We start from the raw sequence: 55,186 nt of genomic DNA on the forward strand, positions 1-55,186 counted from the left end.
CCAAAAAATGCTTCTTTTTCCAATCCATAAAGGAAAATAAACCGGTTTACTACTGCAAGCCAAATATGTAACTCTTTCTTTGGATAATTCAACAGCTATCTGAGCCCCGCTATTCCCGCCGCCGACTACCAGTACATTCCCAGGCGCCAGTTGTTTTGAATGTTTATATTGTGAAGAATGTAATTGATGAATATGACCGGCTACATCCTTTGATATTGATGGGATGTTAGGGGTATGAAAAGGACCTGCGGCCATCACAAGATTCTTCGTTTGATATTCTTCCCGGTTTGTTTTTATTAAGAAATAGTTGTTTAATTTTTGGACACTTATTACTTCTGTCCGTAATTGGATCGGGATTTCAAATCTTTCAACATATTTTTTCAGATAAGCAGCAATTTCATTTTTTGAAGGGAGTCCATGCTTGTCTCCTTCAAGATGCATTCCCGGCAAAGAGCTGTACATTCGAGAAGTAAATAAAACCAATGAGTCATACCGGTTTTTCCAGCTTTCCCCCACTTCATGACTTTTATCCAAAATGATAAACTTTTGTTCCGACTTCTTTAGATAATATCCTACTGAGATTCCTGCCTGACCGGCTCCGATTACTATCGTGTCGTACATATGAATCCCCCCTCCGGTTTTATCTTAATTGTCAGCAGACAAAGTGAGTCCCTATCTCCTCCTTTAATGATGATGGTCACGCGGATTCTCAGTTTGGGCCTGACAAAGAATCGTATTGTCGTGATTATGCGCTGCTGTTTCCATTTGAATGGTTACATGTGTAATGCCTTTATCACCAAGTTCATGTTCAATTTTGCGTAAAATACTTTCACTTTCAGAAATGGTCAGCTGATCGTTAACAACAGCGTGGCAGGAAAGAGCATTCAATCCGCTTGTAATAGACCATATGTGCAAATCATGAATGCTTTGAATTCCTTCTGTCTCTTCAATTGTATGAATGATGTCAGTGACATTGATATTTTCCGGAGTTCCTTCCATTAATACGTGAATGGAGTCTTTCGTCACATGGTAACCGCTTTTCAGAACAAGAATAGCCACAATGACACTGGCCACTGGATCTGCCCAGCTCCACCCGAAGAAGATGATAAGGATCGCAGCCAGTATGGCACCTACAGATCCGAGCATGTCACTTATCACATGTAAGTAAGCTCCTCTAATGTTCAGGTTATTCTTTGTATCTCCGCCGTTCAGCATAATCCAAGCGACCAATATATTCACAGCTAACCCGATGATACTAATCGTCAGCATGCCGGTTGTTTCTACCTCCGGCGGATGAGAGAAACGTTTGATTGCTTCATAAATGATATAAAGGGAAATCAATATTAATGCAACACCGTTGATCACAGCTGCAAGAATCTCAAATCGTTTGTATCCGAATGTCTTATGATGACTTGCCTTTTTTTCGGCCAATTTAAAAGCAATCAGAGCCACCATTAATGAGATTGAATCACTCAGCATATGGCCTGCATCTGACAAAAGCGCTAAACTATTGGTTAAAAATCCGCCTATCGCTTCTATTATCATATAACCTGTAATCATGATAAAAGAGATCAATAAAACCTTCTTATTGGATCCGCCAGCGTGATTGTGATTGTGACCCATAAAAATCTCCTCCTTATCTAATACACTGTATTTATTATTTCTTTTCTGCTATGAAGCATTCTAACACGGACACAAAAATAACTTTATATGATTATGTGCTCATATATGAATATATAGGTTCTTTACTGAAATGTCAAAATATTTTCAATGAAAATGTTTCTTATCATTAGCTTAGCTTGGGAGGTTGCATTGCTATGAAGCCGCGGATTACAGTAATTACTTTAGGCGCAGACAATTTAGAAAAATTGCTGCACTTCTATCGGGATGGCTTGGCTCTGCCTACAAAAGGAATAGCCGGTACAGATTTGAACATGGCGCAGTTGCTTTTTTTGACTTGCAAACGGGACTGAAACTTGCCCTTTGGGACCGCAAAAACATCGCACATGAACCAAACGTTACGATAACTGATCCCGCTCATGATACTTTTTGTGGCGGATACGCCGTTCACTTCCAAGACCCCGATGGGCACTTGTGGGAAATCGTTTGGAATCCGCACTGGGATGCAAGTGAATAACCAAATTTTATAGCAACAATAAAAACACACCTGAATGTTCTGGTGTGTTTTTATTTTGTTTCCCACAACGATCAACCTATTTATACGATGGCGGGATGCTTTGCGGAAAACGGAAAACATTTTCGGGATCATATTTCGCCTTTATTCTTTGAAGCCTTGCAAAGTTTGAGCCATAATATGCTTTTCCGAAGTTCTCGATATTTTGATCCGGAACATTCACATATGAACCTGTTACATATGGTTTCATCAGCTGACGCACTCTTTCAACTGATGCAAGATTCGAAGCTTCTTGTGATTTATTTTCCCAACTGGCCGTCCATTCCGTATAAAATAATGGACGGCGCCAATAGAAGGCTGTTTCACTGCTTGGAACTCTGCTTATCGCGCCTCCCCAATTGATAAAAAAGAAGTTGGTTTCTGTCCCAGTTGCTTTTTCTAAAAATTGTCTCATTACTGCAATAGGTTCTTCCGGCCAAAGATTGAGCGCCCACGCCGAGGAGAATTTAACACTCTGATCAGATCTGCCGGGAATCGGTTCGTCAGGATCTAAGAAATCTATACAATCCGGGTAGTATAGTGTTTTGATTACTGTTTGTGCCGGCGTTCCGGCATTTAATAAAGGTTTTAATAATTGAATCAGCTCCGGTTTTGAACCGAGGAACAATCCTTCCGCATGGCACAAACCATTTACTTTGCTGTAAATCTCAAGGTAGCATCCTAATCGTTCGTCTGTAAACGGCGCCCATTTTTGCCACGCTTTAAATACCGTTTCTAACTGTTCCCACGGCCAAATAATATTAAAGACGGTTGCGGTTTTAGGGGCACGGTGAACTTTGAACGTATATTGGGTGTTATATCCGAAATTGCCTCCTCCGCCGCCTCTGGAAGCCCACAGTAAATCTTCATTGCGGGAATGATTTGCTTGAATGATCCTGCCTTTGGCATCTACCATTTTCAGTGCGAGAAGGTTATCACTTATCAGGCCGATCGATCGTGAAAGCACTCCAAATCCGCCTCCCATCGTGATTCCTCCGATTCCGACGGTTGGACTGTCTCCGAACGGGGCCATAAAACCTTCCCGAGCTAAACCTTTTACAAGCGGGCCGACGTGAATGCCGGTTTGAACGGTTGCCACCGCGTTTTTTTCATCTAAGAAAACGTTATTCATGTCACTCACATCAATAACAATCCCATCACTTACCGTGGAAAGATTTTTATCCAGAGCATGGCGGCCGCTTCTGACACGCAAAGGCACATTCTTCTCACGAGCCCATTTAATAGCATTACTTACATCGTATGAATTTTGCGCAAAAACAAAGACAAGCGGACAGACATCAACATAAGGGTTCCAATTCTTAACCGCCTCTGTATAGCCGGGGTCCCCTTTGAAGATGACACGTCCCGTTAACTGTGCTGATCCCATCTATTTCACTCCCAATAAGCATTTGATTCCCATACCAGTATATGCAGGAATTGGACAAATTCTTAGACAGATGTTCTGCAAACTTAAAAATAGATACATATACGCGAAGTGAGAAAAAACAAAAAAAGACAAGTGCGGCAAGCTGCCGAAACTCTTGTCTCTCCTGCCATGATAGGCACTTACATTTATTGGCGTGATATCCCGACCAAACTATGGAAGTCCATAGAACATTATGTTTGCCCTGCCATGCGTGGTTCTGCTGAGCAATCTTTCTGTTTGATCCCCCGACAAGAATCTTTTTCTTTATCTTTTTTGCACCCCTGTACGGATAAAATCAATACACATTGAATCTTATCTTTTACATGATGAAAAGCCCTTATTTTTCTTCTTGTGCTTACGTTTGCAATCATGTTTTTCTCTTTCTTATGACGTTTTTACATTTCGCTTTGGCTGCTAATTTTGCCGCTTCTACCTTTGCTTCTGCTGCTGCTTTTGCTGCTTCTGCCGCTCTGGCTCTTGCTTCTTCCGCCCTTGCTATGGCTTCTTCCGCTCTGGCTCTCGCTTCTGCTTCTCTTGCCGCTTCCGCTCTTGCTGCGTCGTCCGCCATATCAAAATCATGACCAAGGTCACAGGCTTCATTGTATGGCTTTTTCTTCGGAACGTACTGTTGATCTTCACCTTCGTTATAATACATTACGCCACTCCTTCTCTCATTTTTTAATCTCTACATACTATGTAAAGAAAGAACTGCAGCTTGGACTGGTATTTTGATGAACCGGCACATTTTTAGGGCAATTTTCATTTATCATTGCAACAGATTCTGGATGCTTGATGAAACTTGAATGATTTTGACGATTATCATAAACAGCTTAAAAAGGGAGACTACGAAAAACCAAGGGGTTAAACCCTTGGTTTTTTGTGAAAATGATAAAAAGGATGCTGCACGCTGCAGCACCCTTTTTATTGAACGATTGGAAAGTATTTTTTGGCTTTTAGTTTGCTTGCTGTGTTTGTTTTACTGGTTCTTTGCTAAAAAGTCCGACAATGTTCCACAAGATAATTGCAGCAGCTATGATTACACGAGCCGTACTGACTTCTTGGTTAGTAAACAATTTATAGCCATATATTGATCCCAATGCTGCTATGCAAAAAATATTGAACCATTTACTCCAACGCAATTAGAAAACTCCTTATAAAATGATTGCATTTCCAAACAATGTATTATAATATTAACAAATTTTTTCAATATTTAACCTTAAATTATTCTTAATTGGTTTTCCTGATCATTTTCTCTAATCGTCATTCGGTCTTTTGGAATTTTGATCGTTTTTTTGTTACAGGCTAGACCCAGACATCATTTTCAGCTGTTTGATCAGTTATTTCCTGCAAACATATTCTTTCCCGACTCGCTGGATTGATAATCAAACCATTTTTAAGATAAGGAGATATTCATTCATCCATACAATAGACTCTGGCTGAACATATACTGAATGATAGTTTTCATCAGAAAGGAGAAATCAGCTTTGGCAAAATATCGGATCATGACCTTTGACGGGGGCGGTACCTTAGGTGCTTTAAGTTTACAACTATTGAACAGACTGGCTGAAGAAAATCCGGCATTAATAAGCCGAACCCATGTATTTGCGGGAAATTCAATCGGTTCATTTACTGCCTTGGCACTAGCAAGCGGAAGATCTCCGAAGGAAACACTTCAGTATTTTGAGGATGAAATCCTGCCCGCATTCAGCACTTCCCGGCCGGGCGGACCTGTTTTCAATCAGCAATTACCATATTCCGGTTTTATTAAAGCGGTACGAAACTTTTTCCCGCCAGGCCTTCGTCTTAAAGATGTAAGAAAACGAATTGTTGTCCCTTCATTCAAATTATACTCCCCGGCACTGGATCGTTGGACGCCCGTATTATTTCACAACTTTCCCGGCTCTCCCTATTTAAATGAGAAAGTGAGTGATGTCATACTGCGGAGCAGCGGTGCTCCCACGACACAGCGCGCCTATCAAAACTACGTGGACGGATATGTAGTGGCAACGAACCCCAGTACGGCGAGTATCGCGTTTGCGGTTGGTAAAGCCAACGTGCCATTGGATCAAATTGCGGCGCTATCCATCGGGACAGGTGAAGCCCCGACTCGGTTAAGAAGAGATACGAGGGGATGGGGAATGGTAAGTGCGGATAACATACGTCCCGAAAATCTGAAGAACCTTCCTCCAAATTGGGGAGTCCTTTTGGACAGGTCGCCTAATGAACCTTTACTGCCATTTCTTCAGATGATCTCCGGCGGAAATGGCTACTATGAATCCATGGTCAGCGCGAATCTGCTGGGAGATCGCTTTTTCCGGTTAGATCCGCGGATTCCTAACTTCTCCAAAACAGACCCTTCCGTGGTTCCCGCTGTCATTGAAATTGCGAACAAAACCAACTTACAGCCTGCGAATACATTTATAGAGAAAAACTGGAACGACAGCGCTAAATAAGCAAGCAGTTTACATCATCATACAATGAACAAAAAATACCAAGGGACTCAAACCCTTGGTATTTTTTATTCGGCCGAGAGGATTTGGACCTTCACGGGTTATTCACACGCTGGGATACTGTTTCATTTGAAGCTGAATCGGTCGGTTTTTGCTCTTTTTTATTTTCACCGTTTCAGGCAGTAAGAAAGTAAATATTGCCGCTCCCAACAAAATAATAATTGAGAAATAAAAAGAAAGATCATAGTTACCCATTTCACTATAGAGAAAACCCGGTACATAAGCTCCCAGCGCTGATCCTATCTGATGGCTCAGGAATAACCAGCCTAAAATAAAACCAACTGAATATTGTTTAAAATATTGCGTGGCTAACATTTGAGTAGGAGCTACAGTTGCAAAATCAACTAGTCCAAACAGGGTGGCAAAAATAAGTAATATGACCGGATGATGACTATATAACAGGATACAAATTGATAATGCGCGTATGGCATATAAAAGAATAAGCATCTTTTTACTGCTCCAACGGTCTGCCGCAATGCCTGAAATAATTATCCCCAATATATTAAATCCCGCCAATACACTAACTGCGGCACTGGTTACACTTGTTGAAAATCCATGGTCATGAGAAAAAGGGATAAGGTGAGTATCCATCAGCCCTGTAGTTGTAAAACCGCATATAGCAAAAGGTAATATTAAAAACCAGAATTGTTTCTTGCAAAACACTGCCCAAACAGAAAAGCGGGCCGTATGCTGTTCACTTTCAGCTTCTGCTTTCATAAAACCGCCCATAGGAGATAACCCCATCTCGCCGGGATGATTCCGTAAAAATAACAGTATGACAGGAAACACAATAACCATTAAAAGCAGACCCAAAATCACTACAGTTAACTTCCAGTTAAACCATTGAATCAAAATAAGAGAGCCGGGAACAAGAAGCATCTGACCCGCGCCAAACCCTGCCTCCATAATTCCAAAAGCAAGTCCGCGTTTTTCATTAAACCAATTTGTAACAACAACTGTTGCGGCTACATTGGATGCCCCTCCGACACCGACGGAGATAGCAATTCCGTAAAGGATAAATAATTGCCATGGATGATTCACAAAAGAAGTCAATATAAAGCTGATCCCGACCAAGAAAGTGCTGACTGACAAAATCATTCGGGGACCTAATTTATCAACCAGCCTCCCTATTATGGGCTGAGATATGCCATATATGATAAAACTCAGAGTGGAAATAAGTGAGATTGTTCCTCTATTCATAGAAAAATCTTTTTCCCATGGTTCAACAAAAGCTCCAAATGAAAGACGCGCGCCTTGAACCGCTAAAAAAGGTGAAAAAAAGTGACAAACACAATGATCCATGCATAGTGATATTTTATTCGCATCCTATCCCCCCTCACTTTATAATTCCAAATCCCAGCGCTCTTCTATTAAATTTGATCCCCATAAAGGTTTTTCTTCATGAATTTCTGTAATTTCGAATCCATTCTTTTTATACAATGGCCGGGCTGTTGACATGTCTCTTACCGTCCAAAGAAATATACGCTCATATCCATTTTCTTTACAATATTGAACAAGTGCCTTAATCAGACGGCTGCCGACACCTTTTCTTTGAAATGACGGATCGACTAAGAACCACCTTAACTGACCTGTTTTTTCATCGTCATTCACTAAGCCGATACAACCCGCAAATTGATTCCCGCTTTCTGCCACCCATATTTTTTCAATATCCGCTTTAAACGTATCGTGAAGATAGGATAAAAATGTTTCATCCCAGCCATGGGATTCGGCATAAAATAATCGCTGTTTCTCAATTATGTTTTTGACATCCTCTGAAGTATAATAGTCTCTTATTGAAATCGGAGATTCTTTATCATAAAAAGAATGCTGCAAAATATTTTGAATGGTTTCCATTGAATGTACAAGTTTTTCTTGTTCCTCTTTGTCTATGCGTTCAAGGATATATTCAACCTGCTGATTGGCTTTTTTCTCCAGGCTTTTATAAATACTTTTCCCTGACTCGGTGACATAAAGGAAATAGTTGCGTCCGTCTTCTCTGCATTTTTGCTTGTATATGAAGCCTTCTCCTTCAAATTTTCTGATAATTCTGCTTACATATCCTCTGTCCAGGTCTAACCTTTCTTGAATGATTTTTGCTGTACAATCGGGCGTATTATAAATTTCGTATAAAATCCTGGTTTCCGTTAAAGAGAATGGACTGTCATAAATATGTTCATTTAGAAAACCCAAAACATCTGTATAAAATCTATTAAATTGTCTGAATGCCAAAACACGTTTTGTTTCCAAATTGATGAACCTCCTCCAAAAGATTGACTTAAGCAACTTTTTCCATCGTAATCGAAACAGTTGCTTGAGTCAACTATTAATTTTCATCCCCTTTCAATTTGATGATTTTCTTACCGTAAAAAATCACATTGAAAATAAACGACACTGTTACATCGGAAAACAGTTACGTACCGGGATACATTCTTTTGACGTTAATATGGACATACAAAAAAGTCGCTTCCCATTACGTAAAGAAAGCGACTTTTTAGATTTGATTTTCAAGTTCCTTTTACAAATTTTGAAAAGACCATTGACTATTCAGTTGAACTGTATTAAGTTTAACTATATAGTCGAACTGAATAGAGGATGAGGATATGAAACATAAATTATTACCGCTGTCTGAAACCATGCATTATATTTTATTAGCTCTGCGTGAGCCGCTTCATGGCTATGCCGCCATGCAGAAGATCGAAAAGATGAGTAACGGAACTGTTATTTTAGCAGCCGGCACATTATACGGCGCGATTGAAAACTTGAATAAGCATGGCTGGATTGAGCCTGTTGGAGAATCAGGCCGGAGAAAAGTCTATAAGATAACTGCGGAAGGAAGCGCCATTTTGAAGATGGAACAAAACAGGTTACTGCATATTTTATCCCTGCACGAAGGAAGTGAATCGAATGAAGAAATTTAAGATGTTTTTTGATATTGAAAAAGAGGAGCAATGGCTGAACGAGCAATTACAAAAAGGCTATCGCTGTACAAATATCAGCGGATTAGGAATATACACTTTCGAAAAAACCGACAAAAAATATGTGATGAGACTGGATTATCAAGATTATTTATCAAAGAAAAATTTAAAGATTACAAAGAGATCTATGAAGACTTCGGCTGGAGTTATATAAATGGCCCTTGGGGGCTTGGAACTCGATATTGGCAAAAAGAAGATGATGATCAAAATGAAATCTTCTCGGATCGCCAGTCAAAGAGTAATTATTATAAAAGACTAATGAGTTTTTCATCTTGTTTTGGGTTACTGTGCTTGTTTTATTCTTATTTGATTTACAAGGATTCAGGTTTGTATTTAGCTGAAGGTCTGTGGAGTATGGAAGGCGCAATGTTTTGGAAGGCATTTTTATTTGAAACTCCATTTGCCCTTTTGAGGTCGCTTCCCGCCCTTATGGCTGTTCTATTTGGCTGCAGTTTCTATAAAGCGTATCGAAAGTATTCAAGGTTAAAAGAACAATAACGCGGGGAAGTTACATTCAAAGAAGTAATTGAGGATCATGTATCTGCCGAAGCCGGGCGCTTTAAAGGAAAAAAGCGCCCTGAATTTGCTGATAAATCAGATGACTTATTTTGTTAATGATACATACTTATTTACAATGGCTTGAGCGAGACAGGCTGATGAATCAACAAAGGTAAGCCCGCTTCTTTTTTGATCCGTAACCATATTTAAATCCGTACATGCAATGATAACCGTATCAACCTTTTCTGCTAATTCACGGTGTAATTCATCATATAGTGTACTAGCCTCATCGATTTGACCTTGTTTAATCTTTTCTATTATTTGATTGACATAGATTTGCCAACTATCTTGATGTAAAAAATCATAACCTTCTCTGTTTAACGCTTCTTGAAATATTCCGGATTGAACCGTAGGAACGGTGGCTAAAAGAGCTGCTTTTTTTGAGCCTTTAGGTATTTTTTTATGGTTTCATCAATCATGTTTAGTAAAGGGACTGAAATCGATTTTTTATTTGATTAAAATAGAGATGTGCGGTATTACATGGAATGGCAATAAAATCAACACCCGTTTTTTCAAGCTTTACAGCACCCTCAATAATTGCATTTTCCATGTCCGTATGATTGAGAGGTTTATTCATGTAGAAAGGTGTCGGACAGGAATAAATCATCATATGAGGAAAATCCATGTCATGTATTGCTCCATATATTTTTTGGCACTCGTCTACGACTTTATCTACAAATGGCCCAGTAGATTTTGGCCCCATGCCTGCCAGTATTCCAATCATAATTGTCCTCCTCTGTAAAAATGTGTACGAATACGATCATGATGAGTTATTCTTGTGTTTCTCATCTGAATCTGCACTCATTTCTTTTCTGGCTTTCTTCTCCTATTTTATCATTTCATTAATCGAATTATCATATCTAATTCCGCCGCACGCAGAAGAATGACAGATACACTGAGGTTATGAAAGCTTGTTTTCATTACTATGTTTTCATGAATGATGGTTAGAAATCGGTGATTAAATTGTGCCCATATAGATTAGTAAACGTGTCATTGATGTCAAGGCATGAACTCCTAAAGGATATTTAATAACTCATTTTCAACGAAAAACTGATCTCTGTTAATTAGTCGAGATTCCAATATATACCCCGACCAATTGACCTTCCCTTTTTTTAGGAATCCCGCAGGTTCCCTCTTGTTTTGATGTTGTTTTTTAAAAAAAGTTATTGACACAAATAAACGATCATGTTATTATTAAAAATTTGATATCTCACTTCATATATGGTAACCTTAAGTTAAGTTCCCATATATGGAGGTGGATTATATGTTTCAAATTGGCGATAACATTGTTTATCCAATGCACGGAGCAGGTACGATTGAAGCCATAGAAGAAAAACAATTCTTAGAGGAAAAACAACAGTATTATGTCATAAGAATGTCAATCAGTAATATGACAGTTATGATTCCAACGCGTAAAATATCGAGTTCAAATATACGGCCAGTTACTGATATACGTGCATTAAAACACATTATACACATTTTTCAGCATGGAGAATCAGATAGGTTACTGCCGTGGAAGCAAAGGTATATAGTAAACACGAACAAAATAAAAACGGGTGAAATACAAGAAGGTGCTGAAGTTGTACGTGATTTAATGCGAATGAAGAAAGAAAAAGCACTTAATTCAAGCGAAAAAAAAATGTTGGATAATGCATATGAATTTTTGATTAGTGAACTGGAAGTCATTAAAGGAATCACTGAAAACCAAATAAAAAGTTTCTGTTAAGGTTAATGACAGATAATTTTTCGGAATATTACGATTAGACGTTCAACTTCTTCAACTTACTTTTTAAACATTAACCGCTTTTATTACTCCTCAATCTAATCTGTTTTATTTTTCTTCAACGAACACTTGAATTCTCGATGAAATAGTCACTTGATTTTTGTAATCCTGATTCACACTGGCACGGACAAGGAGCCGTAAGGATGGAAGAGAGGCAGGGCTTTCATTGTTTTAGGTCTAAGTGATTATTTCCGGAAGAAAAAACAACCACTCCCCTCTTTATCTTTAAGAATTCCTTACATCTCTTGCGACAGTGAATAGCAGTTGTTTATCTTCTTTTCATAAAAGAGATATACGAATTGTAACAAAGAATAGAATAACATACAGTTATCTTGAGAACATAAAAACAAATCATTTATATATTCCACATATCGTCAATCCGGTATGTTATACTGTAAACAATCCTTTGAGGTTTTAAACCTTTTTCTTACCTTGTAGCATCTGTCCCTACTCGAACGTTGAGTAGGGTTTTTTATTCAGTATGATACAGAGAACATAAAAAAACAGGCCCTATATAAAGAGCCTGTTTGTATAAACGATTGAAGATTAAGCAGTTTTTTGAACGTTAGCAGCTTGAGCTCCACGAGCACCTTGCTCAACGTCAAACGTTACTTTTTGACCTTCGTCTAAAGATTTGAATCCGTCACTTTGGATTGCAGAAAAGTGTACGAATACATCGTCTCCATTTTCACGTTCGATAAATCCAAAACCTTTTTCTGCATTAAACCATTTAACTGTACCTTGTTCCATTTTTGTTGCCTCCTAGTGTATTACACATTGTATTACTATCCTTGCCCAAAGTATCATCAAGACGAAAAGTCGATATTCATACTATCCTTTACACGAACAAAAATAATTCTCCTTTATCATAGCACGAAACGGAAATAACTGCAAATTAATAATATGTTCATTCATGTTTTATTTGTTAAACGTGCGGCAGGTTTTTTAGTGAGAACCTTCATTTGTAATTTAGAAGTTTTGACGGACCCCTTACCGTACTTAATAATAAATATCATGTTGAGAGGTGTATTTTTAAAAAGCCCACTCATGAAAACGAGTGGGTTTACAAAAGCTCTAACTAACCCGCAAAGGTTTTAGTCAGAGCTATTTATACGTATTTTTTGATCCAACTCACTAAGCACCTGCTCTGTCATCAGCTCGATAATATTCATTGGAACATGATAAATCCCCTTTTTCATAAAAATAATCAGCTACTCTGATTGCAAAGTTTTCAATGTCTGCGTACATTCTTAAAAGGAAAATGCCATTAGCGATGACGCTAATGGCACCCTTTGTTTCTACTCAGTAACTTATTCAGCTTCTCCCACAACTGTAAAGCGTTCATTTATATGTTTTGGATTTTCTATTTCATCCAATACTGCAATTGCATAGTCTGCATAGCTGATATAACTTTCGCCTTTCGAATTCACCAGAAGATGATCTTTTCCTGACTGATAAAATCCAGTTCTTTTCCCGTCTGGGTCAAATACCGCTGAAGGACTGATAAATGTCCAGTTAATATCAGAAGTTTCCTTTAGTTCTTGCAAGTTACGACCTTGCCCTTTAGCTGTTGGAATAAAAATCTCCGGGAAATCTGGTGTATCCATTACACTGACAGTTTTATTTTCGTCTACATAAAGACTCCCTGCTCCGCCTACAATTACGGCTCTTGTCCCCATTCCTTTTAATGCCCTAATTAATGCCCGGCCAGCATCTACATGTGCCTGTTCTTCTCCTAATGGAGCTCCGAAGGCATTAACTACTACATCTAACTTTTTTAGATCATCCGATGTCAGATCAATTATATTTTTTCAATGATTGAAATCTTTTCCTCTTTAAGTTTTGCAGCATCTCTTACAATTGCAGTTACTTCATGTCCCCTGCTTACCGCTTCTTTCAAGATAAGACTTCCAGCTTTTCCGGTTGCACCAATGATTCCAATTTTCAATTTAAAGTCCTCCTAATCATTCAAAATTTTAAATGTAACCAAATTGATTACATGTAATAATTTTAGTTACACCTTATTTATTTGTCAATACTTTTATCATTTTGTTAATTGAGCATATTAGAGTAAAATAAACTTGTAATACATTCAGTTACAAGTGTACTATAAAGAGTGTTAAGTAATTAGGATGGTGAAGAAATCATGTCTATTAGCAGCCGTTTTGCTGTAGGAATTCATATATTGGCTCTTATTGAAATAAATGAAGACGGAATTAGCACTTCTGAATTTTTAGCTGGAAGTGTAAATACAAATCCCGCCTTAATAAGAAAAATTATGGGGATGCTGAAAAAAGCAGGTTTAGTAAATGTACGGCCAGGTATTGCAGGAGCTGAATTAGCGAAGGATTTAACTGAAATCACCTTACTTGATGTTTATAGAGCAGTTAATGTTGTTCAAAATAAAGAATTGTTTAGTATACATGAAAATCCCAATCCTCAATGTCCTGTAGGCCGGAACATTCAAAGTACAATTGGTCCAATATTTGAACTCGCCCAATCTGCCTTGGAAAAAGCTCTTGGACATATAACAATTGAGGATGTGGTAAAGGATATTATCGAAAAAGAAAAATCGGCCAATAATTGTTAAATGATTCACAGAAAATCTTTTATCAGACTGGGGATAAGAAAAATCAATAAAACAAAAAGGGACTGGATCATATTGAATCCAGCCCCGAATTGATATTGATTTTTCGATTAAAAAAAATGGATTTTTAAGCAGTAAGCTTGCGAGAACTTTCTTCCGGCTGCTAAAACGCAAGCTGAATATACTGCCCGTCATCATATACACGAATTATGGCGTTATCTCTCTTGTACTCATCAGAATCTGCTCGCATTTCTTTTCTGACTTTCTTCTCCTGCTTAATCACTTCATTAATTGCATTATCCTATTTACTACCGCCGCACGCAGTCAGCAGAAGGATGAAGGTGACTGACAAATCATACGACCTACTACAGTAAGTCTATAAACAAAAAATACAAAAGGTGTCAAAACCCTTGGTATCATAGGGATCGGCCGAGAGGACTTGAACCTCCGCAGGTTATTCACCCGCTTGGCCCACGATCTATATTCATAAAACTATTGCTCAGTTGTCAGCATGTGAAGTAAATTACGAATTTCCTTATTATAACTTTTAATTTCTGCTTCATTACAACCGGTTTTATCAAATACTGCATTAGGGATCATTGTGACTTTTTCTTTAAACTCATTCCCTTCAGTTGTTAACGTAATAATTACACTTCGTTCATCCTCTTTTGAACGCTCTCTTATAATAAGACCTCGCTCCTCAAGTCGTTTTAAAACTGGAGTTAATGTTCCGGAGTCCAGATATAATTCTTCGCCTAAACCTTTAACAGATATTTTTTCCTTCTCCCATAAAACAAGAAGAACCAAATACTGTGGATACGTAATTCCTAATTCTTTTAAGAGAGGATGGTATAACTTTATCATTTCACGGGAAGCTGCATAAATCGCAAAACATAGATGATTACTTAACAGTAATTTATCATTCTTCATGTTAAATCCCTCACAATATTTATATTCATTACTACCCATAATAGCATAAGAATTAAATTAAGTAAAATTGAATGACTAACAATTTAATTAATCATAACTTATGCAAAATCAGAAAGAATCCATCACCAATAATATGATCTCCTATTTTCTCAATATGGTTATTATGTACACTAACTTTAAACTGCCGAAAACTGTTCTTTATTTTAGTCTAATCAATCATTTAGAGGATTTTAATTGCAAATTTCAATTGAGAACAATTTAATTTTCAAAAATTTAATTGACAACGCTGATTAGATTGATTAAAATTCAATTGTGTTAAATTTAATTTATAGGAGTGTTTGATGATGACAGTATATTTTACAGCAGAAGCTACAACAAAAGGCGGAAGAGAAGGTCATGTAACATCTAATGATCTTATTATTGATTTGGATTTAGCTATGCCAAAACCAAATCAAGTATCCACTGCTACAAATCCAGAACAATTATTTGCGGCAGGCTATTCAGCTTGTTATGACAGTGCTCTTCATTTAGCAGCCCAGAGACAACGATTAAAAATCGAATCAGCTGTTACCGGTAAAGTAAGTTTATTAAAAGATGAAAGTGATAATGGTTATAAAATCGGAGTTGTTCTGGAGGTGGAAATTCAAGGGGTATCTCAAGAGCAAGCGGAAGAATTAACACATGCAGCTCATCAAGTATGTCCATATTCTAAAGCTACTCGCGGAAATATTGATGTACAAATCATTACAACAGCAATATAAGACGAAAGTTGCCAAGATCAATAGGTAATGGAATAAAAAATTTTGATTAAAACATATAGGTGACCAACCTTCAAATAAGGAGTGAGATTGATGTTAAAGAAAGTACAATTAGAAAAAGCAGCTCAAGAATTTGCAGAAGCAACCGCGAACCCACCCTATCTATTCGACCTTGGACCTGAGAAAGGACGAGAAGCTGTAGATGAGGTTCAATCTGACCCAATTGATAAACTGCCAGTTGATATTGAAGATATTATGATTTCAGGAGGACCGAGCGGACAGGTATCAGTAAGAATAATGCGCCCGCAGAATGCACCTGCGCACCTTCCTGTCATCGTGTACATTCATGGGGCCGGCTGGGTATTTGGTAATGAGCATACACATGATCGGCTCATCCGTGAGCTAGCAGTCGGAGCACAAGCTGCTATTGTCTTTCCAAATTACACCTTATCTCCAGAAGCAAAATATCCGACAGCCATTGAAGAAATCTATGCAGTAGTGAAGTGGGCAGCTGAAAATGGCCGTGAGAACGGCATGATTCCCGAGAGTCTAACAATTGCAGGTGATAGTGTTGGAGGCAATATGACTGCTGCTGTCACGCTAATGGCCAAAGCACGAGGTGACTTGAATATCCGGCAACAATTACTTTTCTATCCGGTAACAGACGCTTCTTTCGATACAGAATCCTATCAGCAGTTTGCTACGGGATACTTTTTGCGCAAGGATGCGATGATGTGGTTTTGGGATCAGTACACAAACAATTCGGACGAGCGTGCTGAAATTACAGCATCACCTCTGCGTGCAACTGCTGAGCAGCTTCAAGGGCTTCCACCTGCATTGATTATCACAGCTGAAGCTGATGTACTTCGTGACGAGGGAGAAGCATATGCCAATAAACTTCGTGAAGCTGGTGTTCCGGTCACTGCCGTACGTTTCCAAGGTATCATTCACGATTTCGTGATGCTCAACGCCTTAGCTAAAACTGAAGCTGCGCGCGGAGCAATTGATCTTGCCGCAACCTGGCTGCGTAAAGGGTTTTAATCCATCTATTGTTTCGTCACATAGAGACTGCTGCAAATAAATAAAAAACAAACAGATCCACTCAAATAATTGAGTGGATCGTATATTGGAATAATGGAACTTTTGATGAGCTTTTTAATCGGGCTGGTTATTATTTTGTTGTTGAGATGTCCCCCTAATTGAAAAGCTAACTCCACAACAAACTCCATTTTTTCACCACTTCACCCTCTTCATATCCAAAAAACCTTTGTTGATTAGTTAGCGTACAAGTTCTCGTTTTCTGCTTTGGACCCCATATAGAAAATAAAAAGCCAGCTCTCCTTCGGGAGAAGAACTGGCATAACAAAGCTTCTTATTTTGCTGTATTGCCCGGACCTTTTAATTTCTCTTCGTTCTTGCGTCAATGTTTTATTATTAGGACACAACCAATAAAATAATGACGATCGAGAATAGCAACGCTGCTTTTGCAAAGCAGTGAGCCCTCCAGAATATAAAAGAGCTGCAGTCATTGCTGCTCGGATAATCCCAGCTTATTCTGAGTCTGTATTTCGAGTAGTCGTTCAATTAAATGGGTGTTTTTTTCATTCCTTTTCTGTTTGTTCCATTTTCCACCACAGTGAATCTTTTGGATTTTCAACAGCTTCTTGAAATTCAGCTTTAGAAGCAACTGTTGGGTAAGAACCTTTTAAAGATTTACCTGAAGTATCTTTAAATAAGGTTAACACAACTATTAAGCCAATTAAACTGACTGCCAATAAATAGAAACCCGGCGCCAAATTGTTTCTTGTCACATGGGTTAACCAAGAAGCAACTAAAGGTGTTGTTCCGCCAAAAATAGAAACTGATAAGTTGAATGTCCAGGATAATGTACGATATCTAATGTCAGTATGGAACAACGTAGGTAAAGATCCTGGCATAGTACCTTCGTATACAGATAATACAATACCTAACATTAAAAGTCCTATAAATAAGAAAGTTATATTCCCCATATTAAGAAATTGGAAAGAGATAATCGAAAATACAATTCCTAATACTAATCCAATTGTTATAACTTTTTTATTTCCTAATTTATCTCCCAGTTTACCAAAAGTTAAAGCGAACGGTACCATAATAATCAATACAATTGCTGTAACCGGTGTACTTATATTATCACTTATACCAAGGTTCTCATCTAAATAAGACGGCATATAACCTAACAATAGGTAATTGGTTATATTGAAAAATGCCACAAATACGATACATAAAAAGATATCTTTTTTATATGTTTTAATGACTTCTAATAAACCTGGTTGTTGTTCTTGGTTTTCAGAGAGGTCACTTTCAAAGATTGGTGATTCATCTAAATGACTTCTCAAATATAAACCAAATAATCCTATTGGAATACTTAAGAAGAAAGGAATTCTCCATCCCCAACTATTCATTTGAACATCAGATAAAGTCCAGAAAAGTACTGTAACTAAAACAGAAGCTACTATATAACCAGATAATGTGCCGATTTCTAAACCGCTGCCTAACCTTATACGTTTATTATCTGGAGAAGATTCTGCGATATATACCATTGCCCCAGCGTACTCTCCACCCACAGAAAAGCCTTGCAGAATACGGGCAAAGAGTAATAATATAGGGGCCCATACACCAATCTGATCATAGGTAGGAAGCACACCAATTATTAAAGTAGATAAAGCCATCATTAAAATAGTAATTGTTAATACTATTTTCCGACCAAATTTATCACCCATTTTACCAAAAATAATTCCGCCTACCGGTCTAAGTAAGAAGGCAATTGCAAATGTAGCAAAAGTAAATATTAACTTTAATTCATCGTTTTGAACTGGACTGAAAAAGTTTTTACTAATAATAACTGCCAAATAAGAATATAAAGCAAAATCAAACCATTCCATCGCGTTTCCTATCCCTGTAGCAAACACGCTTTTCTTCGCTTTTTGAATGTCTACAACGTTAATTTTTTTCTTGTTAAACTTCATTTAATAATATCGACTCCTTAATTATCAAATCCACATTATACAAGCGCATAAACGGTCCAAGCATGCAGTCCCAGAATGTGTAGCGTAATGCTTCTCTAAAAGTCTGGGGGTTTCTGTTTCACCTGATGGAGAGCTAACGGCATAGTGGCTGATTGGCTCAACTGTACCTTAAAAGACTAGACTAATATCCATATCAGCGCCAAATAACATTGTAAACCAGGAAAGAAGGCTGAAATTCAGTGTTTTCGCTGGTTTTCTTAACTTATTTTTGCCGATTGGACTAAAAATAATACAAGAAGCAACAAAAAGAGAAACAGCCAACAGATAACACCAGCCAAAGCAGTTAGTGACATATCCTTGGGCTGTGGTTGGTATTTTCTGCAGACTATTTGGAGAAATGATTCCCCTTCATACAGCTCTATTGTGAATATGATCACAATCGATAAAAAACTTTTATTTCTTCAAAGTATCCTAAACCTTTATTTTAGTTCTTCCATTACGTCTTCCAATATGTTTATTATAAGATTGAGGTCGTTCCTAAGAATTATTTACTGATTCTATCTTTATTACCCCACAATCAGGTGAAACAAAACACTATAAACGTAGCATACCTTTTTAAAATCTGACAAGCCCAACAGGGTGAAAGAAACCCGGCTAAAGCCAAGCTAGTCAATGGATAGAAGAAATTTTTTTGTTTTTCCCAAGGAATAACCGTCTGCGTTTAATCTAGCCCAATTAGAAAGAAAAAGAGCAGGAGTTTAATCCTGCACTTTCATTCAAAACTTTAATTTGTATGAAGAATTTCGTATACCTTTTCGACTTTCTTTACCTTAGACTACAACAGAAATAAGTAGCACCGGGTATGAAATAATGGTTTTATTTTTAATCGATTAAATTACCCTCAATGACAGTAAATACTAATAATTACTAAACATTATAGGAAATCCCAATATTCCTTATCTTAATTATTGTTTAATTAATTGGGATTGTAACAGTAAACTCACACTTATGGAAAGTTACACCAATCAAAAATTTTCCGACTCAAGTCTGTTTAACCAGTTGTGAACCAATGAATTAAATACATCGGTTTGTTCGATTTGCAGGTTGTGACCAGCCATATCAAGTACTGCAAAAGTTGCCCTTGGGTAATCTTCGAGTAGCCGCCATGCATCGTGGTATCCGACTACATTGTCCTGACGCCCTGTGATAATTAGCGTGGGATACTCAAGTTTAGATGAAATATCGAAGGTAAACCCATATCCATTTTGACGAATGTTGTTTACGAATTCATAATTTGTTTGTTTAGATGGAAGTAAAATTTCATCCCGAAACCTCTCCCATTCAGTTTTACCTTGCACAATCCCCATAGAGCAAAATTCATCCGCCTCCTCCGAAGACAAATGTGATATCAAGTCGCTGTCTCTTTTTAGAACAGTCTTCTGCGGTACTACCCTTTCATCGAATTCGGGTATAGTTAATGGTGCCATCAGCAGTAATCCACGAACTGTTTCCTGACGTGAACGAACGATACCTCTGGCAATGTACCCTCCATATGAATTACCACAAACAATAAACTGTTGATCAGGAATAATCTCGTCCAAAAGACGCAATATCGCTTCTAAAACATCATCAGAGTTCTGAATAGACGGTTGTGGCTTAGAATGTCCCATACCTGGTAAGTCTATGTATATTCTCTTCCAACCGCTTCGTTTCTCGAATAACGGTTCCATTGCATTTAACATCACCTGATGGTCAAGTGTCCAACCATGCAACATAACGATCGGATATCCATCTCCAATTACTTTATGGTAAATCGACATGTATTTGTTCCCCTTCCCTGTAATCCTAATGTTTCGGCATGAACATTTAATCCTTTCATACATTTATCACAATTTTAACAAACTTTTAACTGAACTTGGTAAGTTGAACAAGGGTTATACATTGAATTTCGACAATCGCAAACTGTCATATGTGTCCGTCATATTAAAAGAATCTCTTTAATATGTTGTTTAGTGCTTTCTTTACTGCGACTATCGACAAATAAGAACCAAGCAAAGAATTGCCAGATACGTTGAGTATTTTGATCACTTTGCAAATAAGTGATTGAAAATACACTACCTAAAATCACTGCAGCCAATAGAACCCGGCTGATTCTCATTAATCATCTCCCCTTTTTAATTTTTCGTAGAAAGCATTAAGCTTCCTCGTTCATGAAAATAATAGCAACTTCAATCGAAAAATCTTCAACATCAGCAAACATTCTCCTCGAAGTCTTGGTTTTCTTCCATGCTTAGCAGCACTTTCTCTACTTTTGCAAATTGGAGTTTGAGGCATTAGTAAGCTAACTATAAATGATGAAAATATTTGTGCGATGTCTACTGCAGATGACTTACTTTAGGTAAGTGGGCAGTAGATCATTTAAAAATAAGCACAAAAAAATACCAAGGATCTCTCTATTACCCTTGGTATTATTGAGATGCGGCCGAGAGGACTTGAACCTTCACGGGTTATTCACCCGCTGGGCCTTCAACCTAATGAAAACGTATCAAGTATTACATAAACCTTATAAATAAAGCATTCTTTATCTTCATTTCCACCTGTTTTCAAAAATCACTGAAAATATTACCTTTAAATTTGTAATTTCAGCTAAAACCTAAGAAACCACTAACAAGAGAAGTAATGCAGTCTCGCCCACTAGGTGCGATAGTTTTTGCGTTTTGCGGGTATCGGAAAATCTTTGCTAGTAGCAGTGCCTCAATAAGAAGATCGCAATTTCCACTTACCTAGCTATATCAAGGTTTACTTGTCTGATTTGGGATGTTTGGGGTACAAAAGTTGAGTTACAAACATTATTATCCAAAAGAACGTTTACTGTAATTATTTTACATGGTATTATTTGTATTGTGTATGCGGAATATGTATGTGTAATAAATGAAATTAAAAGGAGTGCTTGATCGTGAATCTTAAATCCATTTTCAAAGGAGTAACATCGACTCTGATAGCTGGTGTAATTGTTGGAACTTGTACTATACCTGCTTTTGCGAAGTCGACTACAAGTGTATCGCCGAAAAATTATGCAGTTACAAGTGGGGTATTCAAAGCTCTAGACAAGGAGGTTTCAGAGGGCTCTGTTGATCAATCAAGCTGGAGTCGGGAGTTCGAATTAGATGAGAATGACGGAGCACAAGTAAACTTCTGGATTTCAAATAACGGAAGTAATGACATAAAAATATCAATTGATGGAAAAGTCTCAAGAACCATCGCACCAGGCAAGCAAGGCAACATTTCTGCCGAGGTTAAAAATGGTTGGTTTGGTTGGACATACAATTACACATTTACAGCTTCACCAACGGCTCAAGGTGGCAGTGTTAAGATGAAATATAAAATTGCCCAAAGAAATAATTAACGAATTACGGAAAGGTAATCACTCATTACCTTTCCGTAATTTCATCATTTTTTAGTTTTTTAAAAGATTCCTTACTTTCTATACTTTGGAGATAAATTCACTCCAGGTTTTTCATCTTCTCTTTTTCTAGAAATAAAAGGTTTTTGTATTAAATCCAATATGATGCAAATCAAACCGATTAGTAATTACTTTTCTCCAATTTTCCGCTCCTGCTTTTCTTGCTCTTTTCCCCTCAGCCTTATGAAATATTATCATGTCCTATATTTAAGGGTTATACAGCGCTCATTATCATTATTTACACCTTTTTTGATGTTTTTTCATATTTCTGGACAGTAATTGGGAGTAATGAAGCCCTTCGTTTTTTATTTTACTTATCTTGGTGAGTTGTCAAGGTAACAAAAAAATACCAAGAGTTGTCTAAACCCTTGGTATCATTGAGATGCGGCCGAGAGGACTTGAACCTCCACGGGTTATTCACCCACTAGGCCCTCAACCTAGCGCGTCTGCCATTCCGCCACGACCGCGTGCTATGAAGCTGTCTTTCCACTAAGCATATAAGCTAGTGATGATGATCAGCACTTTGAAAAGAAAGTGCGGGTGAAGGGACTCGAACCCCCACGTCGTAAGACACTAGATCCTAAGTCTAGCGCGTCTGCCAATTCCGCCACACCCGCGTGACAAGTGGTGAGCCATGAAGGACTCGAACCTTCGACCCTCTGATTAAAAGTCAGATGCTCTACCAACTGAGCTAATGGCTCGCTCTAAAAGTGATTCAAAATTTTTAAATAAAATGGCTGGGCTAGCTGGATTCGAACCAACGCATGACGGAGTCAAAGTCCGTTGCCTTACCGCTTGGCTATAGCCCAACGAAGGTAAATGGTGACCCGTACGGGATTCGAACCCGTGTTACCGCCGTGAAAGGGCGGTGTCTTAACCGCTTGACCAACGGGCCGTCTGGTTGAGAACTTATCTGGCGGAGAAGGAGGGATTTGAACCCTCGCGCCGCTTACGCGACCTACACCCTTAGCAGGGGCGCCTCTTCAGCCACTTGAGTACTTCTCCATAATGGCTCCACAGGCAGGATTCGAACCTGCGACCGATCGGTTAACAGCCGATAGCTCTACCACTGAGCTACTGTGGAATAATCAGACTTTCTTCATTATAAATGATGCGACATATTGTGTCAATAAGCAACATTTATTTTTTTGAGAAAGTATCGTTGTCTCTCAACGACTTTTATAATTTAACACAGATCATTGAAATGAGTCAAGCCTTTTTAAAAAATTCTTTTGATTTTTCCTCTGCACTTTCCGCAGGCATATCTTTCCGGATTCATTGCCCGCTTCTTTATATACTGTTGGCCGCAAGCCTCGCATCTATACATATATGTTTTCTTTTGTGTCTTTTTGGTTTGCAGCGGCGTGCAGAATCTCGGCGCTCCGACTTTCTGAAGCAGGTCTCTGAAATCTTTGTCTCTGTGCTTGTACCCTTTTCCCTCAAGATGAAGATGATAATGGCACAGCTCGTGTTTGATGATGCCTATCAGCTCGCTCCGCCCGTGTTCGAGAAGATATTTGCGGTTTAATTCGATGTTATGGGACGACAGCATGTAGCGGCCGCCTGTCGTTTTCAGCCGGTCATTGAAAAAGGCCCGGTGACGGAACGGCTTTCCGAAATCCTGTGCAGAGATGTCTTCCGTCAGCTTTTGAAGTTGTTCGTTATCCATATGTGCACCCCGCTTTAAAAACATTGAACGGGACAATTCACCGTTCGCATACAATGTGTTAAAACCGACCTCTAACTAAAAGCTGAGGAGGAATGAGCCATGCCGAATTGGCTGATGAAACAAATGCAAAAAGCGTTTTTAGAAAAGGACAATTACCAAATCAAACTGCTGAACCAGTGCTGGTATTTCTACAGAAAAAAACACTGCTCGTAAGCAGTGCTTTTATTTTACCATAGACAGCGACACTCTGCCTTTTTGCACGTCCACCCCTTCGACCCATACGGTGACGATGTCTCCGACCGATACGACGTCGAGAGGATGTTTGACGAATTGATTGCTCAGTTTTGAGATGTGCACAAGCCCGTCCTGCTTGACGCCGATATCGACGAAAGCGCCGAAGTCCACAACGTTGCGGACGGTGCCCTGCAATTCCATTCCTTCCTTTAAATCCTCAAGCTGCAGAACGTCTTTTTTCAGCAAAGGCTTCGGCACTTCGTCACGAGGGTCTCGCTCCGGCCTTGTCAGCTGCCCGCAAATATCCGCAAGCGTAATCTCCCCTATACCGAGCTCTTCAGCCGTTTCAGACAGCGGCAATGCGCTTATTTTCTCTTTTGCGTCCGCGCTTCCGATCTGATCCGCAGTGAGCTGCAGTTTTTTGAGCAGCGCCTTTGTCTCTTTATAGCTTTCCGGGTGTATCCCGGTGCGGTCGAGCGGCTCCCGTCCTCCGGGCACTCTCAAAAAGCCGATGCACTGTTCATATGTTTTTGCGCCGAGACGCGGGATTTCTTTCAGCTCTTTGCGGTTTGTAAATTTTCCGAGCTCTTCCCTTTTTTTAACGATATTGCCGGCAACGGTTTTGGATAACCCGGCTACATATTGAAGGAGCGCGGCTGATGCTGTATTGACATTCACCCCGACTTGGTTGACGACGGTCTCTACGACAAAACGGAGAGATTCGTTTAAATGCTTTTGGCTGACATCATGCTGGTATTGCCCGACACCGACGGATTTAGGATCAATTTTCACAAGCTCGGCCAGCGGGTCCTGCAATCTCCGCGCGATGGAGACGGCGCTGCGCTCTTCGACCTGAAAATCCGGAAATTCCTCACGGGCGATTTCTGATGCGGAATACACGCTTGCTCCGGCCTCATTGACGATGACATAATAAATGTCCCGCTCTGTTTCTTTCAGCACATCAACGACGAATTGCTCTGTCTCCCGTGATGCCGTGCCGTTTCCGATCGCCACAACCTCGACTTCGTACCGGTCCAGCAATTCTTTGATTTTTTTCCGGGCTTTCGCTGTCTTTTTGACGGGAGCGTGCGGGTAAATAACGTCGATTTTCAGCACTTTTCCCGTCTCATCAACGACTGCCAGTTTGCACCCCGTACGGAAGGCCGGATCGACGCCGAGCACGACTTTTCCCTTCATCGGCGGCTGCAGCAGGAGCTTACGCAGGTTTTCAGCGAAAATATGGATCGCCTGGGCGTCTGCTTTTTCTGACAGCTCTTTGCGGATGTCACGCTCAATAGCCGGCTGGATCAGGCGCTTGTAACTGTCCTCAATGGCTTCTTTCAGCGTTTCTTTCACAGGTGTTTCACGGTGTTTGATGATTTGCTTTTCTAAATAAGCTTTTATCTGATCGGCGGGCGGTTCGATCGCAATCTTTAAAATGCCTTCTTTTTCACCGCGGTTCATCGCAAGCACTCTGTGAGGAACGACCTTTTGGATCGGCTCTTCGTACTCGTAGTACATTTCATAGACGTTTTTCTCGTCATCTGCGGCTGACTTGCCTGCCGCGGAAGTGAGAATTCCTTTTTTATACGTTTCCTGGCGGATCCACTTTCTGAAATGAGGATCATCCGAGATTTGTTCGGCTATGATGTGCTTCGCGCCTTCAATGGCTTCCTCTCTTGAAGCGACTTCTTTTTCTGCACTGATATATTGATCAGCGACGTCGTGAAGGCGGTTTTCTTTCGGGAGAGAAAGAATATAGTCCGCAAGCGGTTCAAGGCCTTTGCTTTTGGCGACGGTGGCTTTTGTTTTCCGTTTTTGTTTGAAGGGACGGTATAAATCCTCGACTTCCTGAAGCTTCACCGCTTGTTCGATTTTTTGCTTCAGCCCGTCCGTCAGCTTGTCCTGCTCGGAGATCAATCTGATGACTTCTTCTTTCCGCTGCGTCAGGTTTTGTATGTATTGCCACCGCTCGGAGATTGCCTGAATCTGCACCTCGTCCATTGAGCCGGTCTGCTCTTTTCGGTACCGCGCAATAAACGGGACGGTATTGCCGTCTTCCAGCAGGCGGATGACACTTTCGACATGTTTTTGGGATAACGCTGTTTCTTCAGCAATTTGTTTTTTCAAAAGGGCTAACGTTTCCATATCACAAAAGCCTCCATCTCTTCTTTCTTTCTCTAGTGTATCAAAAAACGGCGGAACATAAAAAAAGCAGCCTTACGATAAAAGCTGCCCGAGAATATAGGTCAAATCATCACGTCTGGATGTTGTGTACGGATGAAGTGATTTTGATATTTCTTCTATTGAGTGTCCCTGCTTTAAGCAGGTGCGGATATGCGGAACCTCAAGCCCATCCGTGTAGATGATGAATGTCGCCCCTTTTTCGTATGATGACGTATACGTTTTGTATCTTTGCGGTTTGCCTGAGAGGTAACCCGAAATCGGCAGCGGATGAAAGACTTCGCCTGATGGGGAGTGCAGGAAGAAACGGACGTTGCCGATCGAGCAGTATGTCAATTCCCTTTTGATGAAATTGATTTTTAAGATGGAGGCAGTCGCCCCTCTTTTGTTTTTCATCGCTTGATTGCAGCGCTCAATGATGCTTTCCACATCCTCATCCGCATACGTTTCCACGATGTCTTTAATGGCTGACGAGGATTCGTTGGCAAGAGATCCGCTGCCGAGACCGTCCGCTACCGCGCAAACTAATTCTTCTTCATTCGCCTTCATAAAAAAGCTGTCGCCGCATATGGACTTGCCTTCTTTATTTAATTGGTATACAAGAGTTTGAACATGTTCATTTTCTTCAACCTGAATCATTACATTAGCTCCATGGAGGGATCTCCAATCAAGGCCTCTCTCAGTTTTTTCACCGCTTTCCGCTGCAGGCGCGAGACGTGCATTTGAGATATTCCGAGAATGTCCCCTGTTTCTTTTTGGCTTTTATTTTGCACAAATGTTAGATCGATAATCTGTTTTTCGCGGTCGGACAGCACATGAAGCACGCTTTTGATCATCATCTGCTGGTTGACGCGTTCGTATCCTTCCTCCTGCGACCCGACGATATCTAAAATTGTGACGGTGCTTCCGTCCGCATCCGCTTCGATGCTGTGATCGACAGAAAGCGCCTGATAGCTTTTTCCCATCTCCATCGTTTCAAGCACTTCCTCTTCTGACACATCGAGAAAGGCTGCGATTTCTTCGACTTTCGGCGACCGCTGCGTCTCTGTCGTCAGCTGATCCACCGCCATTTTAATGCGCGGCCCGAGTTCTTTAATCCGTCTCGGGACGTGTACGCTCCATGTTTTATCCCTGAGGAAGCGTTTGATCTCGCCGATGATGGTCGGAATCGCAAATGCTTCAAAGGATTTGCCGACCTCGGGATCATACCGTTTAATGGCTCCGAGAAGCCCGATCATCCCGACCTGGCGGAGGTCTTCGTGAAAGCTTTTTCCTTTTGAATATTTCTTTGCCAGCATTTCGACGAGATTGGTATACACCTCGACGAGTGTTTCCTGGGCTTCTTTATTATCATGTGTTTGAAAGTCGCGTATGAGCCGATCAACTTCATCTTTAGTTAGTTTCGTAGTTTTTGATGGTTGTGCCATGATCAACTCGCTCCCCATTTAAATACTTTGTCATCGCCACGGTTACGCCAGAGTTGCTTTGAACTTTGACTTCATCCATGAGCGTTTCCATTAAATACAGACCGAGCCCTCCTTCTGACAATTGATCGACTGTGTGCGAAGGTGTGTACGGCCCGAGATCCTGCTGCTTCTGATCAAAATCAAAGCTGTCTCCCTGATCGGCGACAATGACCTCCAGCCGATCCTCAAACACACCGAACCGCACGGATACTTCTCCCTTATTTTCATCTTTGTATGCATGCTGGACAGCGTTTGTACAAGCTTCGCTGACAGCGATTTTCAAATCTTCAATGTCATCATAGGTATAGCCCATTCTGCTGGCGACTCCTGATAACGTAAGCCTGACGATTCCTACATATTCCGGTTCGGCCGGAATTTTCATCTCTATATAATCAACTGATGTACTCATTGCACGCCACCTTCTGACTTTGCCGAAATGTCGATGATGTCCTTAAGCCCCGTAATTTCAAACAGACGGACGAGCCGGTCGGAAAGATTCTCAAGCTTCAGAGAGCCGCCTTCCTTGCTCACCGTTTTAAACACGCCTACAAAAACGCCTAAACCCGTACTGTCCATATAATTTACATCTTTTAAGCAGATTCTCATGTCCTTCCCCTCGTTTGCCAGGGGCATCAGCTTTTCACGAACCACCGGAGCTGAGTATACATCGATTTCTCCAGCGATATTGATTTGTATATCTGAAAGATTCTCCTTCATATCTACCGTTAAATTCATCGTATCACCTCTGAAAGTTATCCTTACTCGTGCTAATGGCTTTTTACCCGTGCTGCCGTTTTTTTAAACCTTTCTTTTCAAAACAATTAACGTAAAATCGTCATGAAGCTGAAAGTCCTGGAGTCTCAGCAGGCTGTCGTAAATATTTTTGACCATATCCTGCGCGGAGCAGTCCATATGTTCTTCCAGCATGCGCTGAATGTCGCTGCGTTCTAAGAAACCGTTTTCGGTACGGCATTCGGTGACGCCGTCAGAAAAAAGAACGATCATGTCTCCTTCGTCCATGTGCTGTTCATATTGGCTGTAATCAAAATCCTGGGAAATTCCCAGCACCAATCCTTTTGCCTCCAGATCATAAAACTTTTTTCTTTTTCAGAGTAGTAGAAGCCCGGTTCATGCCCCGCAGAAGCATATGTAAATTGGTGATTTTTCGTATTGTAGTTTGCGTAAAACATGGTGATAAACATGCTTGAGTCCACGTTCTGTTCTACAACGCGGTTAAGATTTTTCAGCACTTGGGAGGGGTGAATGCCGATCTCCGGAAGAGAGTCCATGGCATACTTGATCATCGACATGCACAATGCGGCGGGTATTCCTTTTCCGATGACATCGGCTATCGCGATGTTAATCGATTCCTTGTCTTTGACAAAGTGATAATAGTCCCCGCTCATTTGCTTGGCGGGGACGCTGATCGCCCCGATATCCAGCTCTTCTTCTTCAGGAATTTTTGTGCCCAGCAGCGTCTGCTGAACATTTGCGGCAATTTCAATTTCTGAACGAAGCTCCTGCTGGATATCTCTCAGACTTTGGTGTTCCTGATAAGCCATCCCGTAGCCAATCATGACTTCTATTAAAAAATCCAGCGAATGAAAAACATCTTCCGGCAGATCCGGATACAGTTCCTTTACCACTTTTCGGTGGATGCTGATGATCTCCTCCGGAGGAACCTGATGTTCAATCGTTTTTCGGCTGAATTTTTGGGCTTGATATAAAGATGTTTCTGTTAATTCGGCTATATATCGGCTAAGCAGCTGATGATACCGCTGCTCTATAACCTCCCTGAAATCCACGTTCTAACCTCCTACCGAAGCCATTTTACGGCTTGAATCTCTGTTCCTTCCTCTGCAACAGATTGCAGGCTGAATTCGTCCATCAGCCTTTTGACGCCCGGAAGTCCCGCTCCCAGTCCGCCTGACGTTGAAAAGCCGTCTTCCATCACTTTACGGATGTCGGGGATTCCGGGTCCTTTGTCTTCTGCTATAATTTTAAGGCCTTTTTTCCCTCTGTCGTTTACTTGTTCTATGCTGACCTGGCCCTTGCCTGCATATAAGTAAATGTTTCTGGCCAATTCTGAGATAGCCGTCGTGATTCTGGCCTGGTCCACCGTGCCGAAGCCTAATTCCTTCGCAACGTTGCGGCCAAGCTGTCTGGCGGCTACGATATCCCATTCTGTCATGATTTTCACACAGGATTGGTCGTTCATCGCTATTCCCCCAATTCCCGCTTCAATGTCTCAAGCCCTTGCTCTAAATCGAGCGCCGTTTCGATTTCCTCAAGTGAGATTCCGAGTTCAATCAATGTGACCGCCACAGCCGGCTGAATTCCCGTCAATACGACCTTTGCACCCATCAATTTAGACATGGTGATGACATCGCCGAGCACTTTCGCGATAAATGAATCGATCATGTCAACGGATGTCAGGTCAATGACAACCCCGTTTGCGCCGGTTTCATAGATTTTGTTCAGCAGATCTTCTTGAAAATGCAAAGCTGTCTGGTCGTCAAGCTCCCATTGGATGGATACCAATAAGCAGTTATACAGTTTCAGGATCGGGATTTTTGGATGTCTCACAATGTTATTCCCCCAATGAAACGATTTTTCGATTTGTCATTTCAAGCGCTGTTTGAATTCCTTTTTGAAGGGTATTCTTCGTAATAACCTGCGACAAATCAATTCCCAGATTAACGATCGTCTGCGCGATTTCCGGACGGATTCCGACGAGCAGACATTTCGCGCCGACAAGCCGCACCGCTTCTGATGCCTGAATAATATGGTGCGCCACCATCGTATCAACGACCGGCACGCCCGTGATATCAATTAATACAACCTGTGAACGGTGCTTTACGACGCCGTTTAACAGATTTTCCATAATATGCTTTGCACGCTCCGTATCAATCGTCCCGACAAGCGGCATGACCGTTACATGCTCAAATACCGGGATCAGCGGAGCCGACAATTCCTGAAGCGCGATTTTTTGCAAAGTAACCGTTTTTTCCCAGGAAATAGAATACTGATTTAAAATTTCCGTGTTGATCGGATTAAAAAAGCTGTCTATTTCCAAAATCAAATCTGCTCTGTCCTGATCGGCCATATTAAGGTCGACCATCGTTTCGTAAAGCAGTTTCCAAAACTCTGACAGGGTGGCTGAAAGAAGTTTCAGTGACAGGCCGAGCTGAACGGCGCGCAGTGCGAGTTCACTGATCTGCTCTTCCGTAGCCTCGTCATTTTTTGTCGATAATAAAAGAATGTCTATATAGTCTTTACAAATATTTTCACATATGTGATTCGTAAGCTGATAGTCTTCCTGATTGCCTACTTCTTTTAATTTGGCTGTCCAAGTATCAAGCAGTTCATCATGCTGATCAATAATGAACTGATACACTTTCTGATTCGACATGGGTTTCACTGACCTCCCGACACAAAACAACAAATTTTGTTTGATTATCTCTTTATTATAGCGCTTATGTTTTTCGAAAACAAAAAAGTTGCTCTATATGAGCAACCAAAATATGACTAAAAATCAATGAGTGCCAAACTGATTTGCAGGGCTTCATCAACCTTATCCATCATTTCATCATCCAGATGAGTTATTTTATCCGTTAATCTTTGCTTGTCAATCGTCCGAATTTGCTCCAGCAAAATAACGGAATCTCTTTCAAAACCGTAGCGTTTTGCATCAATTTCGACGTGGGTTGGTAATTTCGCTTTCTGTATTTGGGCTGTTATGGCTGCAACAATAGCAGTCGGGCTAAAGCGATTTCCGATATCGTTCTGGATCACTAAAACCGGGCGTACGCCGCCTTGCTCTGAGCCAACAACAGGAGATAAATCAGCAAAATAAACATCGCCGCGCTTTACAATCAAAATGATTATCCTCCGCTGACTAAGCGCTCAACGGTCGTTTCTGCTTCGCACTCAGCATAGTGAGCCTCAGAAGAGATATTCAAGTTGATTTTCGCCATTTCCATATACCCGCGTCTCATCAAATCACGGTTATGGCGAGTTGTCCGTTCGCTGACATACGCTCTCACTGCTTGTGATATCAGTTCGTTTCTGCTTCGTTTCTCCCGCATCGCTACACCATCCAATTCAGCTACTAAGTTTTCGGGCAAGCTGATTTTCATTTCGGTTCTTGCGCTGGATTCAGACAAAAAACATACACCTCCACCAAACTTACGGATACGACCAATTCATCCATCCAGACATAATGATACCATTATTCAAACGTCAAGCAAAGCTGTTTTATAAATTCTCTTTTTCCGGATGACGGCTACTTGTTTGTATTATCTTGCAGTAAAGGATTTCTTACTTCCATTATACTCTCATTTTCCAAAAACATACGGGGAACGCGGGAACTAATGGTACAAGGGACCTCGTAATTAATCGTCTCAAGCCGCCCGGCGATTTCATCCATCGTGATCGTTTCTTCATTCTGGCTGCCGATCAGGGTGACTTTGGTACCCGGCGGATAAGATTGATCTAATTCGACCATCAATTGATCCATGCAGATTCTTCCCGCGATGTTCATCCTTTTGCCGCCGATCAGCACAGACGTGCCGCTCAGCTTGCGGAGCCACCCGTCTGCATAGCCGATGGGAACCGTTCCGATCCATTGATCCTTCTCTGCCGTATATGTTGCGCCGTAGCTGACGCTTTCCCCTTTGCGGATCTTTTTCACATGGGATAACACAGAGTGCAGCGCAAAAGCCGGCTTTAATTGAAACGGAATTTCGCTTTGGATGTCAGCAGAAGGACGAAGACCGTACATACTGATGCCGAAACGAACCGCGTTAAAGAAGCCTTTTTTAAGGCGAAGTCCGGCGGCGCTGTTCGCGCAGTGCACCATCAATTCTTTTAAAGGGAGCGGAGCGATCAATGTTTTAAAGCGGTCAAACTGGAAGAGGAAATAATCTCTGTTTTTCTCATCCGCGGTAGCAAAATGGGTGAATACGCCTTTACAGACTAAACCGGGATTTTGGCTGAGGATTTTTAACACGCTTTGGATTTCTTCCTCCGTTTTGACTCCGAGTCTGTTCATGCCGGTGTCGACTTTCAGATGAAACGGCAATGTCGCACTTCCGAGGTGGCGCGCAGCTTCCTGAAGCCATTCAACAGAATACCCCGTGAGTGTTACGTCATACTCGGCAGCTGCTTGTACATATTCGGGCGGCACGGCGCCAAGCACGAGAATCGGCGCTGTAATGCCCCGTTTTCTCAATGAAATCGCTTCATCCAGTATGGCTACGGCAAGACAAGAGGCACCCGCTTCAAGCGCGGCTTTCCCAACTTCCAAATCTCCGTGGCCGTAAGCGTTCGCCTTTACAACCGCCATGAGATGGACGTTTTGCCCGATGTGTTTTTTCATATGCGTGACATTTTCTTTAATCGCGGACAGGTTGATTTCCGCCCACGTTTCTCTGTAAAAGGATGCTGTGTTCATTCGATACACTTCCTAGCATTAATTTCAATTCATATTGTTATTATCATACTAAAATTATTCTGCAAAGTGAAATGGAATCAAAAAAGAGACCGACAGCGGCGGCCTCTTTTTTGACATTATTTTGACGACTGTCCCTGCATGCTTTTGGCGGCGGCCACCATTTCATCTTTTGTCAGATCCTGTGATGACAGAAGATAATCGACTCCGTCATATGTCCACGTTAAAGACGTATCAGATAATGCGGCCACCGTGAAGCCGAGATTAACCGGTTCGCCTTTCAGCGTGACGGCAGAGGCGGCTTTTGCAATATGGGCTTTTTCTTGAATAAGGGTGAAGGATTTTTCTCCGCCGTAAGTCATGACGATCCGTTTGCCGTCCGCCGTTGAAATATCTTTCTCTTCAAGCTTTTTGACGCCGGCCGGCACTTGAAGCGGTGTTTTGACCGCAAATGAATCAGACGGCTTGGCGCTTGTGGCGACGTCCATCTGGGAAAGCGTCATATTTTTCTTCTCGTCAAAAGAGTCTTTATCAAACGGTTTGTTGAATTCAAAGCTTTTGAATTCGACTTTCACCATCACTTTCCGGTCTGTATCCATCACTTTGACGAGCGACGGGCTCATGTCCTTTTTGTTGAAAGTGATTTCCTGAGTCGGCAGCATTTTGTTGTGCTGATAGTTTGTTTTTGTTTCAAACGTGTACTTTTTATCTTTGGCGGAATAGACGGCGTCTTTGTCATGCTGCACGTCCTTTACAAGTGACTCAAACAAATATACTTGGCTGCTGTTATTCGGCCAATCGCTTTGGAACCTGAAGCTCTTATTTAAAGACGGCGTAAGGACAAAGACTCCGTTGGCGTTCCGTAAAATGACTTGGTTTTGGTCTTTTTTCGGATTTTCCAGATAGACCCGGTACAGGGAAGGTTTTTTATGCCAGATTTCCACATTGTATACTTGCGGATCACTCCCCGTCTGAATGGTCATTTTGGCTTTCGCTTTGTACGAGGTGTATTCTTTCGCCTTCTTATCTAAACCGTTCACGATATCTTCCTGTGATTTTTGGCCGCAGGCCGAAAGAATAAGGACGGCAAGCAGTCCCGTTAAAAGCAAAACAAAGCTTTTTCTCACCTTTTTTCAACCCCTTCTTCTCAATTGATGTAAAGGGAAGAAATCGCTTGTTTGACTTTAACGGTACGCCCTGAACGGACGGACGCGTACCATAAAAGCCTCAAACAACTTGTCTCCCTTAATGCACTATCAAATATATGAAGGGGTTTCGGCTAATATGCAGACTAGCGTGACAACCTTTCAATCACGACCTGTGCCGCGGCGTATTCTTTTGTATGGGTAATGGAGACGTGAACCGCCGCGCCGTCCAGCTTGGCGCAGGTCAGCACCGGCTTGCCCGCCGTGTCGTTTCCGGTTTCAATATCCTGAAAGCTGAGCTCTTTGCCGATACCTGTGCCGTATGCTTTCGAAAAGGCTTCTTTTGCCGCAAATCTTCCCGCGAGAAATTCAATTTTCCTTTTATCCGACAGCAATGTAAAACGGGCGTATTCAGCCTCCGTCAATATTCTTTGCGGAAACCTCGCCTGCCGGCTCATCATGTTTTCAATTCTGTGCAGTTCAACGATGTCGATTCCGATTCCGAAAATCATGTGAATTCCTCCTAAAAGTCCGTACTAAAAAACGGTTTATGTCATAAACGTGTTACTATATATGTAACAAATCAGATGCAAAGGGGCTTGCGATGTTTATACGTACGGAAAATTTCCAGACTTTTATCAGACGTTATCCGGCCGTCAGCTGTATCTTGGCGCTGCAGGCGTTCTTGTGGCTGTTTTTCAGTATGCCGCTTCATTCCGTCATGATGTGGTCAGATGCAGTGACCGGCTATAATTACGGCGTTTCCTCGGGAGAATGGTGGCGGCTGGTGACACCGATGTTTTTACATGCGAATTTCACTCACCTTTTGTTTAACTCCATGTCTCTCTTTTTATTCGCGCCCCCGCTGGAGCAGATGCTCGGAAAAGTCCGTTTTTTGATTGTGTACATCGCATCGGGCATTATCGGCAATATCGGCACGTATCTTGCCGAACCGCTTGATTATGTGCATGTCGGCGCATCCGGCGCGATCTTCGGACTTTTCGGCGTGTATGTGTTTTTGACTGTTTTCCGCAAGGAGCTGATCGGCCGGGATCAGTCGAAAATGATTATGACCCTGCTTATCATCGCGGTGCTGTCGACGTTTATCAACTCTAATATTAACATTATGGCGCATTTGTTCGGACTGGCAGGCGGATTTTTGCTTTCCTTTTTATGCGTGCAGCAAAAAAAGCGGCGGTATTAACCGTCCGCTTTTTCATATGAATACCAGCGCCCGATGCGTTCGGCATCTTCCTCGCTGACATCCTTCAGCATGACATGCTCCATGTGGTGAGCTGATTTCACTGCGGTAGCCACAGATGCGAGCCGCCTTCTTTTTTGCAGAAAGGAGCGGCTGACTTCAAACATCTGCATTCTTCTTCTCAGCATAATCGTGGTCGTCTTCCCGACCAGCCTCGTGGTAATCTGAAGCCTGCCGCCGTTTATGCACCATGACGCTGTCCTAAACGAGGCATATCCAAGCACCAGTTCGACGGGAAGCACAAGGAGCGATGCATATCCCCACGGCTTAAACAGAATACAAAGCGGGATGATCACGAAAACCGAGAAGATTATGGATCGGAATAAATACCGGCGCAGCGCCCTTTTCGGCAAATGATTCCGGTTTTCTTCCAGCACGTAATCCGGTGTGAAACCGTTCAGCATCACTCCGAGCTTTGATTTGCGGATGATCGGAAACAGAATCGTCTGTGCTCCTTCTTTCTCATTCCCCGCACTGCCTGCGCTGACAATCGCCACCGTCGCGTATCCGAATAATTGCCTGATCACATTTTCTTTCATTTTAATGGCTTGGATTTTACGGAGCGGGATTGTCACTTGATGTTTTTCAATAATTCCTCTCGTAATGACCAATTCGTGTTCCTTTTTTCTATTTTAAAGTTGGCATGCTTGATCATCATACCGGCGATGCTTAACAGCCAGGCGATGAACAATCCTATGAAAATGATCACGGCGTATATACCGATGCTCGCATGCTTGAGAAAAGAAAACCTGTCATAGAGCCAGTCCATCGGAAGTACTTCATCAATCTGAGAAAAGAGGGCGAATACCGCTGAGATGATGACACCGATTCCCCCGGATGTTGAGGCGGCCATAAGCAGCTCACCTACAGACAATCGGTAAACGGATTGCACATCTTCCCCGCGCATCGGCTCCTGCTCCGCTGCGGTCTCCCCTCGTTCTTCTTGTTCCGCTTTTTGCTGAAAAACAGCCGCTCTGATCCGTTCCGCCTCTTCCACAGTAATGGCGGATAAGACGGCCTCGGCGTTTTTCCCGTCGCCGGCCGTTTCGATTTGAAGCTTAACAAGCTTAAAAAGCTGCTGAATGATGCCGGCACTCGTATTCATTGATTGAATCCGGTCAATGGAGATGTATCTCTTTTTCGTAAAAAACAAGCCTTCTTCAATTCTGAATTCTCCGTCCTCAATCCGGTATGTGAATTTTCTCCATTCGATCACACTAGCCGTAATCAGCCAGATAAGCAGGACGGCGAGCGCAATGCCTCCGTAAAAGCGGATGAAGTGGTTGGAATTAACAATATAGACGAGAAAAAATGGCAGAATAATGTTTTTAATGGTTTCGATAATAATATGGAATAAGTTCAAAATCACGGCCGCCGGGTGCAGACGTTTCGGCTCAGACATCATCTTCCGTCACCCTTGCCAGACGGGAAATGGAATCCCTCAGCCGGTCAGCTTCCTCCATATCAAGCGCCGGAATGGAATGAACGGTTGCCGCCGTGGAGATTTTGACTGAGGCCAGACGGTACCTTCTGAGGAGCGGGCCTTGTGAAGTATCTACGTGCTGCACCCTCACCATCGGCACAATGACCCGTTTGACAATAAAAATGCCGGATTGAATATCAATTTCATTTTCATGGACTTCATAGCGCCAGATCCTGTGCCTGATTTTCGGTATGGCATAGACGGATATCACTGAACCGAATATCCAAATGATGCCGAGGACTCCGGTGATCCAATACGGCCAATGGAAGAAATGGCTTAAAACAGCTGCTGCTATAACGGCCAGAAGACAGAAGGCGGACAGGATGATTTCCTGAAGACGCCAGACTTTTAAGCCGCTTGGACTGATTCGATTTTTTGGCTGTGCTCTCAACATACCTACCTCCCATTTTTTATCATACATACAAATACGGCTGATTTGCAAAAAAGATTCACTTTCCGGCATATCAAAAAAAAGCGGACCCCCGTAAAAGGGTCCGCTTCCTGTGTTTTAGTATGATTTTTCTGGCGTCTGTCACCTGAAGAACGGCGGTCGCTTGAGCGTTTTTATCGTAGGAAGAACGGTTGTTGTTTTCCCTTTGCCGCCGCGGTAGCCGCCGCCTTGACCGTCTCTGCGCTTAGAAGTACGCTGGTTTTTATAGCGTTTGCTGACCATCGGCGCTTCATCAGTGAGGCGTACAGGCGTGCTGTCCGGCTCTTTTGTCGCCATTTTAATGGCTGCAGCCACAACTGTCACTGCATCATGATCTTCTAACAATTCCGCAGCTGCCGTCATGTAGAAGTTCAGGTTGTTTTCGCTGATCGCCGTGCGCAGACGGTCAACCGTCACCTGCTGCTGTCCTTCTAATGCTTCGTCAAGCGTCGGCTCTTTCATGCGGTCCATTTTGCGTTTTGTCGTTTGTTCAATCGCGCGAAGCATGCTTTTCTCACGCGGTGTGATAAACGTCATCGCCATACCCGTTTTTCCTGCACGGCCCGTTCTTCCGATACGGTGAACGTAGCTTTCAGGATCTTGAGGCACGTCAAAGTTGTAAACGTGGGTAACGCCTGAGATATCAAGTCCGCGGGCGGCAACGTCAGTCGCTACAAGCACTTCGATCGCACCTTCTTTAAATTTACGAAGCGCAACCATACGTTTCGCCTGCGTTAAGTCGCCGTGAATTCCTTCAGCTGCATATCCGCGAAGGTTCAGGGCTTCAGCAAGCTCATCGACACGGCGTTTCGTACGTCCGAATACGATCGCAAGTTCCGGAGACTGAATGTCAAGAAGACGAGTCAGCGTATCGAATTTTTTGCGCTCCTGCACTTCCAAGTAGAACTGCTGAATGTTGGACACAGTCATTTCTTTCGCTTTTACTTTTACGTGTTCCGGCTCAGTCATGAAACGCTCTGCGATCCGTTTGATCGGCGCAGGCATTGTTGCTGAGAATAAGAGCGTTTGGTGGTCGCTCGGCACGTTTGAGAGAATGGATTCAATATCATCAATGAATCCCATGTTCAGCATTTCATCAGCCTCATCCATGACAACCGTATTCACGTTGTTTAAACGGATCGTGCGGCGGTTGATATGGTCAAGAAGACGCCCCGGCGTACCTACGATGATATGCGGGTTTTTCTTCAATGCGCGGATCTGACGTCCGATATCCTGGCCGCCGTAAATAGGCAGTACTTTCGCACGCTTATCTTGTCCGATTTTATATAACTCTTCAGATACTTGAATGGCTAATTCACGGGTTGGCGCGATTACGATTGCTTGAATATTAGGAGACTCGGGGTTCATTTTTTCAACAAGGGGTATACCGAACGCAGCTGTTTTACCTGTACCTGTTTGCGCTTGTCCGATGACATCTTTATTTAAAAGTCCGAGCGGAATCGTTTGTGCCTGGATCGGTGTTGCTTCTTCAAATCCCATACGATTGATTGATTTCATGAGATCAGAACTTAATTGGAAATCTTGAAACGTTATAGTCAAATTATTCAAACTCCTTCTGATTGCTGTTTCAGTAATGTCGTGATTTACCACTAAAAACTGCCCTTTCATCCAAAGGACAGGATCATACGTATACAAAGCCCGAATTACTTTACGTTTAATCTTACCATTACACTATGTGTTTTTCAATAAGGCGAGATGGTCAGGCGGCCGGAAGCGGCCTGACCGGATTCTTCCCGCGAACGAGGCCGGACCCCGCGCCGGACGGGATTTCCCAGCCGGCGGCCTTTCTTTTTCATACGGACAGAATTATTTCACCCTGAATTAGTTTCTTCATTTTTGTATATTTTTATGATGCTGATCGGTATTTTTTCAGTTCTTCTCTAATAAATCTTTAACGATTTCTTCGAGCTTCATACCTCTCGATGCTTTAAACAGAAGAAGATCCCCGGAAGCGGTCTTTTCCTGTATGGCGCAAAGCAGTTCTTTTTTGTCAAGATAATGGCTGACGCGCCCTTCTTCAAAATGCCGGCGCGCTCCGTCAGCGATGAATGCGCCGAGTGTGCCGTAAGTAAATACATGGTCGATTTCCGCCGGATTGATCGCAGCTCCGCATTCTTCGTGGAATGCTTTTTCTTCATCACCGAGTTCAAGCATATCACCGAGCACGAGCATTTTCTTCCGATAGCCTTTCATCGTTTCGATTAATTCGACCGCCGCTTTCATTGACGTCGGGCTCGCATTATACGCGTCGTTTACGATCGAGATGCCGTTGTCCGTTTTGACCAGTTCCAATCTCATCCCCGTCACTTTCAGGCGGCTCAGTCCCAGAGCGGCATTTTCCGGCGTAATGCCGAAATAGATGCCGGCGGCGTATGCAGCCATGGCATTCATCACATTATGTCTGCCGAGAACGGGAATAAAGAAAGAACGGTCGATCCCGTCGATATTGAAGTACGTGCCTTCTTCCGCCTGTTTTATTTCTTTCAGGCGGAGATCATTGTCAGCGCCTGCGCCGTATGTCGTTGTCCGGCAAGTGTACGCCTTTTCGCGGAGCAGCGGCTCATCCCCGAAATAAAACAGAACGCCGTCTTCCCGAAGTCCATTTATAATTTCAAGTTTCGCCTCCGCAATTCCTTCTCTTGAGCCTAAATCCTGCATGTGGGATTCGCCTATATTGGTAATGACGGCAGCTTCCGGTTCAGCAAGACGGCTCAGGAAATCAATTTCGCCTCTCGCGCTCATTCCCATTTCTAAAACGGCGATTTCTGTATCTTCAGGCATGGCAAGCACGGTCAGCGGCAGGCCGATATGGTTGTTGAAATTGCCGGCGGTTTTGTGAACGCGGTACTGAGTGCCGAGAACGGCGTGAAGCATGTCTTTCGTTGTCGTTTTTCCGTTGCTCCCGGTCACCCCGATAACCCGTGTGCCGAGTTCTTTCAAATAAGCTTTTGCCAATGTCTGCAGCGCCTCCAGCGTGTCATCGACAAGGATGACCGCACGCTCTTCCGGCGGATTCGGTTCAGAGCGGTCCCACAACACCGCGGAAACGCCTTTTTCGAATGCTTGCGGCACAAAAGTGTGGCCGTTAAAATGCTCGCCTTTTAAAGGAATGAACAGCTGATTTTTTTCCAAAGTCCGCGTATCGGTTGCGGCGCCCTCAATCATGGTTTGTTCAAATACAGGATTTGTCAGTGTGCCTTTGACCATGTCGGCGATTCGTTTTACAGTTCGCTTTATCAAAGGTGGCACCTCGCTTTCTGAAAATGTTGTCTGTTACGGGAAAAGACACTGCCCCTTCAGGCAGTGTCCGTCTTCATTAAAATGTATGTTTAATCAGCTGTTTTTCGGCATGGCGTTCTTTTGCCAGCTCAACCAGCTGTTCGATCAGATCACTGTAATCTACGCCTGCTTCTTTCCAAAGCAGCGGGAACATGCTGAATGGCGTAAAGCCCGGCATTGTGTTCACTTCGTTAATGAGCACTTGACCGTCATTGGTCAGGAAGAAATCGGCGCGGACAAGGCCTGATCCATCAATCGCTTTGAAGGCTTTAATCGCCATCTCGCTGATTACCGCATATTGTTCATTCGTCACTTGCGCGGGAATCATTAAATCCGTGTCGCCGTCTTCATATTTCGCTTTGTAATCGTAAAAGTCGGTTTTCGGTGCGATTTCACCGACGGCGGAACATTTCGGTTCGTCATTTCCGAGCACGCCGATTTCGATTTCTCTGCCGGCGATTCCTTCTTCCACCACAATTTTCCGGTCATACTCAAAAGCCAGTTCGAAGGCTTTTTCAAGCTCTTCACAGTTTCGGCATTTGCTGATTCCGACGCTTGACCCGAGGTTCGCCGGTTTGACGAAGCACGGATATCCCAGCTCCTCTTCAACCTGCTGTAAGCAGCTGTCCGGCGTCTGTTTCCAGTCCTTTTTTAAAAAAGCGGCGTACTTCGCCTGCGGAAGCCCCGCTTGAGCAAACAAATGCTTCATGATGACTTTATCCATGCCGGCTGATGATGCAAGCACGCCGTTGCCGACATAAGGAACGTTCAGCAATTCCAGCAGACCCTGAATCGTGCCGTCTTCACCGTTCGGTCCGTGGAGAAGCGGAAATACGACATCGATCGGCGCCTTTTCGTCAGGCGACGCTTCAGGAAACATTTCCCGGTTCAATGCTGATAGAGCGAAACTTTCACCGTTTTGTTCCAGCTGAAGCATTTTCACGTTGGAAACCGGCTCAGTCAGCAGCGGGCCTCTTTGCCATTCTCCTTTTTCAGTGATGTAAATCGGATGTATATCAAACTTCTCAGTATTAAGCGCTTTTGTTACAGCTAATGCTGTCTGCAGCGATACATTGTGTTCGGCTGACTTTCCGCCGTACACCAATCCTAGACTTGTTTTCAATGGATATTCCCCCCACAACAATTCATCTTTACTATCTTATCACTTTCCTCAGAAAATGATCTAATTATTTTTGGGCATTCTGAATATGAAAGCATTTGTATGTAATTCCTTTTTATTTTATATTAAAATGGCATGGAAAAGGAGATGTGTCATATGAAAAAAATCAGTACAACAGAACAATTTAATGAACTTATTCAATCCGACAAGGAAATCATCGTGAAATTTTTCGCTGACTGGTGCCCTGACTGCACGCGCATGAATATGTTCATCGGCGATATTTTGGAAGAATATAATCAAAATGATTGGTATGAGCTGAACAGAGACGAGCTCCCTGAGCTTGCCGACAAATATCAGGTAATGGGCATACCGAGCCTTCTGATCTTTAAAAACGGCGAAAAGAAAGCGCATCTTCACAGCGCAAACGCGAAAACGCCCGAAGAAGTCACAGAGTTTTTATCACAGCATATTTAATTCGTTTCACGATCTTTGTTTATGACTTCAGGCTCTACATGAACATGGACATGAGTCACATCATGTTCATGTTTTATTGCATATTCGACTTCATCGGCTACTTCATGGCCTTCTTTCACAGACAGTCCCGGATCTACCGTAATGACCATTTCCACATGAACCGTGCTCCCCAAATACCTTGCTTTCACATCCTTCAGCCTGCTGACCTCTTTTATTTCTTTCACTGTGTGTTTATACGGCTCCAAATCTTTCAGATCAAACCCGTCCGTTAATGAGTGGGAAGCATCTTTGAAGATGTCCCATGCCGTCTTACAGATGATAATTCCGATCAGAAAAGCAATGACCGGATCAATCCACGGCAGATGAAGCCGGGCCGTTAAGACGCCTATAAACGCCCCAATACTGACATAGGCGTCAGAACGGCTGTCTTTCGCCGCCGCATGAAGCGCAGAACTTTTAATCCGATCCGCAAGACGGCTGTTATATACATACATGCCGTACATGACAATCGCGCTTCCGAGCGCCGTCCATGCCGCAATGAAGCTCGGCTCGGCCTCCGTTCCGCTGACAATCGCCTTTGCTCCTCCGATCAGCACTTCAATACCGACCGCCATCATAATAAAAGACGCAATTAATGAAGAAATTGTTTCAGCCCGATAATGTCCGTAGGCATGATCACTGTCCGCGGGGCGCTGGGAAATCCGGAGCCCGATCAGCACAGCCAGTGATGCGACAATATCCGTAGCATTATTTAACCCGTCCGCTCTGAGCGCTTCGGAATGATAAATAAGACCGATCACCAGTTTGACGGCGGCAAGGATGAGGTACGCGGCGATATTAAGAATCGCGCCTTTTTCGCCCCGTTTTAAGTTTGCCGTTTGATCATTCATGTAAGGACTCCTCCATTCTCATTCATAGTATGGATGGAAAAGCGGAAAAATAGCAGCTTTGATCTGACCAAATGCAATATTCGACAGCATTATTCCCCGGGAAACTTTTGTCGAAAAATTGGCGGTATTTTTCCTTTACATATGAATATGTCCATTGTATACTTTCATTAACTGATAATGATTATCAATATCATTTGATTAGGAGGGTAATCATGAGGTCTTCTCCTCAGCTCAGATCATCCGTTGAAGGACGAAAAAAACATCTGATCCATTTGCTGATCAATAACGGAATATACAAAAAGTCGGAACGGCATTTATATGAATTATCGCTTGGAGAATTAGAAAGCGAATACAAATATGTAAGGAAGGTGCGGGCTCATGGCGAAACGTAAAATAAAAACATACGAACAGCTGATAAAAGAAAACAAGGCGGCCATTATGAAAAATCAAAAGCTGATGAATGTAATCTATGACAGAATTGACCGCAAGCATCAAAAACTGCTCCGGCACAACAGCCATACATAAAAAGAGCCTTTTTCAGGCTCTTTTTTTATTGCTCAAAGGCTTCTGCCGCTAATTTGCCGATGACCGCATCGTCCATCGGCGGATTGTGAAGGCCGGCCCGGGCATCCCGATAATACCGCTGAAGCGGATTATTTCGCTCCAGGCTTTTTGCGCCGGTGATTCTCATTGCTTTGTCAACAACAGAAAGGACGGCATTTGTCACAATATGTTTTGCCGCGCCGAGCTCGCTTTTGATGAAAGGGCGGCGTTTCGGGTCATCATACATTTGCGCCGCCGTAAAGAGAAACTGTCTCGCTTTTAACAATTCAAGCTCCATTTCCCCGACACGCTGCTGAACGGCCGGCACGTCTTTAATCGGTCCGTTCAGGCTGTTCGGCGAATATTCGGATGCAAACCGGACGGCATAGTCCCTTGCCGCTTGAGCGATGCCCAGATAAGCAGCGGGAATGTGAAGCAGCCAGCCATTCACTTTCGCCGCTCTCGGCCCGCTGATAAGCTCCACAAGCCGCTCGTCACTGACCGTGACATGATCTAAAAGGAGATCATGGCTTCCGGTCGCCTTCATGGCAATCATATCCCATGTTTCTTCGACTGAAACGCCTGCCTGATCTTTATGAATGAGAAAAACACCGGTCGTTTGTTTTCTTCAATCCATGCCGTCACAAGCATATAATCCAAAGTCAGCGAAAGGGTTGTAAAGGTTTTTCGGCCGTTCAGCACCCATTTTCCCTCTTTTTTGACAGCGGAGGTGCCGGGTCTTCCTCCCCTCGTCGGACTGCCGGTCTGCCGTTCCGTCGCTGCCCTGTTCAGGACGGCTCCCTTTTTCACCTCTTCTGTGATAAATGAAAAGACATCTTCATCCCAGCTGTTTCCTTCTCCGAGCTCACCCATGACGGATAAATGCCAGCCGATTCCGAGAGCAACGGCCGCGTCTCCCTGCGCCAGCCGTTCCTGAAGCAGCACCATATCATAAACGGAAATGCCTGCACCTCCGAATGCCTCAGGTACCGTTAACGCCGTATATCCCGCGTCGCGCAGTCTTTGAATTTTCTCCGTGGGAAAACGGCCCGCCTCGTCATCAAGCGCGGCTGTTTTTTGAAATTCGTCTGCAAGCAGGCCGATTTTTTCCATCCATTCCCGCTGCCGTTCATTCTGTATCCATAAAGACACTGGAATCCCCCCATTATAATTCCGATAAAGTTAATAAGTATTATAGAGATTCAAGTCTCGTTTCGCAACTGTGAGGCTGTACAAAAAAAACACGCTATTCCATGGAATAGCGCGTTCAGACTGCTTCCGGGCCGCGGTCCTGCTTGAGCCCGAGATAAATCAGCATATATGTGAGATAACCCATCGTCATCACAAGCCCGCCAAAGAAAAAGCTTGAAAAAATCGGCTCTTCAAACGCGGTAACCGCCGCAAGCACGATCCAGCTTGCATACAGGTAGATGATGAAATAACGGAATCCCGTCTTCATTTTATATAAGAGAAACAGCCCCACTGTAGAAAACAAACCCAGCGCAAGCCTGAAATAAACTAGATGTTCGAATTGAAACATGAATGACACAAAGGAAAAACCAAGCAATAACACAATCGGTAATGCGGTAATAAAATTTCTCAAGTGAGCACCTCCGTCATTACCTTTATTATAAATCAAAATAGCATAAATTATTGATTTATCGTGATCTTTTTCACAAAAATGTCATTCCTTTACTTTATACCCGAACATCGCGTTTGCAAAAGCTCCACCAAGCGACGGCTAAAAAGAATACGATATGGATAATGATAATGCCTGCGGAAAATAATGGCGTCATTCCCGCAAACAGCGGCTTCGCCCCGCTCATATATTGCGTCAGGTCAGTATTTGCGAACAGCAGAAAACTTCCCCATTTGTTTTGGAAGAGCGACATAATCGTCACGAGTGATTTTGCGCCGTACAGCACGATAAATGACAAAATGACGGCCGTTGCGCTGTTTCGGAATACAGAAGAACACAACAAGCCAAAGCATGCCATCGCAAACGCCTCGACCCAGTTCGTGCCGATTACTTTCAGGGTGTTCACAAGAAGCGTCCCTGATTCAGATGTCACCGACACTCCGAAGAAAGCCATGCCGAACAGCAGAGACAGAATATAGTACGCCGCGTACAGGTACAAGCTGACCAAAAATACGGTAATGAGTTTAGATACAAAAATCCGCTCCCGCTTTACCGGGCGGATTAACAAAAATTTGATCGTTTTCTTATCAAATTCAGCGGAAATGATCGTCGCCGCGATCACGATTGTTAATGCCTCAAGCAGAATATTCAGCCCGGGGGCGTACGCCATATAGCCGATGAAATTCTCATCCGTTCCGGAACTGATGACAAGCCGTTTAATGACAAGCGCCATAATAAATTGGAGAACGGCCATCAGAATCAGCGCCACTAATGAGACTTTTCGGTTAAAGAGCTTCATATGCTCATTCGCTGTCAATTTAAACATTCGTCTCCCCCTCCTCTTGAAGCGCCGTCGTCACTTTCATGAATTCATCCTCCAGCGATTCCGCATACGGCATGATGGAATACACGAGAAAGTCTTGTCCGACGAGCGCACGGTTTAATGCCGGGATGTCCTTCTTCGCTACGGTGACGGTAATGCTCCCGCCGTTTTTCTTCGGAACGAATTGCTGCTGGGACAGCCATTCGAATGCTGCGTCAGCCGGCTGAATGTCGAGGATGGCTTTTTCTTCTTTTTCCGCAGCGCCGCGCAGAACAACCTCTGTTTTGATCTCACCTTTTTGAATGATGATGACACGGTCGCAAAGGTCCTCCACTTCACGCAATAAATGCGTCGCAAAAAGGATGCTCGTCCCTTCAAGCTCCGCGAGTTCCTTTAAGTGATCGCGGAAATCCTTCATTCCGCCGGGATCAAGCCCGTTTGTCGGTTCATCTAAAATGAGCAGATTCGGACGGTGAAGAATGGCCTGTGCAATCCCGAGACGCTGACGCATGCCAAGGGAATACGTTTTAACTTTGTCATGAACGGCATTTGTGAGCCCGACCCGCTCGATGACTTCCTGAAGCCTGTCCTCTTTGATGTTTTTGTGCATGTTGGCAAAGTGCTTCAGATTTTCCCACCCCGTCAGGTACGGGTAGAATTCAGGATTTTCCACGATCGCTCCGACGGATTCAAGCGCTTTTTCGAAATCAGCATCGTGCTGAAAGCCGTTAATTGTAATCGTGCCGCTGTTTTCTTTAAAAGGCCGACGATGATTCGGATAAGTGTGGTTTTTCCCGACCCGTTCGGACCGAGCAAACCGATGATCTCGCCCTGCCTGACATCCATGCTGATGTTTTTAAAATGTGCTTTTTGCCTATTGTTTTGTCAAGGCCTTCAATATGTAAAATCGGCTCAGTCATACAGCCTTCCTCCTTTTTCACAAAAAATAAACAGTGCCCGTACATAGGCACTGTCTGCATTATAACATTAGTCATATATTCGTGAAGAGCCGGAGCCGACGTTATGTCTTATCAGGAGCCGGTCCGTTTTTTTCCTTGTCCTCATTATTGACGACATCCAGAATATCAAGCAGGAACACAAAAATCGGAATTCCGATAATCAAGCCCCAAATGCCGAAGAAATGTTCTGAGAAAATCAGAACCGTAAAGGTAAAAAAGATCGGCAGTTCCGTTTTCGCTGACATCAGTTTCGGATTAAGGAAGTACGTCTCAATCGCATGGATGACGAAAATGACCAGCACGATGTAGATGACATACGCTGCGCCGCCCGTCGTATACGCGATGATGCTGAGCGGAATGAGCGAAATCACCACACCCGCAACGGGAATAAGCCCGAGGAAAAAGACCATGATGGACAGGCCGAACAGCTGCGGAAAATGCAGAATGGCCAATGCGATCAAGGTGAGGATACAGTTCACCAGCGCGATAATAAATTGGGCTTCAAGCACTTTGCCGAATGTTCTCGCAAATTTGCTGCCGAAATAAGCAAGTTCGTAGTAAAAACAGACAGCTTGCTGTGCTGAAATTTTTTCATAAACTCCGTGAGCCGCTTTTTCTCGAACAGGAAAAACATGCTGAGAATCAGTGACATCACGACCTGCAAACCGAAAGTGCTGATATCGGCCAAGTATGTATACAGTACATTAAAACCTTCTTTTACATAGGAACCGATATTGATATCGCCGAACACGCTCGATATCTCATCATAAAACGGAATGACATCGGGATGATACGCGATGTGCTTGATCTGCTTAATCAGCTGTTCAATCTGCTTGGCAACAATCGGGTAAAAGACAAAGCCTCCGACAGTCGCCCCGACAGCCAGCGCAATATATAAAATGGTGATGACCACCCTCTGGCTGATCCGGAAAAAATGGTTCAACACATGCCGGATGACAGTCTCCAGCCGATCCATCAGAAAAGTAAAAATAAACGTAAGCAAAATCAAATTAATCATACTTCGGAATACAACTAACACCCCAGTCAAAACAAGAAAAACGGAAAAACGTCTGACACCCGGATGCTGAAAAAATTTAAAAATAGCCGCCATTTATACACTCCTGCTAGGACAAAAAGCCCTTAGATTTCATCTTTCACTCTCTAATTGTAAATTATATAACAAAATGACGCTAAGGTCTTTGTCCACCTCCTAATAAATTTAAACAAATTTATCTTTTTTACTCATGGCAGCCGAAAAAAAGAACGGCATGCCGGATGCATGCCGTTCCTTTCCTTTTATACCGCCGTTTTCATTTCTTTTACGGCCTGTGTGCTTTTCGCTTCGTCAAACTCATTTTCGCTCTTGGCTACGATGATGGTGGCGATTCCGTTTCCGATCAGGTTGACGATCGCCCTTCCTTCACTCATAAAGCGGTCAACGCCGAGGAGCAGCGCCAGTCCCTCCAGCGGAATAACCTGAAGCGCCGATAAAGTGGAGGCGAGCACGATAAATCCGCTTCCGGTTACGCCCGCCGCGCCTTTTGATGTCAGCATCAGCACGAGAATGATCGTAACCTGCTGGCCGATGGTAAGGTCAACGCCGAATACCTGCGCCAGAAAAACCGTCGCCATGGACAGATAAATCGAGGTGCCGTCCAGGTTAAAAGAATATCCCGTCGGAATGACAAGGCCGACAACCGATTTGGAACAGCCGTAACGCTCCATTTTATCCATCATCCGCGGAAGGACGGACTCAGAAGAACTTGTGCCGAGAACGATGAGCAGTTCATCTTTAATAAAACGGAGATAGTTCCACAAGCTGAAACCGAATAGTTTGCAAATGATATTCAAAGCGACAAATACAAACAGGAACATCGTAACGTATACAGACAGCATCAGACTCGCCAGCGGCTTGATGGAATCAAGGCCGAAGTGACCGATCGTATAGGCCATGGCCCCGAATGCGCCGATCGGCGCCGCGCGCATGATGTAGCCGATGATTTTGAAAAAAACGTGCGACAGTTTATCGAAGAAATCAATAATGCTTTTGCCTCTTTCACCGAGCGCCGCCAGGCCGACACCGAATAAAACAGAAAAGAATAAGACCTGAAGAATGTCGCCTTTTGCGAAAGCGTCAACCATATTTGACGGAACGATGTGAGTGATAAATTCAATCCAGTCAATCCCCTGTCCCCCGTTTTGGGTGTACTGAGAGACATCCCCTTTTTCAAGCTTGCTGTAATCAAGGCCCTCACCGGGTTTCATGATATTGACGACCAGAAGTCCGATAATAAGGGCAATGGTGGTCACGACTTCAAAATAAATAAATGCTTTTCCCCCGACTTTGCCGACTTTTTTCATGTCTCCCATCTTGGCGATGCCAAGCACGATCGTCAGGAATATGATCGGTGCGATAATCATTTTTACCGCATTGATAAATGTATCGCCGAGCGGCTTCATCTGCTTCCCGGCATCAGGCCATACGAGTCCGACAATGACGCCGATAATAACCGCCGTGATGACCTGCACCGTAAGATTTTTGAAAATTTTCATCCCTACTCCCCCTTGCCTCTCGCTGCGTCTATACAAAAATGATAGCGTTTTCATATAAGGAGGGGAAGCTTATGATCATAACGGACATTTTGGTCTTTTTGGTCTCGGCTAGCGGACGAATTTGTAGCGGTTAACCGGCCGTCCCACTCCCCCGTATTGAATGTCGAGCTTAATCTGGCCGTCCTTCTCAAGAAAATCAAGATAACGCCGCGCCGTCACCCTTGCGATTCCGAGCGCTTTGGCGGCTTCTTCAGCTGAAAGCGGCTCCGTCTGCTGTTTTATATAGGTCAAAATTTCATTCATCGTAAAATGATTTAACCCCTTCGGCAGATCCCGGGACGGATTTTGCGGAATTTTAAGCAGCATGTCAAGCTGCTCTTGCGACATGGTGTCATGCTCTTCAATTTTCCGTTTATATTGTTTATAGTTTTCGAGCGCCTGCCTCATCCGCTCCAGCTTAAACGGCTTCAAAATATAGTCGGCCGCACCGTTTTGCAGCATAAGCTGGATTGTTTCTTTGTCTTTTGCGGCCGAGACGATGATGACGTCCACTTCGAGCTTTTGTTTTCTGATTTCCTGGAGTGTTTTAATTCCGTCTTTTTTCGGCATGTATACGTCTAATACCACGAGCCCGGGCCGCAGATCTTTTATAAGCCTGATTCCCTCGTCTCCGTCAGCGGCCGTGGCGATGACGCTGAACCCCGAAACACCGGTGATAAATTCTTTATTCACCTCCTGCACCATCGGATCATCTTCAATAAGCAGCACCTTGATGTCCATCGAATGATTCCTCCCCCTTCATCGGAAATAATATAGAAAATGCCGTTCCCTGTCCCTGCCGTGTGTCGACTTCAATCACGCCCATCCCTTTGTCGACGATTTGTTTGACGAGGTACAAGCCGTATCCCGTTCCTCCCGTTTTATTGACGGTAAACCCTTTTTCATAAAGGCGCGGGATGTGCTGATCGGAAATCCCGCTTCCGTTGTCTTCTATTAATATAGCAAGCACTTCATCATTTTGCTCGATACTGATGTCAATATGTTTGTCCTCCGTGTCCGCTGTTTCGAATGCGCCGAACGCATTTTCAATTAAATTGCCGAGCAGGACGACGATGTCATGCTGGTCGACATGCTCCGGAAATGCCGAGAAACTGCTGTTTTCATCAATTTTCACAGAAATGCCAAGCTCTTTTCCTCTTTTGATTTTGCTTAACAGCAGCCCCGCCGCAGCGTCATTCTGAATGGCCTGATGAAGAAAATCAGTGACGCTTTCTTGTTCTGATGATTCCTTAAAAGCAAGCTGGAGCGCTTTTTCTGATTTTCCGAGCTGAATCAGCCCCGCGATGGTGTGAAGCTTGTTCATATGTTCATGATTTTGGACTCTGAGCGCATCGACAAAATTTTTCACACCTGTCAGTTCTTCCGCCATTTTCGCCGCTTCCGTCCTGTCCTGAAAAATGGCGACGGCTCCGATGACCTTCTTTTTCATGACGATCGGAATTCTGCTGCTCATGATCACCTTTCCGCTGACTTGGATTTCTTCATTATATACGGCTCGGTTCCGCTCGACGATTTCTGGGAGCCGCGAATCTTTTAACACGTCCCAGATCAGCCTGCCGTCGGTCTCTTGTCTGACATTGAATATCTGCTTCGCTTTTTCATTAAAAATGGTGATGTGATGCTGATTATCGATCGCAATGACGCCCTCATTCATTGAATGAAACGTTGCGGTCCGTTCCTCATACATTCTCACGATCTCATGGGGCTCCAGCCAAAACATTTGTTTTTGATGTGGCGGGCCAGCAAAAAGGAGCCGGCCAGTCCGAACCCGAGCGCCAGCAGAACGATAAACAGTATTTCATGTTTCAGCTGAAGAAGAATTTCACCGAATCCGGGCAGCGTTTTACCGGCCAGAACGACACCGATCTGATTCAAATCCCGGTCTTTGATGGGATAAAAAGCGCGGACGGCGGTGCCGATCTCTCCCTTTGCTTCGGAAAAATAAATGTGCTCGGCGAACGCCGCGGCTTCGTCCTCACCCCTTGAACGCTTTCCGATCATTGTGCTGACGGGATGTGAATAGCGGATATGATCCATATCCATGACGACGATGTAGTCCGCTTCATTGATGATCCTTATTTCTTCGACCGCATGGCGCACGTCTTCCCTTTGTTTTTTCTGCTCCAGGGCGCGTTTGACATCGGTCATCTCAGATACCGTCCGCGCGGTATTCATCAGCCGTTTTTTCAGCTCGCGCTCCTCTGTATGCTGGATATTGCCGATCAGCACGATGCCGACGATCAAAAAGGTAAAAAGCACGACGATATACGAAAGTATGGTGATTTTCCAGCGGATGGTAAGCTTTTTTTTCGTCATTGGCCTCTTCCTTTCCGTCTCTTTACGAAAACGGCCCGCCCGATTATGCTTGTTATAGAAAATGGCGGAGGGGGTTTTCGATGAAAAGCTTGCTGACTTGTCTCAGCCTGATGGTACTCGGTATCGGAACCGCTTTATTCATCGGCTTTCATGATCGTTTCTCAACGGAAGAACCGTATTATGATGACGAACAGGAAGGCCTGAAAGATCAAATGGTTTTCAAATTCAGCCATGTCGTGGCTGAAAACACGCCTAAAGGGCGGGCGGCGAATAAATTTGCCGACCTGGTCTATCAAAAGTCCGGCGGTACCATTAAAGTAGAGGTATTTCCCAACGGGAGCCTCTATTCAGATAATGAAGAAATAAACGCCCTCCAAAACGGGGACGTGCAATTCATCGCCCCCTCCACCTCAAAGCTCGGATCACTGTCTCCCGAATGGGGTGTTTTGGATCTGCCGTACGCGTTTACAAACTATAAAGCCGTGCAAGAAGGCCTCAGCGGCAAAATCGGCACACGCCTGTTCGCTTCATTAGAAAAGCATCATTTGAAAGGACTGGCGTACTGGACGAACGGGTTTAAGCAGCTCACGTCAAATAAAGGACCGATCTTCACTCCGGACGACTTGAAAGGACAGGCGCTCAGGATCATGCCGAGCAGCGTGATCGAAGACCAGTACCGCCTGCTCGGCGCGCACCCGCGGCAGGATTCCTTTAATTCCACGTTTCAGCTCTTGGAAAGCAATCTCGTAGACGGAGAGGAAAATACGATTTCAAATATCTATTCTAAAAAATTTTATAATGTTCAAGATTATTTGACAATCAGCAATCACGGGTACCTCGGTTATGCCGTGATGACCGACGAACATTTCTGGAATTCGCAGACAGAAAAAACGAGAACCATCTTAACGGAGGCGATGAGAGAAACGACGGAATGGAACGAAGCCTCCGCTGAGAAAATGAATAAAGACCAGCTTGAAGAGATAAAGAAGAATTCATCCATTCATATTCATGTGCTGAGCAAAGCGGAAAAGAACACATGGATGAAACGCCTCGACCCGATTTACGGACAATATGAACAGGTGATCGGCCGCGGGCTTGTGCAGGATTTGTTATCCTTGCGCCGCGAGCCTTAGCAGGACCAATACGCCCATCTCCGTTTCATCCCTTTTCCCGCCGGGGAAGTAAATAGGGACAGAGCAAAAAAAGGAGATGGAGACATGTTTACACATACGAAAAAACTGCAGCACCCGGCAAAACCGGATCGTCCTGACCCGCTGTTCGCAAAAAAGATGCAGGAAATTTTAGGGGGACAATACGGGGAAATATCCGTCGCCATGCAATATTTGTTCCAAGGATGGAATACACGGGGCAATGAAAAATATAAGGATCTTCTGATGGATACCGCGACGGAAGAAATCGGCCATGTCGAAATGATCGCGACGATGATTGCGAGACTGTTAGAAGACGCCCCGCTGGCAGAGCAGGAAAAAGCGGCTGATGATCCGGTCATCGGGTCCATTTTAGGCGGGATGAATCCGCATCATGCCATTGTCTCAGGACTCGGCGCAATGCCGGAGAGCAGCACGGGCGTTCCGTGGAGCGCAGGCTATATCGTCGCAAGCGGAAACCTTCTGGCAGACTTCCGCGCCAATCTGAACGCCGAATCACAAGGAAGGCTTCAAGTCGCACGCCTGTATGAAATGACCGATGATAAAGGCGTGAAAGATATGCTCAGCTTTTTATTGGCCCGCGATACCATGCATCAAAACCAATGGCTTGCGGCCATTAAAGAATTAGAAGAACAGGAAGGTCCGATCGTTCCTTCCACATTCCCGAAGGCGCTGGAAAAACAGTCATTCTCCCATAAGCTTATTCATTTCTCAGATGGAGCAGAAAGCGCTGAACAAAATTGGCTGAAGGAAACAGCGCCGGACGGAGAACCATTTGAATACGAAAAGGAACCGAAAGCGCACGGCGAAATAGCTAAGCTGGACCCCGTCCCGCCGTATGTCCACAACACGCTTCCCGGACGAAAATAAAAAAGCCTCTAAAGGGGCTTTTTTTATGTGCGCACAACTGTCCAGTCCGGTTCGTATCGGATGTCCGGGTGATGTAACAGCTCGTGAATGACAGGTTCATCCCCCTCGTACAGCATCACTTCTATTGAAAGAATCGCAGCCTTCTGCTCGTTTTCTTCGTATATGCGGTCATGTTCGTTCTCCATAAAATCATCATAGGCCTGTCTGTTCTCCCAAACGCTGATGATCTCTGCGATGAACAGGCCGTCTGCGTTTTTCCGCCAGCCGCCGGCCTGTTTGACGAAGCCATTTACACATGATAATGCTCCCCACCTTGACTGTGCTTGCCCAAATGCTTCAGCGTTTGCAGCGTCTGTTTCACATACAATCTTTTTGATCAGCATGACCGTTCCTCTGTGATGACTGTTTTCGCATGCGTATGCTCGACACAGAGATTCACGGTTCTGACGTAAGAGCGGGTGCGGTGAATCGTGCCTTTCGGGATGAGCAGGCTGTCATTTGCTTTGAGCACTGCGGTTTCTTTGTCCTTAAAATCGATCAGCAGCTCACCTTCCAGAACGATGAACCATTCATCTGAGTCAGGGTGATGGTGCCAGTCATATTCTCCCGTAAACACTGCGAGGCGCACACAGTGGTCATTGATCTCCGCGATTGAAAAATTGTCGTGTTTTTCTTTGACTTTATTGGCGATAGCGAGCAAATTCAGCATGTCAGACACGAGTGAAAAACCCCTTTTTCATTTTATTGTATCGTAACGGCGGCTCAGATCAAGATTTCCCCAAAATAAAAAGCGATCCAGCTGATGTGCCGGATCGCTTTTGATCTGCAGGTTGTCTGCCTTTTATGCTTTTATTAGCTGCTTCGTCTGTTTCCGCCTTTTTGGCCGATTTCCTTATAAAAATCTTTGTCATGATTTTTGCTTGTAGCTTCTCCGCCTTTTTGGCCGATTTCCTGATAGAATTCCTTGTCATGGTTATT

General features: G+C 43.3%; 51 protein-coding genes, 7 tRNA genes and 16 pseudogenes (1 of these 74 running past the window's edge). 16 read left to right on the forward strand and 58 right to left on the reverse strand.

What is annotated here, in order from left to right; all coding sequences use genetic code 11:
• Both D368_RS00425 and D368_RS00430 read right to left on the reverse strand, forming a co-directional pair.
• A protein-coding gene (locus D368_RS00425; protein ID WP_128574466.1) for a flavin-containing monooxygenase crosses the window boundary here: on the reverse strand, positions 1 to 621 show its 5' portion. Its footprint begins 417 nt before the window's first position; the window shows 621 of its 1,038 coding nt (coding positions 1–621); the start codon lies at positions 619 to 621; the stop codon falls past the left edge of the window.
• A gap of 63 nt (positions 622 to 684) precedes the next feature.
• Positions 685 to 1,623: a cation diffusion facilitator family transporter gene (locus tag D368_RS00430; RefSeq protein ID WP_071392096.1), complete on the reverse strand. Its 939-nt coding sequence runs from the start codon at positions 1,621 to 1,623 to the stop codon at positions 685 to 687.
• A 194-nt stretch (positions 1,624 to 1,817) separates the two neighbouring features.
• Between D368_RS00430 and D368_RS00435 the strand changes: the two are divergent.
• Positions 1,818 to 2,137 (forward strand): annotated as a pseudogene (locus D368_RS00435) (VOC family protein).
• Between the two features lie 76 nt (positions 2,138 to 2,213).
• Here D368_RS00435 and D368_RS00440 read toward each other — a convergent pair.
• From D368_RS00440 to D368_RS00450, 4 genes and pseudogenes are all read right to left on the reverse strand, one after another.
• Complete coding sequence (locus D368_RS00440; protein ID WP_094247207.1) at positions 2,214 to 3,560, reverse strand: FAD-binding oxidoreductase; 1,347 nt, start codon at positions 3,558 to 3,560, stop codon at positions 2,214 to 2,216.
• 230 nt (positions 3,561 to 3,790) lie between these two features.
• Entirely contained in the window at positions 3,791 to 3,970 is a 180-nt protein-coding gene (locus D368_RS19755; RefSeq protein WP_486129185.1) for a hypothetical protein, read from the reverse strand.
• Positions 3,912 to 4,254: pseudogene (locus D368_RS00445) on the reverse strand (hypothetical protein). The gene D368_RS19755 and the pseudogene D368_RS00445 overlap by 59 nt, the downstream one beginning before the upstream one ends.
• Positions 4,255 to 4,552: 298 nt before the next feature.
• The gene (locus D368_RS00450) at positions 4,553 to 4,738 is read right to left on the reverse strand and encodes a hypothetical protein (protein ID WP_015388652.1); all 186 of its coding nucleotides are present in this window, start codon (positions 4,736 to 4,738) and stop codon (positions 4,553 to 4,555) included.
• A 345-nt stretch (positions 4,739 to 5,083) separates the two neighbouring features.
• Between D368_RS00450 and cotR the strand changes: the two genes are divergently transcribed.
• Positions 5,084 to 6,052 carry a sporulation hydrolase CotR gene (gene cotR, locus D368_RS00455; RefSeq protein WP_128574467.1) on the forward strand — a complete coding sequence of 323 codons (969 nt, stop codon included), beginning with the start codon at positions 5,084 to 5,086 and terminating at the stop codon, positions 6,050 to 6,052.
• Between the two features lie 91 nt (positions 6,053 to 6,143).
• Here cotR and D368_RS00460 read toward each other — a convergent pair.
• Together D368_RS00460 and D368_RS00465 are read right to left on the reverse strand one after the other, a co-directional pair.
• Positions 6,144 to 7,434: pseudogene (locus D368_RS00460) on the reverse strand (MFS transporter).
• A gap of 16 nt (positions 7,435 to 7,450) precedes the next feature.
• Positions 7,451 to 8,356 (reverse strand): bifunctional helix-turn-helix transcriptional regulator/GNAT family N-acetyltransferase, encoded by a 906-nt coding sequence (locus D368_RS00465; protein WP_128574468.1) that lies wholly within the window; start codon positions 8,354 to 8,356, stop codon positions 7,451 to 7,453.
• A gap of 353 nt (positions 8,357 to 8,709) precedes the next feature.
• Between D368_RS00465 and D368_RS00470 the strand changes: the two genes are divergently transcribed.
• A complete protein-coding gene (locus D368_RS00470) occupies positions 8,710 to 9,027 on the forward strand; it encodes a PadR family transcriptional regulator (RefSeq protein ID WP_014304415.1) in 318 nt (105 codons plus the stop codon).
• Positions 9,014 to 9,582: pseudogene (locus D368_RS00475) on the forward strand (DUF2812 domain-containing protein). Before D368_RS00470 ends, D368_RS00475 begins: the two are co-directional and overlap by 14 nt.
• A gap of 105 nt (positions 9,583 to 9,687) precedes the next feature.
• Here the strand turns inward: D368_RS00475 and D368_RS00480 are convergent.
• A pseudogene (locus D368_RS00480) lies at positions 9,688 to 10,366 on the reverse strand (aspartate/glutamate racemase family protein).
• 540 nt (positions 10,367 to 10,906) lie between these two features.
• Between D368_RS00480 and D368_RS00485 the strand changes: the two are divergent.
• Positions 10,907 to 11,368 (forward strand): CarD family transcriptional regulator, encoded by a 462-nt coding sequence (locus D368_RS00485; RefSeq protein WP_101562753.1) that lies wholly within the window; start codon positions 10,907 to 10,909, stop codon positions 11,366 to 11,368.
• 603 nt (positions 11,369 to 11,971) lie between these two features.
• On the opposite strand, the gene cspC is transcribed toward D368_RS00485, so the two are convergent.
• Together cspC and D368_RS00495 are read right to left on the reverse strand one after the other, a co-directional pair.
• Positions 11,972 to 12,175 carry a cold shock protein CspC gene (cspC, locus tag D368_RS00490; protein ID WP_003156143.1) on the reverse strand — a complete coding sequence of 68 codons (204 nt, stop codon included), beginning with the start codon at positions 12,173 to 12,175 and terminating at the stop codon, positions 11,972 to 11,974.
• Positions 12,176 to 12,735: 560 nt separating this feature from the next.
• Positions 12,736 to 13,373: pseudogene (locus D368_RS00495) on the reverse strand (NAD(P)-dependent oxidoreductase).
• A 198-nt stretch (positions 13,374 to 13,571) separates the two neighbouring features.
• Here D368_RS00495 and D368_RS00500 point away from each other — a divergent pair.
• On the forward strand, positions 13,572 to 14,015 hold the full coding sequence (locus tag D368_RS00500) for an Rrf2 family transcriptional regulator (RefSeq protein WP_128574469.1): 444 nt from the start codon (positions 13,572 to 13,574) through the stop codon (positions 14,013 to 14,015).
• Between the two features lie 160 nt (positions 14,016 to 14,175).
• Here D368_RS00500 and D368_RS00505 read toward each other — a convergent pair whose 3' ends face one another.
• A complete protein-coding gene (locus D368_RS00505; protein WP_286674452.1) occupies positions 14,176 to 14,304 on the reverse strand; it encodes a cystatin-like fold lipoprotein in 129 nt (42 codons plus the stop codon).
• A 200-nt stretch (positions 14,305 to 14,504) separates the two neighbouring features.
• On the reverse strand, positions 14,505 to 14,942 hold the full coding sequence (locus D368_RS00510) for a MarR family winged helix-turn-helix transcriptional regulator (protein ID WP_070081409.1): 438 nt from the start codon (positions 14,940 to 14,942) through the stop codon (positions 14,505 to 14,507).
• A 341-nt stretch (positions 14,943 to 15,283) separates the two neighbouring features.
• Here D368_RS00510 and D368_RS00515 point away from each other — a divergent pair, with 341 nt between their 5' ends.
• Both D368_RS00515 and D368_RS00520 read left to right on the forward strand, forming a co-directional pair.
• On the forward strand, positions 15,284 to 15,703 hold the full coding sequence (locus tag D368_RS00515) for an organic hydroperoxide resistance protein (RefSeq protein WP_166460960.1): 420 nt from the start codon (positions 15,284 to 15,286) through the stop codon (positions 15,701 to 15,703).
• A gap of 90 nt (positions 15,704 to 15,793) precedes the next feature.
• A complete protein-coding gene (locus tag D368_RS00520; RefSeq protein WP_101562749.1) occupies positions 15,794 to 16,741 on the forward strand; it encodes an alpha/beta hydrolase in 948 nt (315 codons plus the stop codon).
• 560 nt (positions 16,742 to 17,301) lie between these two features.
• On the opposite strand, the gene D368_RS00525 is transcribed toward D368_RS00520, so the two are convergent.
• The 5 genes and pseudogenes from D368_RS00525 to D368_RS00545 form a co-directional block, all read right to left on the reverse strand.
• A complete protein-coding gene (locus D368_RS00525; RefSeq protein ID WP_029974209.1) occupies positions 17,302 to 18,705 on the reverse strand; it encodes an MFS transporter in 1,404 nt (467 codons plus the stop codon).
• 38 nt (positions 18,706 to 18,743) lie between these two features.
• Positions 18,744 to 19,110, reverse strand: a pseudogene (locus D368_RS19760) (BCCT family transporter); the annotation flags it as partial.
• Positions 19,111 to 19,730: 620 nt separating this feature from the next.
• A complete protein-coding gene (locus tag D368_RS00535; RefSeq protein ID WP_101562748.1) occupies positions 19,731 to 20,525 on the reverse strand; it encodes an alpha/beta fold hydrolase in 795 nt (264 codons plus the stop codon).
• A 114-nt stretch (positions 20,526 to 20,639) separates the two neighbouring features.
• Positions 20,640 to 20,758: pseudogene (locus D368_RS00540) on the reverse strand (IS1595 family transposase); the annotation flags it as partial.
• Positions 20,759 to 20,776: 18 nt separating this feature from the next.
• Positions 20,777 to 20,863 (reverse strand): annotated as a pseudogene (locus D368_RS00545) (phosphatase RapI inhibitor PhrI); the annotation flags it as partial.
• A 798-nt stretch (positions 20,864 to 21,661) separates the two neighbouring features.
• Between D368_RS00545 and D368_RS00550 the strand changes: the two are divergent.
• Complete coding sequence (locus D368_RS00550) at positions 21,662 to 22,111, forward strand: hypothetical protein (RefSeq protein WP_128574470.1); 450 nt, start codon at positions 21,662 to 21,664, stop codon at positions 22,109 to 22,111.
• Positions 22,112 to 22,551: 440 nt separating this feature from the next.
• Here D368_RS00550 and D368_RS00555 read toward each other — a convergent pair.
• The 8 genes from D368_RS00555 to D368_RS00590 form a co-directional block, all read right to left on the reverse strand.
• Positions 22,552 to 22,635 (reverse strand) — tRNA-Leu (locus tag D368_RS00555).
• Between the two features lie 68 nt (positions 22,636 to 22,703).
• Positions 22,704 to 22,785 (reverse strand) — tRNA-Leu (locus tag D368_RS00560).
• A gap of 8 nt (positions 22,786 to 22,793) precedes the next feature.
• Positions 22,794 to 22,869, reverse strand: a tRNA-Lys gene (locus D368_RS00565).
• A 33-nt stretch (positions 22,870 to 22,902) separates the two neighbouring features.
• Positions 22,903 to 22,977, reverse strand: a tRNA-Gln gene (locus D368_RS00570).
• Positions 22,978 to 22,988: 11 nt separating this feature from the next.
• Positions 22,989 to 23,063, reverse strand: a tRNA-Glu gene (locus D368_RS00575).
• A 19-nt stretch (positions 23,064 to 23,082) separates the two neighbouring features.
• A tRNA-Ser gene (locus D368_RS00580) sits at positions 23,083 to 23,173 on the reverse strand.
• A 4-nt stretch (positions 23,174 to 23,177) separates the two neighbouring features.
• Positions 23,178 to 23,252 (reverse strand) — tRNA-Asn (locus D368_RS00585).
• A 135-nt stretch (positions 23,253 to 23,387) separates the two neighbouring features.
• Complete coding sequence (locus tag D368_RS00590; RefSeq protein WP_015416877.1) at positions 23,388 to 23,837, reverse strand: SprT family protein; 450 nt, start codon at positions 23,835 to 23,837, stop codon at positions 23,388 to 23,390.
• A 99-nt stretch (positions 23,838 to 23,936) separates the two neighbouring features.
• Between D368_RS00590 and cmpA the strand changes: the two genes are divergently transcribed.
• Positions 23,937 to 24,050, forward strand: coding sequence for a cortex morphogenetic protein CmpA (gene cmpA / locus D368_RS00595; RefSeq protein WP_003156164.1), 114 nt, complete (start codon positions 23,937 to 23,939; stop codon positions 24,048 to 24,050).
• Between the two features lie 9 nt (positions 24,051 to 24,059).
• On the opposite strand, the gene D368_RS00600 is transcribed toward cmpA, so the two are convergent.
• The 14 genes and pseudogenes from D368_RS00600 to acpS all read right to left on the reverse strand — a co-directional run bounded on the left by D368_RS00600 (position 24,060) and on the right by acpS (position 34,830).
• Complete coding sequence (locus D368_RS00600; RefSeq protein WP_128574471.1) at positions 24,060 to 26,219, reverse strand: Tex family protein; 2,160 nt, start codon at positions 26,217 to 26,219, stop codon at positions 24,060 to 24,062.
• A gap of 72 nt (positions 26,220 to 26,291) precedes the next feature.
• Positions 26,292 to 26,894 (reverse strand): phosphoserine phosphatase RsbX, encoded by a 603-nt coding sequence (gene rsbX / locus D368_RS00605; RefSeq protein ID WP_003156170.1) that lies wholly within the window; start codon positions 26,892 to 26,894, stop codon positions 26,292 to 26,294.
• Positions 26,894 to 27,682 (reverse strand): RNA polymerase sigma factor SigB, encoded by a 789-nt coding sequence (sigB, locus tag D368_RS00610; RefSeq protein ID WP_003156171.1) that lies wholly within the window; start codon positions 27,680 to 27,682, stop codon positions 26,894 to 26,896. The genes rsbX and sigB overlap by 1 nt, the downstream gene beginning before the upstream one ends.
• A complete protein-coding gene (rsbW, locus tag D368_RS00615) occupies positions 27,648 to 28,130 on the reverse strand; it encodes an anti-sigma B factor RsbW (RefSeq protein ID WP_003156173.1) in 483 nt (160 codons plus the stop codon). Before rsbW ends, sigB begins: the two co-directional genes overlap by 35 nt.
• Positions 28,127 to 28,456, reverse strand: coding sequence for an anti-sigma factor antagonist RsbV (gene rsbV / locus D368_RS00620; RefSeq protein ID WP_003156176.1), 330 nt, complete (start codon positions 28,454 to 28,456; stop codon positions 28,127 to 28,129). Before rsbV ends, rsbW begins: the two co-directional genes overlap by 4 nt.
• 63 nt (positions 28,457 to 28,519) lie before the next feature.
• A pseudogene (locus tag D368_RS00625) lies at positions 28,520 to 29,526 on the reverse strand (SpoIIE family protein phosphatase).
• Between the two features lie 11 nt (positions 29,527 to 29,537).
• The gene (locus D368_RS00630; RefSeq protein ID WP_003156178.1) at positions 29,538 to 29,939 is read right to left on the reverse strand and encodes an anti-sigma regulatory factor; all 402 of its coding nucleotides are present in this window, start codon (positions 29,937 to 29,939) and stop codon (positions 29,538 to 29,540) included.
• 2 nt (positions 29,940 to 29,941) lie between these two features.
• Positions 29,942 to 30,307, reverse strand: coding sequence for an RsbT antagonist protein RsbS (gene rsbS, locus D368_RS00635; RefSeq protein WP_003156180.1), 366 nt, complete (start codon positions 30,305 to 30,307; stop codon positions 29,942 to 29,944).
• A 4-nt stretch (positions 30,308 to 30,311) separates the two neighbouring features.
• A complete protein-coding gene (locus D368_RS00640; protein ID WP_003156182.1) occupies positions 30,312 to 31,133 on the reverse strand; it encodes an STAS domain-containing protein in 822 nt (273 codons plus the stop codon).
• A 116-nt stretch (positions 31,134 to 31,249) separates the two neighbouring features.
• Entirely contained in the window at positions 31,250 to 31,600 is a 351-nt protein-coding gene (ndoA, locus tag D368_RS00645) for a type II toxin-antitoxin system endoribonuclease NdoA (protein WP_003156187.1), read from the reverse strand.
• Between the two features lie 5 nt (positions 31,601 to 31,605).
• Entirely contained in the window at positions 31,606 to 31,887 is a 282-nt protein-coding gene (gene endB / locus D368_RS00650; RefSeq protein WP_003156188.1) for a type II toxin-antitoxin system antitoxin EndoAI, read from the reverse strand.
• Between the two features lie 119 nt (positions 31,888 to 32,006).
• Entirely contained in the window at positions 32,007 to 33,176 is a 1,170-nt protein-coding gene (alr, locus tag D368_RS00655; protein WP_128574472.1) for an alanine racemase, read from the reverse strand.
• A 116-nt stretch (positions 33,177 to 33,292) separates the two neighbouring features.
• Complete coding sequence (locus D368_RS00660) at positions 33,293 to 34,300, reverse strand: LolA family protein (protein WP_003156191.1); 1,008 nt, start codon at positions 34,298 to 34,300, stop codon at positions 33,293 to 33,295.
• A gap of 164 nt (positions 34,301 to 34,464) precedes the next feature.
• The gene (acpS, locus tag D368_RS00665) at positions 34,465 to 34,830 is read right to left on the reverse strand and encodes a holo-ACP synthase (RefSeq protein ID WP_071392104.1); all 366 of its coding nucleotides are present in this window, start codon (positions 34,828 to 34,830) and stop codon (positions 34,465 to 34,467) included.
• A gap of 92 nt (positions 34,831 to 34,922) precedes the next feature.
• On the opposite strand from acpS, the gene D368_RS00670 reads away from it, so the two are divergent.
• Positions 34,923 to 35,522, forward strand: coding sequence for a rhomboid family intramembrane serine protease (locus D368_RS00670; protein WP_003156193.1), 600 nt, complete (start codon positions 34,923 to 34,925; stop codon positions 35,520 to 35,522).
• Here the strand turns inward: D368_RS00670 and D368_RS00675 are convergent.
• The 5 genes and pseudogenes from D368_RS00675 to D368_RS00695 form a co-directional block, all read right to left on the reverse strand.
• Positions 35,519 to 36,984: pseudogene (locus D368_RS00675) on the reverse strand (PH domain-containing protein). The gene D368_RS00670 and the pseudogene D368_RS00675 overlap by 4 nt on opposite strands.
• Positions 36,974 to 37,453, reverse strand: a complete 480-nt coding sequence (locus D368_RS00680; RefSeq protein WP_007410226.1) for a PH domain-containing protein — start codon at positions 37,451 to 37,453, stop codon at positions 36,974 to 36,976. Before D368_RS00680 ends, D368_RS00675 begins: the two are co-directional and overlap by 11 nt.
• A 128-nt stretch (positions 37,454 to 37,581) precedes the next feature.
• A pseudogene (gene cshA / locus D368_RS00685) lies at positions 37,582 to 39,052 on the reverse strand (degradosome RNA helicase CshA); the annotation flags it as partial.
• 330 nt (positions 39,053 to 39,382) lie between these two features.
• Positions 39,383 to 40,753: a UDP-N-acetylmuramoyl-tripeptide--D-alanyl-D-alanine ligase gene (locus D368_RS00690; protein ID WP_071392106.1), complete on the reverse strand. Its 1,371-nt coding sequence runs from the start codon at positions 40,751 to 40,753 to the stop codon at positions 39,383 to 39,385.
• A gap of 76 nt (positions 40,754 to 40,829) precedes the next feature.
• Positions 40,830 to 41,915 carry a D-alanine--D-alanine ligase gene (locus tag D368_RS00695; RefSeq protein ID WP_128574473.1) on the reverse strand — a complete coding sequence of 362 codons (1,086 nt, stop codon included), beginning with the start codon at positions 41,913 to 41,915 and terminating at the stop codon, positions 40,830 to 40,832.
• A gap of 153 nt (positions 41,916 to 42,068) precedes the next feature.
• Here D368_RS00695 and D368_RS00700 point away from each other — a divergent pair, with 153 nt between their 5' ends.
• Positions 42,069 to 42,386, forward strand: a complete 318-nt coding sequence (locus tag D368_RS00700) for a thioredoxin family protein (RefSeq protein ID WP_003156200.1) — start codon at positions 42,069 to 42,071, stop codon at positions 42,384 to 42,386.
• Here the strand turns inward: D368_RS00700 and D368_RS00705 are convergent.
• Positions 42,383 to 43,276, reverse strand: a complete 894-nt coding sequence (locus tag D368_RS00705) for a cation diffusion facilitator family transporter (RefSeq protein WP_071392107.1) — start codon at positions 43,274 to 43,276, stop codon at positions 42,383 to 42,385. The two genes, D368_RS00700 and D368_RS00705, sit on opposite strands and share 4 nt — an antisense overlap.
• Positions 43,277 to 43,488: 212 nt before the next feature.
• On the opposite strand from D368_RS00705, the gene D368_RS00710 reads away from it, so the two are divergent.
• Both D368_RS00710 and fbpB read left to right on the forward strand, forming a co-directional pair.
• Complete coding sequence (locus tag D368_RS00710; RefSeq protein WP_003156203.1) at positions 43,489 to 43,668, forward strand: Fur-regulated basic protein FbpA; 180 nt, start codon at positions 43,489 to 43,491, stop codon at positions 43,666 to 43,668.
• Positions 43,655 to 43,801 (forward strand): Fur-regulated basic protein FbpB, encoded by a 147-nt coding sequence (gene fbpB / locus D368_RS00715; protein ID WP_071392108.1) that lies wholly within the window; start codon positions 43,655 to 43,657, stop codon positions 43,799 to 43,801. The genes D368_RS00710 and fbpB overlap by 14 nt, the downstream gene beginning before the upstream one ends.
• 25 nt (positions 43,802 to 43,826) lie before the next feature.
• Here the strand turns inward: fbpB and D368_RS00720 are convergent.
• The 9 genes and pseudogenes from D368_RS00720 to dctS all read right to left on the reverse strand — a co-directional run bounded on the left by D368_RS00720 (position 43,827) and on the right by dctS (position 52,169).
• Positions 43,827 to 44,971 (reverse strand): annotated as a pseudogene (locus D368_RS00720) (acyl-CoA dehydrogenase family protein).
• A 115-nt stretch (positions 44,972 to 45,086) separates the two neighbouring features.
• The gene (locus tag D368_RS00725) at positions 45,087 to 45,422 is read right to left on the reverse strand and encodes a hypothetical protein (RefSeq protein WP_003156210.1); all 336 of its coding nucleotides are present in this window, start codon (positions 45,420 to 45,422) and stop codon (positions 45,087 to 45,089) included.
• A 94-nt stretch (positions 45,423 to 45,516) separates the two neighbouring features.
• Positions 45,517 to 46,257 (reverse strand): ABC transporter permease, encoded by a 741-nt coding sequence (locus D368_RS00730; RefSeq protein WP_088005483.1) that lies wholly within the window; start codon positions 46,255 to 46,257, stop codon positions 45,517 to 45,519.
• 19 nt (positions 46,258 to 46,276) lie between these two features.
• Positions 46,277 to 46,792: an AAA family ATPase gene (locus D368_RS19765; protein ID WP_486129184.1), complete on the reverse strand. Its 516-nt coding sequence runs from the start codon at positions 46,790 to 46,792 to the stop codon at positions 46,277 to 46,279.
• Positions 46,778 to 47,127: pseudogene (locus D368_RS19770) on the reverse strand (ATP-binding cassette domain-containing protein); the annotation flags it as partial. The gene D368_RS19765 and the pseudogene D368_RS19770, both read right to left, overlap by 15 nt.
• Positions 47,128 to 47,302: 175 nt before the next feature.
• Positions 47,303 to 48,351 (reverse strand): annotated as a pseudogene (locus D368_RS00740) (AI-2E family transporter).
• Between the two features lie 185 nt (positions 48,352 to 48,536).
• Positions 48,537 to 49,793: a C4-dicarboxylate transporter DctP gene (gene dctP / locus D368_RS00745; protein ID WP_058906576.1), complete on the reverse strand. Its 1,257-nt coding sequence runs from the start codon at positions 49,791 to 49,793 to the stop codon at positions 48,537 to 48,539.
• Between the two features lie 108 nt (positions 49,794 to 49,901).
• Positions 49,902 to 50,573, reverse strand: a complete 672-nt coding sequence (gene dctR, locus D368_RS00750; RefSeq protein ID WP_106067987.1) for a two-component system response regulator DctR — start codon at positions 50,571 to 50,573, stop codon at positions 49,902 to 49,904.
• Positions 50,548 to 52,169: pseudogene (gene dctS / locus D368_RS00755) on the reverse strand (two-component system sensor histidine kinase DctS). Before dctS ends, dctR begins: the two are co-directional and overlap by 26 nt.
• An 80-nt stretch (positions 52,170 to 52,249) precedes the next feature.
• On the opposite strand from dctS, the gene D368_RS00760 reads away from it, so the two are divergent.
• Together D368_RS00760 and D368_RS00765 are read left to right on the forward strand one after the other, a co-directional pair.
• On the forward strand, positions 52,250 to 53,302 hold the full coding sequence (locus D368_RS00760) for a TRAP transporter substrate-binding protein (RefSeq protein ID WP_077721830.1): 1,053 nt from the start codon (positions 52,250 to 52,252) through the stop codon (positions 53,300 to 53,302).
• 84 nt (positions 53,303 to 53,386) lie between these two features.
• Positions 53,387 to 54,208, forward strand: coding sequence for a manganese catalase (locus D368_RS00765; RefSeq protein ID WP_003156225.1), 822 nt, complete (start codon positions 53,387 to 53,389; stop codon positions 54,206 to 54,208).
• Between the two features lie 23 nt (positions 54,209 to 54,231).
• On the opposite strand, the gene D368_RS00770 is transcribed toward D368_RS00765, so the two are convergent.
• The 3 genes from D368_RS00770 to D368_RS00780 all read right to left on the reverse strand — a co-directional run.
• Positions 54,232 to 54,591: a YdbC family protein gene (locus tag D368_RS00770; RefSeq protein ID WP_077721829.1), complete on the reverse strand. Its 360-nt coding sequence runs from the start codon at positions 54,589 to 54,591 to the stop codon at positions 54,232 to 54,234.
• Positions 54,585 to 54,926 carry a cupin domain-containing protein gene (locus tag D368_RS00775; protein ID WP_014304387.1) on the reverse strand — a complete coding sequence of 114 codons (342 nt, stop codon included), beginning with the start codon at positions 54,924 to 54,926 and terminating at the stop codon, positions 54,585 to 54,587. The genes D368_RS00770 and D368_RS00775 overlap by 7 nt, the downstream gene beginning before the upstream one ends.
• Before the next feature lie 134 nt (positions 54,927 to 55,060).
• On the reverse strand, positions 55,061 to 55,186 hold a 126-nt coding region (locus tag D368_RS00780; RefSeq protein WP_303621160.1), incomplete at its 5' end, for a KGG domain-containing protein.

It is taken from the genome of Paenibacillus lentimorbus NRRL B-30488, assembly GCF_000411595.1.
GTDB classification, from domain to species: Bacteria; Bacillota; Bacilli; order Bacillales; family Bacillaceae; genus Bacillus; species Bacillus velezensis.

Coding starts and splice junctions, on each gene's coding strand:
- D368_RS00760 (WP_077721830.1), top strand. CDS start 52,250: ATGAAAAGCTTGCTGACTTGTCTCAGCCTGATGGTACTCGGTATCGGA.
- D368_RS00630 (WP_003156178.1), bottom strand. CDS start 29,939: ATGAACGACCAATCCTGTGTGAAAATCATGACAGAATGGGATATCGTA.
- D368_RS19755 (WP_486129185.1), bottom strand. CDS start 3,970: ATGATTGCAAACGTAAGCACAAGAAGAAAAATAAGGGCTTTTCATCAT.
- cmpA (WP_003156164.1), top strand. CDS start 23,937: ATGCCGAATTGGCTGATGAAACAAATGCAAAAAGCGTTTTTAGAAAAG.
- D368_RS00430 (WP_071392096.1), bottom strand. CDS start 1,623: ATGGGTCACAATCACAATCACGCTGGCGGATCCAATAAGAAGGTTTTA.
- D368_RS00770 (WP_077721829.1), bottom strand. CDS start 54,591: ATGCTGATCAAAAAGATTGTATGTGAAACAGACGCTGCAAACGCTGAA.
- D368_RS00520 (WP_101562749.1), top strand. CDS start 15,794: ATGTTAAAGAAAGTACAATTAGAAAAAGCAGCTCAAGAATTTGCAGAA.
- dctP (WP_058906576.1), bottom strand. CDS start 49,793: ATGAAAATTTTCAAAAATCTTACGGTGCAGGTCATCACGGCGGTTATT.
- D368_RS00700 (WP_003156200.1), top strand. CDS start 42,069: ATGAAAAAAATCAGTACAACAGAACAATTTAATGAACTTATTCAATCC.
- D368_RS00535 (WP_101562748.1), bottom strand. CDS start 20,525: ATGTCGATTTACCATAAAGTAATTGGAGATGGATATCCGATCGTTATG.
- dctR (WP_106067987.1), bottom strand. CDS start 50,573: ATGGACATCAAGGTGCTGCTTATTGAAGATGATCCGATGGTGCAGGAG.
- D368_RS00470 (WP_014304415.1), top strand. CDS start 8,710: ATGAAACATAAATTATTACCGCTGTCTGAAACCATGCATTATATTTTA.
- cspC (WP_003156143.1), bottom strand. CDS start 12,175: ATGGAACAAGGTACAGTTAAATGGTTTAATGCAGAAAAAGGTTTTGGA.
- D368_RS00515 (WP_166460960.1), top strand. CDS start 15,284: ATGATGACAGTATATTTTACAGCAGAAGCTACAACAAAAGGCGGAAGA.
- D368_RS00705 (WP_071392107.1), bottom strand. CDS start 43,276: ATGAATGATCAAACGGCAAACTTAAAACGGGGCGAAAAAGGCGCGATT.
- D368_RS00765 (WP_003156225.1), top strand. CDS start 53,387: ATGTTTACACATACGAAAAAACTGCAGCACCCGGCAAAACCGGATCGT.
- D368_RS00525 (WP_029974209.1), bottom strand. CDS start 18,705: ATGAAGTTTAACAAGAAAAAAATTAACGTTGTAGACATTCAAAAAGCG.
- D368_RS00730 (WP_088005483.1), bottom strand. CDS start 46,257: ATGAAGCTCTTTAACCGAAAAGTCTCATTAGTGGCGCTGATTCTGATG.
- rsbV (WP_003156176.1), bottom strand. CDS start 28,456: ATGAATTTAACGGTAGATATGAAGGAGAATCTTTCAGATATACAAATC.
- D368_RS00670 (WP_003156193.1), top strand. CDS start 34,923: ATGTTTATACGTACGGAAAATTTCCAGACTTTTATCAGACGTTATCCG.
- D368_RS00485 (WP_101562753.1), top strand. CDS start 10,907: ATGTTTCAAATTGGCGATAACATTGTTTATCCAATGCACGGAGCAGGT.
- D368_RS00440 (WP_094247207.1), bottom strand. CDS start 3,560: ATGGGATCAGCACAGTTAACGGGACGTGTCATCTTCAAAGGGGACCCC.
- D368_RS00600 (WP_128574471.1), bottom strand. CDS start 26,219: ATGGAAACGTTAGCCCTTTTGAAAAAACAAATTGCTGAAGAAACAGCG.
- rsbX (WP_003156170.1), bottom strand. CDS start 26,894: ATGATTCAGGTTGAAGAAAATGAACATGTTCAAACTCTTGTATACCAA.
- rsbW (WP_003156173.1), bottom strand. CDS start 28,130: ATGAGTACATCAGTTGATTATATAGAGATGAAAATTCCGGCCGAACCG.
- D368_RS00590 (WP_015416877.1), bottom strand. CDS start 23,837: ATGGATAACGAACAACTTCAAAAGCTGACGGAAGACATCTCTGCACAG.
- alr (WP_128574472.1), bottom strand. CDS start 33,176: ATGAACACAGCATCCTTTTACAGAGAAACGTGGGCGGAAATCAACCTG.
- D368_RS00640 (WP_003156182.1), bottom strand. CDS start 31,133: ATGTCGAATCAGAAAGTGTATCAGTTCATTATTGATCAGCATGATGAA.
- sigB (WP_003156171.1), bottom strand. CDS start 27,682: ATGGCACAACCATCAAAAACTACGAAACTAACTAAAGATGAAGTTGAT.
- D368_RS19765 (WP_486129184.1), bottom strand. CDS start 46,792: ATGCGTCAGCGTCTCGGGATTGCACAGGCCATTCTTCACCGTCCGAAT.
- acpS (WP_071392104.1), bottom strand. CDS start 34,830: ATGATTTTCGGAATCGGAATCGACATCGTTGAACTGCACAGAATTGAA.
- D368_RS00500 (WP_128574469.1), top strand. CDS start 13,572: ATGTCTATTAGCAGCCGTTTTGCTGTAGGAATTCATATATTGGCTCTT.
- D368_RS00510 (WP_070081409.1), bottom strand. CDS start 14,942: ATGAAGAATGATAAATTACTGTTAAGTAATCATCTATGTTTTGCGATT.
- D368_RS00710 (WP_003156203.1), top strand. CDS start 43,489: ATGAGGTCTTCTCCTCAGCTCAGATCATCCGTTGAAGGACGAAAAAAA.
- fbpB (WP_071392108.1), top strand. CDS start 43,655: ATGGCGAAACGTAAAATAAAAACATACGAACAGCTGATAAAAGAAAAC.